Source organism: Vibrio sp. A8-1 (genome assembly GCF_013048685.1).
GTDB lineage: Bacteria > Pseudomonadota > Gammaproteobacteria > Enterobacterales > Vibrionaceae > Vibrio > Vibrio metschnikovii.
In genome coordinates, this window is sequence record NZ_VHTC01000005.1 from 115,344 (window position 1) to 173,014 (window position 57,671).

Sequence of the window (57,671 nt, forward strand, 5' to 3'; positions counted from 1 at the left end):
TAAAAAACATGTTAAATAACAACAATAAGGAGTCGTTATGCCTTGGATTTATGCCGTTGTAGGCCTAATAGTGGGGATGGTTGTCGGAGTCGTTATTGCACGCTTGACCGCTGACAACTACAAAAACCAAAAGTCTCTGCAAAAAGAGCTGGATAACGCAAAATTTGCCATGGACCAACAGCGCCAAGAGCTGGCCGATCATTTTGCTCAAACCGCAGAAATGCTTGATACACTTGGCAAAGATTATACCAAGCTCTATCAACATATGGCGAAAACAGCCACGGAGCTACAGCCTAATCTTCCAGAACAAGATAATCCGTTTATGAAAAAAATGGCTCAACATAAAGACAACGAGCCAAAACAAGAACTCGTTGAGCAGCCGCCTAAAGATTATGCACAAGGGGCGACCGGGTTATTAAAAAATGAACCGAAAACCATCCTACGTTCTTCAGATGTAATTCACAGTAAAGTGAATTAAACCTTTTGCTCCCTCCAATAGATTGATCAGGGAGCATGCAATGGGTACTGAAGACTCAATTCGCAACACAATGATGAACTTTGTAAAGGTTTTTAAGTCATAACTTTCACTCAGCCTATTGAAGTTTTTTTGTTCAAGACAAATATTACTTTCATGAAGCATTTATTTACGAGGATTGTTACGATGAAAAAACCTTTGCTTGTTTTAACGGCTCTCTCTTTAAGCTTAAGTTCCCTCATCACACCATTGCAGGTTAATGCGGCATTACCCATTGCAGTACAAGGCCAAACACTGCCTAGCCTGGCTCCGATGCTAGAAACGGTGACACCCGCCGTAGTCAGTATCGCGGTAGAGGGGACTCAAGTTGCTCGTCAGCGTATCCCTGATCAATTTCGTTTCTTTTTTGGTCCTAATTTCCCAACGGAACAGTTTCAAGAACGCCCTTTTCGAGGGCTCGGTTCTGGGGTCATTATTAATGCCAGTAAAGGTTATATTGTTACCAACTATCACGTAATTAATGATGCAGAAAAAATTCGCGTCAAGTTGTATGACGGCAGAGAATTTAGTGCAGAATTGGTTGGCGGTGATCAGATGTCTGATGTGGCTTTACTGAAAATCAACACCACTACGAATCTTACTGAGATGCCAATCGCCGATTCCGATCAATTACGCGTCGGTGACTTTGCGGTCGCGATTGGTAATCCCTTCGGTCTTGGACAAACGGTCACTTCTGGCATTATCTCGGCGCTGGGCCGTAGCGGCTTAAATTTAGAAAATTTTGAAAACTTTATTCAAACCGATGCAGCGATCAACAGTGGTAATTCTGGTGGTGCATTAGTGAATCTCAATGGCGAACTGATCGGTATTAATACCGCTATTTTAGGCCCTAATGGGGGTAATGTAGGGATTGGCTTTGCGATCCCATCCAATATGATGAAAAACCTCACCGATCAAATCATTGAGTTTGGAGAAGTCAAACGCGGCATGCTTGGTGTACAAGGGGGAGAGATTTCATCTGAACTGGCGGAAGCTTTAGGCTATACCTCAAGCAAAGGGGCGTTTGTGAGTCAAGTCGTCGCAGACAGCGCAGCGGATAAAGCCGGAATAAAAGCTGGTGATATCATCGTCTCAATCAATGGCCGGAAAATCGATACTTTCTCCGAATTGCGAGCCAATGTCGCCACACTGGGACCGGGTAAAAAAGTGAAGCTAGGTGTGGTTCGTGATGGTAAAGACAAAACCTTCACCGTGACCTTAGAAGAGCAAGTGGTTAATAAAACCAAAGCGGATAATCTGCATCAAGGATTGACCGGTGCAGAGCTGTCCAACACAACCGCAAGTGATAGTATTCAAGGGGTTAAAATCACTCAGGTAGAAAAAGGCTCGACCGCTGAAGCTTATCAACTACAACAAGATGACATCATCATTGGGGTTAACCGTAAGCGAGTCAGAAATATCGCCGAGTTCAGAGCAGTATTAGAGCAATCACCAGCGATACTGGCGCTGAATATACAGCGCGGTGATAGAACACTCTATCTTGTTATACGTTAATCACTCAACAACGAGCATCTATCTTTCAAAGGCAGCGATCACTACGCTGCCTTTTGTTATTTCGGCTGGTGATGGTATCCTTGAAACACGCCTCTCATTACACCTCAACCCACATTACTGGAAGGTACCAATCAGCGGCAAATACTGTCAGCCTCCTGAGACTATCTCATTAGGTCTGATGAAGTTAATCAAGATAGTGCATCATTAATGCCGCATTGTCAGGTTTCTTAGTTAGCGACATCGTATCCATGTTAAGTTCAGTGGCATGAATATATTTGGGGAAAACATGCTGATTTATCTGATTCGCTCTATTGGGCTTGGGTTGGTTATCGCACTCGCGGTGATTGTAGTCACGCCTTCATTACGAGCTCATCTGGTCGTTAAACCGAGCGCTCAACCCGCTCATATTGCCTCGTTACAAATTTCATTTAATGACGCGGTACGCCGAGCAGCTCCAGCCGTAGTCAATATCTACAGTCGAAAATATTCAGAAAACGATCGCAGCAAATTATCAACACAAGGCCTCGGCTCCGGCGTTATTGTCAGTGAAAAAGGTTATATCATCACCAATTACCATGTGATCGCTCAGGCCGATCAAATCATTGTCGCCTTGCAAGATGGTCGAGTGGCGGCGGCACAATTGGTGGGCCAAGATCGACGCACCGATATCGCTATTTTACAAATTGAAGGCAATAACTTACCCGTCATTCCTCAAAATCCTAACTATCATGCCAAAGTGGGAGATGTGGTACTCGCTATTGGCAATCCCTATAACTTAGGCCAAACCACTACCTTCGGCATTATCTCTGCAACCGGCCGTTCATCGATCAGTGCTGATGGTCGACAAGCCTTTATTCAGACCGATGCGGCAATTAATGAAGGTAATTCAGGGGGGGCTTTAGTCAACACGCAAGGTGAGTTAGTCGGCATTAATACCGCCTCTTTTCAACAGGCGACTGAATTAGAGACCTATGGAATTTCTTTTGCGATTCCGTTTGTTCTGGCTAATAAAATCATGGAAAAAATCATCGCCGATGGGCGAGTAATTCGGGGCTATATCGGCGTTGATGGACAAGATATTAATGCCGTGACTTCCCGTCTACTGGGTAGTGATCATATCGGTGGTATTGTGGTTCTCGGGGTTGATCCCAATGGGCCTGCCGCCCAAGCCGGATTTATGGTTCGTGACATTATTTTAAAAATCGATGGGCAAAAAATTAACGGTCGGCAGAGCGTCATGGATATGGTTACCGATCTGCGCCCTGGCAGTGTGATTGAGTTTACCCTGCTACGTAAAGGGCAAGAGATGATTGTGCCAGTGACGATTGCCGAAGATAGCCGAGAATAAGCTCACTGTTTGATTGATTCTCCTACAGCAAAAACAGATAAAAAAACGGAGCCGTTAGGCTCCGTTTTTTCAATGAGAACGCGAGTTCTAGCATTATTTCTTAGTAAGCTTCTCTTTAATACGAGCTGCTTTACCAGATAGATCGCGTAGGTAGTACAATTTGGCACGACGTACTGCACCACGGCGCTTCACTTCAATGCTAGCGATGATTGGAGAGTGAGTTTGGAACGTACGCTCAACACCTTCACCGTTAGAAATCTTACGTACAGTGAAAGCTGAGTGTAGACCACGGTTACGGATAGCGATTACAATGCCTTCATAAGCCTGTAGACGCTCACGATCACCTTCTTTTACCTTAACTTGAACCACAACAGTGTCACCTGGTGCGAATTTAGGTAGGTCTTGTTTCATTTGCTCTTGTTCTAGAGCCTTGATGATATTACTCATGTTTTTAAATTCCTAGAATAAACTGATACTAAATTTAATAGGTTACTGTTGAGTCTCTTTAATGTACTCAGCCAGTAATTGTTCCTGTTCGTCAGTCAGAGCTAGGTTTTCCAGGAGCTCTGGTCTTCTTAGCCAAGTGCGGCCTAACGACTGTTTCAATCGCCAGCGACGAATTTCCTGATGATTACCAGACATCAATACCGCAGGTACGGTTTTTCCATCCAATACTTCAGGGCGCGTGTAGTGTGGGCAATCTAATAAGCCATTAGCAAAAGAATCTTCTTCTGCTGACGCGAAATCACCTAATACACCCGGAATAAAACGGGAGACGGTATCAATCAACGTCATGGCTGGAATTTCACCCCCAGTCATTACAAAATCACCGATTGACCATTCTTCATCAACCTCTGATTGTATAACGCGCTCATCTATCCCTTCGTAGCGGCCACAAATGAGCAATAAATTGTCATTCTTCGCCAGCTCTTCTACCCCTTGCTGATCGAGTTTACGACCTTGAGGGGAGAGATAAATCACTTTCGTCTCGCCCGGTGCGGCTGCTTTGGCTGCATGTATGGCGTCACGCAAAGGTTGCACCATCATTAACATACCAGGACCACCACCGTAAGGCTTATCATCGACCGTATGACGTTTGTCGTGAGCGAAATCGCGTGGATTCCAGCTCTGTACGGATAATAACCCTTTTTTTACCGCTTGGCCTGTGACTCCAAAATCCGTTACGCTACGGAACATTTCAGGAAATAGGCTAATAATGCCAACCCACATGTGTTCTTCGCCTTATCGATTTAGAGTTAAAACGCAGGATCCCAGTCAACTTCGATCCGTTGAGCGGTGCGATCAATCTGTTTGATCACTTGCTCTTCAAGAAACGGAATTAATCGTTCCTTTTGCCCAAAAGCATCTTTAAGATTCGCTTTCACTACGAGAACATCGTTGGAGCCAGTTTCTAACATATCGACAACTTCACCAAGGTCATAACCTTGCGTTGTCACCACTCGCATTCCAAACAATTCACGCCAGTAGAATTCATCTTCTGACAGCTCAGGTAATGAAGCTGGGTCAATTGAAATTTCAAAGTTAGTCAATAGATGAGCATCTTCACGCACATCAAGACCTTCAAGTTTAGCCACCAAACCTTTGTTATGGCGCTTCCAACTTTCTACTTTGTACTCAACCCATTCACCATTTTGGTTTACCAACCAAGGGCTATAATCGAAAATGCTTTCAGCATTGTCTGTGTAGGACAAAACTTTAAGCCAGCCACGAATGCCATAAGAAGCACCAAACTTGCCTACAACAATTTTCTCGCCTTGCTCGCTCATTGTCTGTTTGCCTTTCATCGACATAAACTAGTTGCTACTGGTCATTAAGCCGCTTTTTGAGCGTCTTTAACTAGTTTAGCTACGCGATCAGATAGAGATGCGCCTTGTGATACCCAATGGTTCACGCGATCTAGATCAACACGTAGGCCTTCTTCTTTGCCCGCTGCTGTTGGGTTGAAGAAGCCAACTTTCTCAATGAAACGGCCAGTTGCTGAGTTGCGGCTATCAGCTACAACGATTTGATAAAATGGACGCTTTTTAGCGCCGTGACGTGCCAAACGAATGGTTACCATGTCGTCCTCTTTGCTTTCTCAAAAATAAAATTAACCCCAGAAACTATTTACTTAAAACAGTTTGGGGTCTCGTGCCAAAATAAAGCCTCGGAATTTTACTCTTATTCCGAGGCTTTGCAAGGGGTTTAGCTACTTTTTCACCAGCATAAATTGCATTTTAACTTTGTGATTTAGGTAACAGCTTTAAAAAGAGACAAAAAACAAACCGGCTTAAAGAAAACTCAAGCCTCGCTTTTTTTAGCGACCAAACGGGTTAAAACCACCGCCGCCCATCATGCCTTGCATATTACGCATCATGCCTTTCATGCCACCTTTTTGCATTTTTTTCATCATTTTTTGCATTTGGGTAAACTGTTTTAGTAACCGGTTAATATCTTGTACTTGTGTTCCTGAGCCTGCCGCAATGCGCTTTTTACGAGAGCCTTTGATTAAATCGGGATTTTGTCTCTCTTTCATGGTCATCGAATTGATGATGGCTTCCATTTGCTTGAACATGCGGTCATCGACTTTATCTTTTACCCCCGCAGGAAGCTGTGACATTCCGGGAAGCTTATCCAGCATTCCCATCATGCCACCCATATTTTTCATTTGACCTAATTGTTCGCGAAAATCTTCTAAATCAAAGCCTTTTTTCTCTTTGAATTTTTTGGCCAACTTCTCAGCTTTGTCTTGATCAACATTACGCTGCAAATCTTCAATTAATGATAAGACATCGCCCATACCTAGAATACGCGAGGCAACGCGATCCGGATGGAAAGCTTCAAGAGCATCGGTTTTTTCTCCGACCCCTAAAAACTTAATCGGTTTTCCGGTCACATGACGTACCGACAAAGCCGCACCGCCACGTGCATCACCATCAACCTTGGTTAAAATCACCCCGGTGAGTGGTAGAGTATCACCAAACGCTTTGGCGGTATTCGCGGCATCTTGTCCTGTCATTGCGTCAACGACGAACAACGTTTCTACCGGATTAATGGCGGAATGAAGGGCTTTGATTTCTGCCATCATCACTTCATCAACCGCTAATCGCCCCGCCGTATCGACAATCAAGACATCGTAAAATTTCTTCTTAGCGTGATCGACTGCAGCGTTAGCAATATCAATCGGCTTTTGATCCGCTGATGAAGGGAAGAAATCGACGCCTAAGTCATTGGCTAACGTTTCTAACTGTTTGATTGCCGCAGGACGGTAAACGTCTGCAGAAACCACCAGTACTTTTTTCTTATCACGCTCTTTAAGTAACTTAGAGAGTTTACCGACACTGGTCGTTTTACCTGCGCCTTGTAAACCCGCCATTAAAATGATCGCTGGAGGCTGCGCCGCGAGATTCAACGCTTCATTCGCGGCTCCCATAACGGTCTCAAGCTCATGACGAACAATTTTAATAAACTCTTGCCCAGGCGTTAAAGACTTGGAAACCTCAACCCCCACTGCACTCTCTTTTACTCGACTAACGAAGTCACGCACCACCGGCAAAGCAACATCAGCCTCGAGTAGCGCCATACGAACTTCGCGCAGGGTATCTTTTATATTGTCTTCGGTAAGACGACCTTTACCACTAATATTCTTTAGGGTTTTAGATAAACGATCGGTTAAATTTTCAAACATGTTTTTCTCTTCGCGATTAGGCGACCAATGCGCCTGAGTATACCTTAGCCAACTGCTTAGGCATACCCATTGCAAGCTAGCTGTCGAGTTTCTTTATTAGATTGGGTTATCTGTCGATATCTCAACTCTCAAAAACGATTGCGATCCAACGTAGCTCATTAAGGTTTGGCAAGGTATAATTCGCCAACTCAGCCACCAAATTTGTGACCAGCATGGATAACCTAATCGCTATTGTTGCCGCTACGCTTTATTTTTTATCGATTGCCACGATTATCCCTGGACTGCTTAACCAAACGGGTATTAAGGCAAAGACTGTTTTTATTAGCGCCACATTGGGGCTTTTTTTTCATGCCTGGTTACTCAGTGGCTTAATTTTTCACAGCAGTGGACAAAACCTCAGTATTCTTAATGTCGCATCACTGATCAGCTTTATCATTGCTTTGGTGATGAGCTTAGCGATGTTCAAGGTACGCTTATGGTTTTTACTGCCGGTGGTATACAGCTTCTCAGCAATCAATTTATTCTTGGCGACTTTTCTGCCGAGCACCTTTATCACTCATTTAGAGCGTGAGCCAGAGCTAATGGTCCATATCGCCTTAGCCCTTTTTTCTTATTCAACCTTATCCATTGGTGCATTATACGCTTTACAGCTCGCTTGGCTTGATTACAAATTGAAAAAAAAGAAAGGCTTATCCATCAACCCTAATTTACCGCCCTTGATGATGGTCGAGCGCCAATTATTTAAAATTATTTTAATCGGCAACGTTCTGCTGACCGGGACATTATTAACCGGCGCTCTTTTTGTGCAAGATATGTTTGCTCAAGGTAAAGCACATAAAGGCATTTTATCGTTCATCGCTTGGATCATTTACTCGATTTTATTATGGGGTCATTATCAAAAAGGATGGCGAGGACGTAAAGTTACTTGGTTTGCCGTTGCTGGGGCGACATTACTTACCTTGGCTTACTTTGGCAGTCGATTTGTCAGAGAGATTATTCTGCGCTAAGGTCTGTTTATTCATGACTTCCTCAACCTATCATTATGGTAAATAACGCCTATTTAGATCTAACGATGGATGAAAACGGTGGACTTAATCCCCATATAAACTCAGAGTATTGTATTGCGAAATAAAAATTCATCCTCAAACCACTTGGAGTAACAGGTAGACAGCCAGTGAGTAAGCTGCCCTCACAAACAGAGATAACAATGTGAATGGGGTCAAGCCAACACGGCTAGCACCGATATAACTTCCAGTAGGAAGCGGATACTATCTTCTTTTTATTATTGATCATCTATAAGGAAACAAAGCGTTTTGGACGACATATCAACGGGTATCTTATTTGCGCTACTCGCGTGTCTTATCGTTATATCTGCCTACTTCTCCGGCTCAGAAACGGGCATGATGGCGCTTAACCGCTATCGTCTTAAGCATCTAGCGAGTACTGGTCATAAGGGCGCTAAACGCGTTGAACGGTTACTCAGTCGTCCAGACCGTTTAATCGGCCTGATCCTGATTGGCAATAACTTAGTCAATATCCTCGCCTCTGCGATTGCCACGATCATTGGTATGCGATTGTACGGTGACATTGGTGTCGCCATAGCAACCGGCGTATTAACTCTTGTGATTCTCGTCTTCGCGGAGGTGACCCCGAAAACGCTAGCTGCGATTTATCCTGAGCGGGTATCTTATACCAGCAGTGTTGTGCTGACCTTTCTAATGAAAGTGCTTTCTCCATTAGTGGTTTTTATCAATTTCATTACCAACGGTTTTATCCGCTTATTGGGTCTTAATGCCAAACACACACGCGATGACCCTCTCAGCTCTGAAGAACTACGCACCATTGTTAACGATGCTGGACGGCTTATTCCTCGTCGTCACCAAGATATGCTGTTATCCATTCTTGATTTAGAACATGTGACGGTGAATGACATCATGATTCCACGTAATGAAATTACGGGTATCAATATCAATGATGATTGGAAGTCGATCATTCGCCAACTGACCCACTCCCCTCACGGTCGAGTGGTGCTGTATCGAGACAATATTGATGAAGCCGTCGGTATGCTGCGCTTACGCGAAGCGGCACGGTTAATGTTAGAAAAAAACGAATTCAATAAAGAAACGCTCTTTCGGGCCGCTGATGAAGTGTATTTTATTCCGGAAGGGACACCGCTTAATGTCCAGCTACTAAAATTCCAACGTAATAAACAAAGAATTGGTCTTATCGTTGATGAGTACGGCGATATTATTGGTCTGATTACCTTGGAAGATATTCTAGAAGAGATTGTCGGTGAATTTACCACCTCAATGGCGCCAAGCTTGGCTGAAGAGATCACGCCACAAGGTGATGGCAGCTTCTTAATCGAAGGCAGTGCTAATATTCGCGATATTAATAAAAGCTTAAAATGGAAATTACCAACCGATGGACCAAGAACCCTGAACGGACTGATTTTAGAGCATTTGGAAGAGATCCCAGAAACTCACTTAAGTGTTAAAGTTGCTAATCATCCGATGGAAATTGTCCAGTTAGAAGAAAACCGCATTAAACTGGTACGAGTCTACCCGCGAAAAATCAAAAAGGCTTAATCTCTGTTAACGTTAATAATCTCGATAATAGACCGATAAAAAATGGGCGGTATTGATTACCGCCCATTTTATTGCCTGAACCGTTTAAGTGGTTAATTCACTTGTAGGTTTTTTAGCATCGATTCAGGTAAAGCAAGTTGATCATTTTTGTTCACCCCAATACCGCTACTTAACACTTGCTGAGCAATCGCTTGTGCTTCAGATAAAGAGTGCATCGCTGCGGTACCGCACTGGTACTCATTGAGTTCTGGAATATCCTTTTGGTCCCGCACTTTCAAGACATCTTCCATCGCGGCTAACCACGCCGTAGCCACTTGCTGCTCGGTAGGTGCACCAATCAAACTCATATAAAATCCAGTACGACAGCCCATTGGGGAAATATCAATAATTTCCACCTGTTCGCTATTAAGATGATTACGCATGAACCCTGCATAAAGGTGCTCTAGAGTATGAATTCCTTTTTCAGACAAAATAGCTTGATTAGGCAGAGTAAAACGCAGGTCAAATACAGTAATCGTATCGCCTTTCGGGGTTTGCATGGTTTTCGCTACCCGTACAGCGGGAGCTTGCATGCGAGTATGATCAACCGTAAAGCTATCTAGTAGTGGCATAAAACTTATCTCCTTGTTTAACCCTTAAAATACTCATTCACATCTTGCCCTAAATCAACCAGCAACCTCAGTCAACGAGGAAAAAGAATGACATTTGCGTATCCACACGCCAGTGATTATGACGGTAAATAGCTGAAGTAATCGGCCAAAAACGCATCAAAACTTTGTGTATCTTGCTGCTCTATCTGTAACTGAGCTTCGCGTGAACGCATCACTTCTTGCTTCATTTTCTGTTCAGAATAGACTTGGTAAGCATGTTGTAAGTTATCATTACGGTAACGCTCACCAAAATAACTTCCAACTTTACCTAAACCGCCCAGTTGCTGAGTTTTATCCAGTAAACGAGCCGATAAAGTGTGCTGAGGATGATCAATCCAGCTAGCAAGCTCTCGACATACCTCTTGATAGGCATTACCGCCACACGCGGCGTCCATTTGCTCAGCAATCAAACTTAGGTCTGCAAATACGCGTTTCGCCCACGCCGTCAGGGTCAATTTTTCACCATGACAGCCAATTTGTAATTCTAGCCATGGTTTTCGTCCTTCAAGGACCACTTTACTCCAGTTATCGCGCCAACACTGTAACTCACAATTATCCATCGGTTCTGAATCTGATAACGCAGTCCATGTGAGGAACAAATCTAAAAAACGCACTTGCTGTTCAGTAATCCCGATCGGACTGAAAGGATTGACATCCAATGAGCGCACTTCAATGTATTCAACCCCGCCACGCGCCAGTGCTTCTGACGGCTTTTCACCATTTTTGGCGACACGTTTCGGACGAATCGGCGCATAGAGCTCATTTTCAATTTGTAAAATATTGCTATTCAGTTGACGATATTCACCATCGACCTTGACTCCAATATTAGCAAAAAGCTCAGAAGGCGTTCTGATCGCTTGATTTAAGCCAGTTAAATATTGCTCTAAGCTATTAAAACCTATCTTGAGGCTACTTTGCGCATCATTGGTATAACCCAAATCACTCAATCTCAAAGAGGTTGAATAAGGCAAATAGAGCGTTTTACCTATCGATTCGAAGGGTAACTGCGTTTCTCTTCCTTGGATAAATGAAGAGCACAGCGCCGGAGAGGCACCAAAAAAGTAAGGGATCAGCCAACCAAAGCGGTAATAGTTACGGATTAAGCCAAAATAGGCTTGCGACTGGCTAGCTTGACGCTCTTGTTCCGTTTGCTGACCATATAAAGCATCCCAAAATGTGCTTGGAAATGAAAAATTGAAATGCACACCAGAGATGATCTGCATTAAGCTGCCATAACGCTGTTTTAATCCCGTTCGATATAAAGTTTTCATTCGTCCGGTGTTAGAAGTACCGTATTGAGCAAGCTGAATGTCTGCTTCACTACCAACATAACAAGGCATAGAAAGCGGCCAGAGCTTTTCATCACCGATATTAGCTTGCGCAAAATGATGAATGTCGGCTAATTGAGCCATTAAGGTATCGACGTTGTTCGACACTGGCGTAATAAATTCCAGTAATGATTCAGCAAAGTCGGTGGTAATCCAAGCATTAGTTAATGCTGACCCCAAGGCTTCTGGATGCGGTGTTTGGGCAATGCTGCCATCGACGGTATAACGTAAAGTTTCACGTTCAACACCGCGGCCAAACTGCTGAAATATTTCTGGTTGATTAGCAACTCGTGCTAGTCGCTCGGCAAAATTAGTCAAAATAAAATTCGCTTATAAAAATAGATGATGTTTTAGATATCGCTACCGCAGGCCCACTGAATCCCGATAGGGTCTGTTCAGAAGAAACAGACTCAATCCATTGATCATCACTTTGTCACAGCAACCAAGGCCACGTAATATTTTTGTGGCCTTGGTTGCTCAAGTAACGATGTAGAACGCGATGCTTGATACGCGACATTAAGCCCAATGGCTCATCGAATCGGCTCGAAAGCCTTATTTTTCTTCTACGTTGCGTTATATATGCATGCTCTACTGGATTATTTCAAGCTCTTCAATCGGAATTGATAATTTTTCTAATTGTGGCCTTAAGCTTTTAGCATCGCCAACCACAATAATTTGATAATCCTCTGGGACAAACCATTTAGCTGCCAATTCATTCAGTGTCGACTTATTCACCGTTTTCAACAGGCGATTACGCTGCTGGAGATAATCTCGGTCTAGATTATTAGTCAACATTTGGCCAATCAATTGCGCTTTTTGCGAGGGAGTCTCGTAACTCAACGCCTCTTGCTGACCAACGGCAAGACGTAAAAAGGCCATTTCATCCGTAGTTAAACCATACTGACTAAAATGGGTCAGTTCTTGGATGATTTCTTGAATGGCCGGTAACGTTGCATTAGCTCGCACTTGTGCATTAAAGACTATCGCCCCGACTTCACGATTACTGGATAAGTAACCACTTGCACCGTAGGTATAGCCTTTATCTTCACGTAGATTTTGATTAATACGGCTATTAAAGTTACCCGCTAAATTAAAATTCGTTAATTGAGTGAGATACATTTCTCCCGTTGCATCGAAAGGCAATCCACGACGAACAAAACGCACCACACTTTGCGGCGAATCGGGTTTATCGACCAAAAACAGACGCTGCTCAGTGAGCGTCGGGATCACTTGAGGACGGAGTATTGGCGCTGGTTGGCCATGCCAATCGGTGAAAAAGGCCAGTTGTTCACGTACCTGTTGAGGTTCAATATCACCGACGACAATCACTTGAGCACCGTGTGGCGTATAATGCTGCTGATAAAACGCTTTAACCTCATCCAATGTCAGTGCAGCAATCGAGGCTTGTGTACCGTCACTCGAGCGAGCAAATACCGAGTCTCCAAACAATACTTGGCGCATCGCTTGGCCAGCTAACCAACTTGGTTGTTGATGCTGATAGACGACACTTTGTAGCATTTGTTGCTGAAGACGCTCAAAATCTTCTTGCTTAAATCCCGGTGTGAATAACATCTCTTGGACAATCTGCAACGTTTCTGGCAGATGTTTGGTTAAGCTTGAGATAACCACATTGGTCGAATAAGCGCCGGTATTGAGACTGATGGTCGAACCCAGCTTATCGAGCTGAGCTTGAATCGCTTCCACATTGCGTATCGCTGAGTCTTGCTTGATTAGAGCTGCCGTTAAATTCGCTAAACCTTCTTTGCCCGCTTCAACATGCCGCTCTCCTGCGGGTAAGCGGATCTCCACTTGTACGGTCGGAGTCTCACTGCTCACCGTTCCGATTAACTCCGCGCCATTATCAAAATGGATTTCATACAACTCAGGCATATTAATTTGCACAGCTTGCGCAACGGCTGGCATCACCGAACGATCAAAATGATCTACCACTTGACGATACTCAAGCTGTTGTTCTGTTATTTTTTGATAAACGGGCAATAAACGCTCAGGAGTAACAAAGGTTGCTTGACGAACCGCGAGTGATGTACGGCCTCGTGGTACAACACTTAATGTGATTTTGGGTTTACCTTGTAGATAAGTCTGAAAAACCTGAGTCACTGATTGTGGAGTAACCGCTCTTAACTGTGCTAACTGCGCCTCAATACGATCGGGTTGATCATAGAAAATTTGATTACTTGCCAACTGGGTTACCTTACCTTGGACACTTTGTAGCGCAAAAATAGCATTCGCTTCAGCCATACCGGTGATTTGTGCTAAACGATCATCACTAACACCTTGCTGCGCAAACTGCGCCAACGTTCGCATGATTTCTTGATACAGCGGTGTCAGTTGAGCACGTTGTCCTGAGGGAGCCATGGCATAGATATAAAAAGTACACGCCAGTTCTGCGCAATCTTGAAAGGCACCAGCATCGACCGCTTTCTGGGTTCTAACTAGATTTTGATACAACAAACTATTACTACCACTACCGAGTACTTGCGCTAGAGCATCTAGTGAGGCTTGTTGTTCAGCACCTCGATAAGCCGTTGGGAAGCCAATTAATACCATCGGCTGCTGAATGCGATCTTCTAGAGTAATATAACGATCTTCCGCTAATGTAACGGGTTGCTTTTCAGCCTTATCAACTTCTGGACCTTTAGGAATGGAGCCAAAATAACGATTAACCCAAGCTAAAGTTTGTTTAACATCAATATCTCCACCAATGGTCAATACAGCATTATTCGGTCCATACCAGCGTAAGAAAAAAGCTTTCAGATCATTCACATCGACTCGGTCTAAATCTTCGACATAACCAATCGTCTGCCATGAATAAGGATGGCCTTGTGGATACAAGGCTTCAGCCATTCTTTCCCAAATCAGTCCATAAGGACGATTATCATAGTTTTGCGCTCGTTCATTTTTCACCGTATCACGCTGTATTTCAAATTTACGCTGCGACACTGCATCAAGTAAAAAGCCCATTCGATCGGCTTCTAACCATAAAACTTTTTCTAATTGATTGGCAGGAACGGTTTGGAAATAATTGGTTCGATCACGATTGGTGGTACCATTTAAACGTCCGCCTGCTTCGGTAATCAACCGAAAATGTTCTTGATCAGCGACATGCTTAGAACCTTGGAACATCATGTGTTCAAAAAAATGAGCGAACCCTGACTTACCAAGCTCCTCGCGAGCAGACCCCACGTGATAAGTCATATCGACATGCACCAAAGGATCGGAATGATCCGGTGATAAAATCACGGTTAACCCGTTATCTAAACGATATTTACTATAGGGAATCATCACTTTATCAGGCTGTGCTTCGACCTCTTCCAGTAAAGTGACGCCTGAAGGTAAGGATGAAAAAAAAGATAACGCAGTAGGAGTAGAACAGCCAGAGAGAGCCAGCAGCGCGAGTGCGCCCAGCCAAATTTTCTTCATACCATCACCTTAAAAAAGACCGTAGAAAATCGCAGTTAACAAGCAGTAGCGAAGCATTTTCCCAACCAGAATCATGCAAAAGACCACGCTACCACGCATTCTTAACCACCCTGCAGCTAAACAAAGTGGATCACCAATAATCGGTAGCCAACTGAATAATAATGCCCAATAACCATGTTTGTTTAGCCACTTTAACGCATTATGACCCTGTTTTTCCTGTTGAGTTCGGTTTGGAAGCAATAAACCTAACCAATAATTCGTCATACCTCCAAGCGAATTACCAAGCGTTGCGATCAAAATGATCAACCATGGAGAGTATTGACCAAGAGCAAGTGTTGCGATGAGTACGGCTTCAGAGCCACCAGGCAGTAAGGTAGCACTCAGAAAACTAACAACAAACAATACCCAAAGTGCAGAAGTAGAAAACAGCTCCGCCAAATAAGCAAAGCTGGTATTAAACAGTTCTAGCATTGCATATTAAGCAAGATTTTACCTCGCGTGTGTCCAGTGGCGATTTGCTCATGTGCTTGTTGTACATCTTGCAGAGGATAAATACGCTGAATTTCTATTTTCAACAATCCAACCCCAACCATATATAGCATGGTATCTAACTGTTCAGGATTAGGGTCAACCAACATACCGCAAGCGTCAAAACCCAGTAATTTGGCTTTTTCACAGATAAGTTCAGCGCTAAGTGTCGGCACTGTGACCACTCTGGCGGCATCTTTCAAACATTTAAGAGCATCGAGAGCAGCATCGCCACCAACAAGATCGATCAAGACATCAACCTCTTCCAAACGCTGAGAAACAGGAGCAAATTGATAGTTAATCGCATGGGCACCTAATGTGGCAAGATAATCTAGATTAGCTTCACTGCAAGTGGTATAAACTTCGGCTTTCGTAGCTAACGCTATCTGTAAAGCAATATGCCCAACGCCTCCTGCACCGGCAAGGATCAAAACGCGATCGCTCTCTTTAATCTGGGCTTTACTTAAGGCTTGAGCCGCGGTTTGTCCAGCTAATGGTAATGCAGCGGCAGCTTCTAAAGTCACCGAGTCAGGTACGATACTGAGATCTTTTTCTGCAACACAGACATATTGACTATAACCGCCGCCTCGCAGTGGAAAACCAATAAAGCCGGCTACATTCATCCCTTGCCGCAACTCGTCAACTCCTGGGCCAACGTTGACAATTCGTCCTGATATATCGTAACCCGGTACCCAAGGTAGCTTATCTTTATTTTGCTCTGCAGCCCAACCTAAACCGGCGCGAGTTTTGACATCAATAGGATTCACACTGGCAAAAGCAACTTTGACCAATACCTCCCCTTCTTGTGGCTCTGGAATGCTTGATGATTGAATCGCGAGCACTTCTGGCCCACCGAATTGGGTAATGACGATCTGCTTATTGTCCATGTCCTCGGTTCCTATTGCTAGCAAGTAAAAAGAGATGCCGAAGCATCCCTTTGAATATATATCATTTTATAACAGATTGTGAACTATATCTCCCCGAACGGCTTGGTGAGAGATGACCTCAACATTAGGGCTTAAGCGCTTCATGCTTAGGGTGAATGGTATGAGATCATCCAACCAAGGCAAGCAATACTCCAGCAGCAACAGCTGAGCCTAGCACCCCTGCCACATTCGGCCCCATCGCATGCATCAACAAAAAGTTTTGCGGGTTGGCTTCTAAACCAACTTTATTGACCACTCGAGCAGCCATGGGGACTGCAGAAACACCAGCAGCACCGATCAGGGGATTAATATCTTCTTTAGAAAATTTATTGAGCAATTTAGCCATCAATACACCGCCAGCAGTACCAATACTGAAAGCGACGGCACCAAGCAATAAAATCCCCAGCGTCGAAACATTAAGAAATTTATCCGCTTGCAGTTGAGACCCGACCCCCAAACCTAAGAAGATAGTCACGATATTAATCAGCTCATTTTGCGCTGTTTTTGATAATCGCTCCACCACTCCCGCTTCACGCATTAAGTTACCTAAGCAGAACATGCCAACTAAAGGTGTGGCAGCAGGAAGAAATAAGATAGCCATCAACAACACTAATAACGGAAAGACTATTTTTTCACGTTTACTAACGTGTCTCAGTTGCGCCATCTTAATTTGACGCTCTTTTTCCGAGGTCAACGCTCTCATGATCGGCGGCTGAATGATCGGTACCAGCGCCATATAGCTGTAAGCAGCAACGGCAACGGCCCCTAATAAATCCGGAGAGAGTTTACTGGTCAAAAAAATCGCGGTTGGACCGTCTGCCCCACCAATGATCGAGATAGAAGCGGCATCTGCCATGGTAAAACTGATCCCCGGCACATAATTGAGTAGAATTGCACCAAATAAGGTAGCAAAAATCCCAAACTGCGCCGCAGCACCCAGCCATAACGTTTTCGGGTTTGCAATTAAGGCACCAAAGTCGGTCATGGCTCCGACACCAAGGAAAATCAATAAAGGAAAAATCCCCGATGCAATACCAATGTTATAAACGTAATAGAGTAATCCGCCAGGATCGGTAAAACCAGCGTTAGGAATGTTGGCTAAAATCGCCCCAAAACCAATCGGTAGCAATAATAACGGTTCAAACCCCTTACGAATGGCTAAAAATAGCAATCCCACGCCAACCAAAATCATGATTAATTGGCTGAGTTCAAAATTAGCAATCCCGGTTTCATTCCATAGAGTCAATAATCCATCCATGTGATAGCCCTTATGCCAGACTTAAGATTGGCGTACCAACAGAGACGCTATCGCCTTCTTTGACATGCAGCACTTGAACAACCCCATTACGTGCAGCACGCACTTCTGTCTCCATTTTCATTGCTTCTAAAATGACTAATACATCGCCTTCAACCACTTCACTTCCCGGCTGAACTTGAACTTTAAAAATATTACCCGCGAGCGGCGCTGGCACCGCCTCAGCCGTTGATGCCAAAGCAGCCGCTTGAGGAGAAGCTTGAGTCGCCACGGAGGTCAGTTGTCCCTGAGGGCCAACTTCGACTTGATAAATCTGACCATCAACTTTAACGCTGTAAGTCTCAACACCTTTTTGCATGACCTCACTAGGTCGATTGTCTGTCGATACAGAAGGCTGAGACTCAACGCTTGGTGCGGGTTCAAACGCTGACGCATCGCCACGATGTTTTAAAAACTTCAAACCCACCTGAGGGAAAAGGGCATAAGTCAGTACATCATCAACGGTATCCTCAGCGAGAGATATCCCCTCAGCCTTCGCCTTCTCTAATAACTCGCTCGTTAAGTTAACCATCTCGGCTTGTAAAAGATCCGCAGGGCGACAAGTGATCGGTCGCTCACCAGCGAGTACTTGTTGCTGCAGTTCATGATTGACCTCGGCAGGTGTCGCGCCATATTCCCCTTTCAACACTCCAGCCGTTTCTTTGGTAATACTTTTATAACGCTCTCCAGTTAAAACGTTAATCACCGCTTGAGTGCCGACAATTTGTGAGGTAGGAGTGACCAAAGGGATATAACCGAGATCATGGCGTACTCTTGGGATCTCTTGCAGAACTTCATCAAGACGATCAGCCGCCCCTTGCTCTTTTAACTGACTCTCCATATTGGTCAACATACCACCGGGAACCTGAGCAATCAGGATCCGTGAATCAACCCCTTTTAATTGCCCCTCAAATTGAGCGTACTTTTTACGTACTTCACGGAAATAGGCAGCAATTGGCGCTAATTGCTCGAGATTAAGCTGTGTATCACGCTCTGTCCCTTGCAGCATCGCAACAACCGTTTCCGTTGGCGTATGACCATAGGTCTGACTCATCGACGAAATCGCGGTATCCAGAATATCTACCCCAGCTTCAACCGCTTTAATCGCGGTTGCCGTGGACAGCCCAGTGGTTGCATGACAATGCAAGGCTAGAGGCACTGCGCAAGACGCCTTAATCCGCGAAATCAGTTCTTCCGCTTCATAAGGTTTCAGTAGCCCAGACATATCTTTAATACATAAAGAGTGACAGCCGAGATCTTCTAAACGTTTCGCAAGATCGACCCATGTCTGAGTATTGTGAACTGGGCTAGTAGTATAAGAAAGTGTCCCCTGAGCATGAGCCCCGACGTCAATCGTTGCTTTGACTGCTTGTTGAAAATTACGTACATCGTTCATCGCATCAAAAATACGAAATACGTCCATACCATTGGCATGGGCACGCTCAACAAATTTCGCTACGACATCATCGGCATAATGACGATACCCCAATAGATTTTGACCGCGTAGTAACATCTGCATCGGCGTATTAGGCATCGCTTTTTTTAAGGCTCGTAAACGATGCCAAGGGTCCTCACCAAGAAAACGAATGCACGCATCAAATGTCGCACCACCCCATGTTTCCAGTGACCAGTAACCGATCTTATCTAACTCTGCCGCAATCGGCAGCATATCTTCCAAGCGCATACGAGTCGCAAATAATGACTGATGCGCGTCACGTAGGACCACATCGGTAATAGCAAGTGGTTTAGACATGCTGATTAACTCCTTTTAATTCTTACTGTTGGATTGCTGAGTGTCGGTATTGGTGCACCGCAGCAGAAATCGCCGCAACCACCTGAGGGCTTGGAGTTGTGACTGAAGAGGCACTTTTATTAACAGGAACTGGCGTCGTTGCTGGCAATGCTTCATCGCGAAGACATGTCGACATCAGTCGAACCAGATAGACTAAAATAGTTAAAAAAATAAAGACCACCGCCATTCCTGTACCCATTAAGGTTGCGGCATCGATAAGCAGGCTTCCAATATCAATCATCTTGCTTCCTTTCTCTGTCATCCTGACAATCTGCTTGAGAAATTATATTGACGGCTACAGCGTCTTGGCCTCACTTAGAGCATTATCATTGGTGATAAAAATGCCTATCAGCGATTGAGATGACTTACTCAAAGCTTAGATACAAGTGAGGTGAATAAGGATTATCTCGACTGGTGGAAAATTGTCAATTTGCTTTAAACATCTTTGACCTAATCGAGACGTTCAAGTCATAGAAGCGTCACATGAATCACATAAACGAGTGTAATATTCGCTAAAAACGGCAGGGATTATGATCAAAATTACGAACTTGGCGAGTTTTCATCGCTCAATAGGCGATATTGACATCAATTGCATAAAGCACTTATTGAAAACAAAGAGTTGTAAATTAAAACAATAAAAATTGTTAATAAGAAGTTAAAAAGAGAGGCAATAAAAAACCCCGCTTAAGCGAGGTTTTCATAATATGGCGCGCTCAGGAGGATTCGAACCTCCGACCGCCTGGTTCGTAGCCAGGTACTCTATCCAGCTGAGCTATGAGCGCGCAGATTTTTACTTATTCATTCGCATCGTTAGCCCATGAAAACCAGTGATTACTCACCGTAATATGGCGCGTCCTGGAGGATTCGAACCTCCGACCGCCTGGTTCGTAGCCAGGTACTCTATCCAGCTGAGCTAAGGACGCAGACTAATGATTATTATCACCAGTTTAATAATATGGCGCGCTCAGGAGGATTCGAACCTCCGACCGCCTGGTTCGTAGCCAGGTACTCTATCCAGCTGAGCTATGAGCGCGCAGATTTTTACTTTATTCATTCGCATGGCTAGCCAATGAAAATCGGTGATTACTCACCGTAATATGGCGCGTCCTGGAGGATTCGAACCTCCGACCGCCTGGTTCGTAGCCAGGTACTCTATCCAGCTGAGCTAAGGACGCAAGACTAATGATTATTATCACCAGTTTAATAATATGGCGCGCTCAGGAGGATTCGAACCTCCGACCGCCTGGTTCGTAGCCAGGTACTCTATCCAGCTGAGCTATGAGCGCGCAAAAGTGATTTTCACCACTAACTACTTCTTTTAAAACAAAAATGTTGACCCGAGGTCAACAAATGGCGATGAGGGAGGGATTCGAACCCTCGATACGGCTACAAACCGTATACTCCCTTAGCAGGGGAGCGCCTTCAGCCTCTCGGCCACCTCACCACATGTTCACATTCCAAAAGAAATATGGCGCGTCCTGGAGGATTCGAACCTCCGACCGCCTGGTTCGTAGCCAGGTACTCTATCCAGCTGAGCTAAGGACGCGCTATCGCTTATTGTATAAATTTCTTTATATTCGTAAGCACCACAAGATGGCGATGAGGGAGGGATTCGAACCCTCGATACGGCTACAAACCGTATACTCCCTTAGCAGGGGAGCGCCTTCAGCCTCTCGGCCACCTCACCGTCTTGCGGAGGCACATATTACGATTTACCCAAAATATGTCAAACACTTTCTTGGTAAAAAAAACAAAAACCACATCAACCGTTGGCAATTTAACCAAAGCGTCGAGAATTTACGCTTTAGAAAAACTCTAGCTAAAAACAAACACCTAAATAATATCATCCACGGATTACGCAATCGTAGTCAAAAACACACGACTCTAATTACCATTCCAGTCCGTCAAAAACCAGAAAGGCTGACATTAGTCAGCCTTTCTCAGTTCAATAATTAGTAGTTGCCAGGTGTGGCAGTACTATTACCTTTTTCAGCTTGAATGCGCATGTAGATTTCTTCACGGTGCACAGACACCTCTTTCGGAGCATTCACACCAATACGTACTTGGTTACCTTTTACGCCCAGAACTGTTACGGTTACTTCATCACCGATCATCAGTGTTTCGCCAACGCGGCGAGTCAAAATTAGCATTCTTTGCTCCTTGAGTATTCTCTGTATTATCTTGCAACAACACTATTATCTACTAAAAGTTATATTTTCGTAAACTCTCTACTCTCTAAATCAGCCTAAAAAGGCTTGTTTAGCCTGAAACTGCAATAAAGTATCCGAATGAATATAAGCTTCGTGCAAAATATTAGCCGCACTATCAACCTTGTCCGGCGCAAGCATTAACATTAACGAGTGTGAGGTGTTAGAAACATAATGCACATTAATACCGTTTTCGGCTAATAATGTACAGGCATGATCCATCAAAGCAGGGGCTTGCAAACCAACTGTCGTTAGTAAACTCACCTGCTCACTATTACGGATTTTATCGCGGAACACCAGATCCAACTTCGCATAAGCATCGCGTTTTATGACTACGCCTGCCCATTCTGTCTCCTCGATCACATTCCACAGTTCAATCGCTAGCATCTGACACTGTTTAATTAAGCCAGCTAAGCTATCGTGAGGAACAGTGACTAAAGCCATATCGCGCTGTATTGCTACGCCACAGACCCTTTGTGTCCCAACCTCACCCTTAATTAAACTGCCATGATTAACATCGAACGTCGATAACACTCGTAAAGGCACTTGATGCTTCCATGCATATTGTACGCAAGGTAAATGCAACACTTTAGCGCCTTTACGCGCCATCTCTTCCATAGATGGGAAATCTATCACGTCTAGTTTTTTAGCAGTAGGTACCACTCGTGGATCACAAGTGTACACACCATCAACATCCGTGAATATTTGACACTCATCAGCTCTCAGTGCTCCCGCGAGTGTTACTGCACTCGTATCGGAGCCCCCTCGTCCTAAAGTGGTGATATCCCCATTATCATTAATACCTTGAAAACCAGCCACTATCACAATCTGATCTTGCTCTAGTAGCTCTGTAATCGTTTGAGTATCAATGTTCTTAATCGTTGCGTCATTGTGTTGATTATCCGTCACAATCTTCGCCTGAGCTCCGGTTAGTGAGCGTGCTGCATAACCCAATTTATTTAAGGTCATTGCCAGCAGTGCCATCGACACTTGCTCACCAGCAGAGAGCAAAACATCAAGTTCTCGAGCAGTAGGAACGCTATCGATTTGTTGGGCGAGGCCCAATAAACGATTGGTTTCTCCTGACATTGCCGAAACGACAACAACAACTTGATTACCATCATTCTTCGCTTTAATGATGTGCTCGGCTACGGTATGCATTCTTTCAATTGAACCAACCGACGTTCCGCCGAACTTTTGCACGATAAGGGGCTTTTTCACCAGTATTCACCTTCCCAAGACCAAAGTCTCATTAGGTCCAAACAATATCATAATCAACCAGTACACTAATCAACCTATTGATTATTCGTTTGGAGAGTATAAACAACAAAACCAAGTGAGTAATTGGTTACGGTTAAAATAACGTCAATTACACCACTTGGTTAACCAGATAAAGTTACGCTCAATCAAAAAATAGTGATTGAGCGTAAGTTATCATTACTTTATAAACGCTCAGCAATCCAAGCGTCTACCGACTCTAAAGCCAATGGCAATGCCTGTGCATCGCTCCCTCCAGCTTGTGCCATGTCGGGACGACCACCACCTTTACCACCGACTTGCTGGGCAACGAGGTTAACCAGCTCCCCCGCTTTGACTTTGGCGGTCAGATCGTTAGTCACGCCAGCAATTAAACCAACTTTGTCGTCAGCAACATTACCAAGCAAAATAATCCCGCTACCTAATTGGTTTTTAAGCTCATCCACCATACCACGTAAGGCTTTATTATCCGCGCCATTCAATTGCGCCACGAGGACTTTAACACCGGCGATTAATTTAACCTGATCGATCAAGTTGGCACTGGCTTGTGAAGCTAACTTATCTTTCAGTTGCTGGATTTCTTTTTCCAGCTGCTTAGTTTTTTGCATCGCTTCCGATAGTTTCTCTTCGTACTTGTGCTGCTGAGTTTCCAATGCATCCAGTGCGGCTTCACCCGTTACAGCTTCAATACGACGAATTCCTGCAGCAATCCCCCCTTCAGAGAGAATCTTAAATAGGCCAATATCACCGGTATGTGACGCATGAATACCACCACATAATTCGGTCGAAAAATCACCCATCGACAAGACACGAACTTGTTCATCGTATTTCTCGCCAAACAGCGCCATCGCGCCTTTTTGCTTAGCGGACTCGATGTCCATCACATGAGTTTCAATCACATGATTCAAGCGAATTTGCGCGTTGACTAAACGTTCAACTTGCTTAATTTCTGCTGCGGTCATGGCTTCTAAATGAGAGAAATCGAAGCGCAAATTTTCGGCTCTAACCAGTGAACCTTTTTGGGTCACATGCTCACCGAGTACTTGACGTAACGCAGCATGCAATAAGTGTGTCGCTGAGTGATTGAGTGAAATCGCATTGCGACGTTTTTCATCCACCAGAGCTTCAACATGATCGCTACTGGCTAATACGCCTTCTTGCATCACACCATAATGGGCAATGGCATTACCTAATTTCTGGGTATCGTCGACTTTAAACACACCCGAAGCGGTTCTCAGTAAGCCAGCATCACCGCATTGACCGCCAGATTCAGCATAAAACGGCGTTGTTTCCAAAACAACGATCGCTTTATCACCTGCTGATAGCGCCGAAACTTCTTGGCCATCGACGAATAATGCAGATACCGGACTCATTTGCTGAGTCGCGCTATAACCGCAGAATTCCGTTTCTCCATCCACCTTAATCAGGCTGTTGTAATCGGTGCCAAAATTGCCTGCATCGCGCGCACGCTGACGCTGCTCTTCCATCGCCGCTTCAAAGCCTTCTTCATCAATGGTGAAACCACGCTCACGCGCAACATCATTGGTTAAATCCGCCGGAAAGCCGTAAGTATCATAGAGTTTGAATACAGTTTCACCATCTAAAACCGAACCTTCAACCGCATCCAATGCATCGTTGAGAATCGCCATACCGCGCTCTAATGTACGACCAAAGTTTTCTTCTTCGATACGCAGTACTTTTTCCACTAAGGCGTGCTGTTTTTTAAGCTCTTCGCCAGCGCTGCCCATTACCTCGGCTAACGGTGCTACGAGCTTATGGAAGAAAGCCCCTTGTGCTCCTAATTTGTTACCATGACGAACTGCACGGCGAATGATGCGGCGCAGGACATAACCACGACCTTCATTCGACGGCATCACACCATCAACAATCAAAAAGGCACAAGAGCGAATATGGTCAGCGACAACACGTAATGATTGATTGGTCATGTCTTGGTAACCAATCACTTCTGCCGCGGCTTTGATTAACGCTTGGAAGACATCGATCTCATAGTTGGAATGAACTCCCTGAGTGATCGCCGAAATACGCTCGATACCCATTCCAGTGTCAACCGAAGGCTTAGGTAGCGGTTCCATTTTCCCATCAGCGTGGCGATTAAACTGCATAAAGACCACGTTCCAGATTTCAATAAAACGATCGCCGTCTTCTTCAGCTGAACCTGGAGCCCCCCCCCAAATATGCTCACCATGATCGTAGAAAATTTCCGTACAAGGGCCACAAGGTCCGGTGTCACCCATTTGCCAGAAGTTATCCGACTCGTAAGCTTTACCGCCAGGCTTGTCGCCAATACGAATAATACGATCTTGGGGAATGCCAATTTGCTGATGCCAAATATCAAACGCTTCATCGTCGGTTTGATAAACGGTGACCAATAGACGCTCTTTAGGAAGCTTAACCACTTCGGTTAAAAACTCCCATGCATACTGAATGGCATCTTCTTTGAAATAATCGCCAAAACTGAAGTTGCCTAGCATTTCAAAAAAAGTGTGGTGACGAGCAGTGAAGCCAACGTTTTCTAGATCGTTGTGTTTACCACCAGCACGAACGCAGCGCTGAGCTGTCGTAGCGCGAGTATAGGCGCGTTTTTCTAGGCCTAAAAAGCAGTCTTTAAATTGGTTCATCCCAGCATTAGTGAATAGCAGGGTCGGATCGTTTGCAGGCACCAATGACGAACTGTCAACGATTTGGTGTCCTTTACTTTCAAAGAATGAGAGGAACGCGCGGCGAACCTCATCGGTGCTCATAAACATGCAGCTCTTCCTGAATGACTCAAGTTAGAATTTTGCGTATTGTAAAGCATGGATAAGGCTTCGCCTAGTTTTCTTAAATAAAAGCCGCTGATGGCAATAAAAAAGAGGCGTGATAGACGATTAATTAACGTTTAGTTTGCCTCTTCTTGATCACTCAAAGCGTAGTGAATCTGTTCAAAGCTGAATCCTCGAGACTGCAAAAATCGCACCCGCTTTGCCTGTTCTTTGGCTTCAATCGCAGGTTGAACTTTAAACTTCCTCTCTGCTAGCTGTTTGGCGAGTTCAAACCAATCGGGGGCAAGCTGCTCTAACGCGATATTAACCACGTCATCGGCAACTCGATTTTGCTGCAATAACTGACGAATTCTCCGCTCACCATGGCCTTTGTTCATGCCTTGGCGAATAGCACTTAAGGCATAACGTAAATCATCAAGATAGCCATAGTCTTGGCAATACATCATCACTGGTTGTATCTCTTCACGGCTAAAACCCTTAAGGAGTAATTTTTGGATAAGCTCGTATTCGCTGTGATCTCGACGCGACAAGATTCGAAGAGCGGTTTCTTTAGGATGACTCGGTGATGAGGCACTTTTATTTCGATTGGGATAGCGGGAGGATGAAGGGCAATGCATAGATTTAGCTCCAAGTAAAAATCCGCCTTCTTAGAAGGCGGCTTTGGTTTACAGCCCCCTGAAAGGGGGCATACTCGCGCTGTTAGTTCATCTTCAACTCTAACTGCGCCTCATATTCTTGATCTTTCTTGTCTTGGTGTCTGACGCACCGTCTGATGATTTCTTCATTTACGCCAACCGTATCAACAAAGTAACCTCTTGCCCAAAAATTGGACATGTGATGAACTTCTGTAATCGCCCATGTTTTTTGTTTCCTCTTATTTATGGTGAATAAGAGGTTTACTTCTAACATGGGCACTTCTTCGGGCAATAGCCCCAAGGTTCAATCACCACCGCCCAAGGCGGTGGTTTAGGGATGACAATAAAAAAGCCCTGCAAAGCAGGGCTTAAAGATAGGTCAGGGATTAGATTACAGCTCTTCTTCCTGCTCAGGTATGACACCAAATTCAGGCTCATCAAGCGGAACTTGTTCAGGGCTGAGTAGCATCTCACGCAATTTGCTATCAATCGCCTTGCTGGCTTCAGGATGCTCACGCAAAAACTTACAAGCATTGGCTTTACCTTGGCCAATTTTATCGCCATTGTAGCTGTACCAAGCACCGGATTTTTCAATCAGCTTATGTTTAACCCCTAAATCGACCAACTCGCCCTCACGGTTAAACCCTTGTCCGTACATGATTTGAGTATTGGCTTCTTTAAACGGGGCGGCGATTTTATTTTTAACGACTTTAATGCGGGTTTCATTACCCACCACTTCTTCGCCTTCTTTAATCGCGCCTGTACGACGAATATCTAAGCGAACTGAAGCGTAGAACTTAAGCGCATTACCACCCGTTGTGGTTTCTGGGTTGCCAAACATCACGCCAATTTTCATCCGAATTTGGTTGATGAAAATACACATACAGTTCGACTGCTTCAAGTTACCTGTCAGCTTACGCATCGCTTGAGAAAGCATACGAGCTTGGAGGCCCATGTGGCTATCACCCATTTCACCTTCAATTTCGGCTTTCGGTGTTAGCGCAGCAACAGAGTCAACGACGATGACGTCGACCGCACCAGAACGCGCCAGTGCATCACAAATTTCCAGTGCTTGCTCACCAGTATCTGGCTGAGAAACAAGTAGATCGTTGATCTTCACACCCAGCTTCTGAGCATAAATAGGATCAAGAGCGTGTTCAGCATCAATAAACGCACAGGTTTTACCTTCACGTTGTGCAGAAGCAATTAACTCAAGAGTTAAAGTTGTTTTACCCGAAGATTCAGGACCATAAACTTCAACAATCCGCCCCATCGGTAGACCGCCAGCACCCAAGGCGATGTCGAGAGAAAGAGAACCGGTTGAAATCGTCTCGACATCCATCGTGCGGTTATCACCCAGCAGCATGATAGATCCTTTACCGAATTGCTTTTCAATTTGACCAAGCGCTGCGGCTAAGGCTTTTTGTTTATTCTCGTCCATTACTTTCTCCAGACTGTCACCTTACGGTGAAAGGTTTCGCGATTGAGTGCGACGTTATCGTCAACTTGCCACTTATTATACTGTTGATTCATACAGTGTCCAGAGCTGTATGAAGATTTTTGCGCCTCAGCTCAAATCGTTGAAGATAAATGGTCACTGATGATTTGCAACGCATGGATGATCGCCTGCTCGCGAACACTCGCTCTATCTCCTTGAAAATAAACCGTTTCCACCCTCTGCCAACCTTGGTTACTCGCCCAAGCAAAACATACGGTGCCGACGGGCTTATCATCCGTCGCTCCTGATGGCCCAGCGATACCACTGATCGCTACGCCGATGGTCGCCTGTGAATGCAATAGTGCTCCGTGGACCATTTCCACGACCACCGGTTCAGAAACCGCGCCATATTCAAGCAACGTTTGTGAACGCACACCGAGCATCTCTTGTTTAGCTTGATTACTGTAAGTGACAAAAGCGCGATCAAACCAAGCCGAGCTGCCTGCGGTATCGGTGATGGCAAAGGCAACACCTCCGCCCGTGCACGACTCAGCGCTAGTCATCATTTGCTGAGCAGCCAATAACTGCTGCCCGACTTGTTGGCTTAGTGCGACGATGTGATTCATGCTACCCCTACTTATTTTTAATCCAACCACCCAAACATCATAAAACATAATGGGCACCATTCGGTACCCATTGCTTCACACCACACCGTCATGATGACTCTTAAATTTCAAACATCAAACTGTCTGCATCAAGGAACGGCCAGCGAATCACCTGAGGAGACTGACTCTGTTCGTCAAAAAAATACCCCACCTGTGGCGTAGCAAATACTTTGTCACCGCGAGCAATAGGCTGTTCATTTAAAGCGCGATGAGTCAGTTTCGCTTCCCATGGTTCAGGGCTTTGCCAACCAATAGGCGCAAGCTCGACTCGAACCTCTGCACCAACAGGATTAATCGACAAAACTTCACAAGGTAAACACGCTTGACTGTTCTCTTTGAGAGAAACACTCAACTCATGACTACGAACATAAAGCGTCCCAGTTTGTTGAATCGCTCTCTGTTGAGGCGGCAAAATAAAAGCCTGCTCATTTTTCCAATGGGGATCCTGCCACTGAGCAGGAAAAACATTTACATTACCAAAAAAGTCGAACACAAAACGACTGTTTGGCTCAGCGTATAACTGAACAGGGGTATCGACTTGTTCGATTCGACCATTACTCATCACCACCACACGATCCGAAAGCTCCAAGGCTTCATCTTGATCGTGGGTGACGAAAACGCTGGTAAAGCCGAGCTCATCATGCAAACTGCGTAGCCAGCGACGTAGCTCTTTACGAACTTTGGCATCGAGCGCACCAAACGGCTCATCCAATAACAACACTTCTGGTTGAGTGGCCAATGCTCGAGCTAACGCGATACGCTGTTTTTGTCCACCTGACAACTGCTCTGGATAGCGATCGGCCAAATGACCAAGTTGAACAATCTCAAGCAGTTGTTTGACTCGTCGAGAGATTTCAGTCGACGTTGGACGCTGACGACGATCCATCACTTGTAAACCAAAGGCCACATTATCCGCAACCGTCATATGCCGGAACAGGGCGTAATTTTGAAATACAAACCCAACTCGGCGTTCACGAACATGAACATGGGTCACATCACGATCACGAAAATGAATGTGTCCAGTATCCGCCCCTTCCAAGCCAGCGATAATACGCAATAAAGTGGTTTTTCCTGAGCCAGATGGGCCTAGTAAGCCTATCATTTCGCCATCATCAATGTGTAAAGAGAGCGGTGATAAAGCCTGAAATGCTCCAAAGTTTTTGGAAATATTATCTAAACGAATACTCATACCGTCTCTTGCTCACTCTTGGTTTTGCTTTGATTATGTTCTTGTCGCCACTCAACAATCGCTTTTAACACTAATGTTAACAAGGCGATAAACGCCAGTAATGACGCACTCGCGAACGCCGCTTGCGATTGGTAATCTTCATACAAGACTTGGACATGCAAAGGAAGGGTATTGGTCTCACCACGGATATTGCCAGACACCACCGCCACTGCACCAAATTCGCCAATCGCTCTGGCGTTGGTTAATATCACCCCGTAAATAAGGGCCCATTTTATGTTCGGCAACGTCACTCGACGAAACAGTTGCCACCACGATGCGCCCAAAATCACCGCCGCTTCTTCATCCGAACGGCCTTGCTGTTGCATCAGAGGGATCAGCTCTCGGGCAACAAATGGGCAGGTAACAAACACCGTGACCAATACGATACCCGGCCAGGCAAACATCACCTGTAAATCACGCTCAAACAGCCATTCACCTAACCAGCCGTTACTTCCATAGAGCAGTAAATACAACAAACCTGCAACGACGGGAGAAACGGCAAATGGAATATCAATGATCGTGGTCAGTACTTTACGTCCTGGAAATTCAAAACGCGTCACCGCCCAAGCGAGCAACACCCCAAACACCAAATTAATAGGCACCGTCAACAAGGCAACCAATAACGTCAAACTGATCGCATGGTGCGTATCGGGTTCGAGTAAATGACCAATGTAAGCCGATAAACCACTTGCGAACGCTTGCTGAAAAATACTGACTAATGGGATCACTAAAAGTAAAGTGACCCAAAATAGCGCCAATCCAATCAGGCTCCATTTCACCCAAGGCGTTTCACCGACTCGTTTCGGCTGTAATCCTTTCATCGCCTTTTCCTTAACGCCCATGAATACGACGTAAATAAGCACCTTGCCATACATTGATCGTCAACAGTAATAACAAAGAAGCAAGTAGCACCACCGAAGCAATCGCGCTCGCCGCAGGAAAATCAAATTCTTGCAAACGCACAAAAATCATTAATGACGTAATTTCACTCACATAAGGCATGTTGCCAGCAATGAAGATCACCGCGCCAAACTCCCCTAAACTGCGCGTAAATGAAAGCGCGACACCAACCAGCAGAGCGGGCTTTAACGACGGCATGATCACTCGCCAAAACACCGCTCGATCCGTCGCACCAAGGGTCATACCGGCTTCTTCCTCCTCTTTAGAAATCTCTTCTAACACAGGCTGAACCGTACGAACCACAAAAGGCAAACTGGTAAACACCATTGCTAATACAATCCCTAAAGGGGTGTAAGCGACCTTGATCCCGAGTTCACTAAGCACACTTCCTACCCATCCATTGGTTGAGTACAGCGTCGCTAAGGTTATTCCTGCCACTGCCGTGGGGAGCGCAAAGGGTAAGTCGACTAACGCATCCAGGATCCGTTTGCCATAAAAGTCATAACGAACCAAAACCCAAGCCAGCAATAGTCCTAGCAAGCCATTAAATAACGAGGCAATCAACGCGGCTACAATGGTAACTTTATAACTGGCCACCACTCTTGGGTCGGCGATCACCTGCCAATATTCTGCCCAAGACATATTGCTGGTTTGGATAATTAAGCCACTCGCCGGCAGTAATAAAATTAAACTGATAAAAAATAGTGAGGTCCCGAGACTGACCCCAAAACCGGGCAATACTCGTTTATGACGTGGTCGCGTGAGAGAACGGCTCATAAACCCTCTGCAAAAACTTAAGCGTAAGTAAAATAGCCACTGAGTTAGATTAGTAAAACTAAGTGGCGAATCATCGGTTAACGACGTTGTAGCTGATCCAGTTTAGCGCCATTGGCAAAATGGTCTTGCATGGCTTTTTCCCAACCACCCGCAATAGTCTCTACCGTTAATAATTCGACATCAGGAAAACGATCGGCAAACTCGGCTTTCACTTTTTCATCATGGATTCGATAGCTGAAACCAGCCAATAAACGCTGTGCCTCTTCGCTGTATAAGTAAGAGAGGTATTCGTGAGCAACCTCATAAGTGCCTTTACGTTTAGCGGTACGCTCGACAACCGCTACCGGAAATTCAGCCAAAATAGAAGTTTTAGGCACCACGACTTGATAATCATCCATACCGTACTGCTGACGAATATTATTAACTTCAGATTCAAAAGTAATCAATACGTCCCCAAGGCCACGCTCAACAAAAGAAGTGGTTGCCCCTCGACCTCCGGTATCAAATACCGCGACATTAGCAAGAAACTGTCTTAAAAATCGGTCTTGTTCGGCTTGATTATCGACACCAAATTCTTGCTGGGCAAAACCTAACGCGGCCAAATAGGTGTAACGCGCATTACCGGAAGTTTTTGGATTCGGGAATACGGATGACACATCGTCGCGAGCCAAATCATCCCAGTTCTGAATATTTTTCGGGTTACCTTTGCGAACTAAAAATGCGGTTGTTGAATAATAAGGTGAGCTCGCATTAGGAAATTTATCTTGCCAATTAGCGTCGATTAATTTTCCCCGATCATGCAGAACTTGGACGTCGGTAACTTGGTTGAAAGTCACCACATCCGCTGCAAGCCCTTGTAAAATAGAACGAGCTTGAGCGGAAGAACCGCCATGAGATTGGCGTATTTCTACCGTTTGCCCAGTTTTTTCTTGCCAATGCTTAGCAAATAGCGGGTTATAAGCATTGAAAAGCTCACGAGCGATATCATACGATGAGTTAAGAATGGTTTGATCGGCGGCTGAAACATTGAATGTTCCAACCATGAGTAATGTGGCTAACGCCGATTTAATAAACTTCATATTTAATACTCCACAATTCCCGTTGCCAGCATGGCTTCCTGTTGCTTAGAGTATTAGGTAAATGGATTATAACAAAGCTTATTAATAGAACTTTTTGGAATAAAATCTAGCAATAAATTGTATGTCGATTAAACCGTCAGTTTTATAATAGACAGATGACCGAAGTGTGATAAAACAGCTTAGTCTGAACGACACCTCCATCACTCAGACAACCAGCGGTGTACTGCTTAATCAAAAGATAAATGACTAAGGATAAACATGTGACTGATTTTCCAACCATTGAAGCGTATGTCGGACAAACGCCATTAGTTCGTTTACAAAGATTAGCTCAAGATAGCTCGAGCACCGTTTTAGTCAAACTGGAAGGCAACAATCCGGCAGGTTCAGTCAAAGATCGTCCGGCATTGAATATGATTGTTCAGGCTGAGAAGCGCGGTGATATTCATCCTGGAGATAGGATCATCGAAGCCACCAGTGGTAATACAGGCATCGCCTTAGCCATGGCTGCCGCGATTAAAGGCTACAAAATGACCTTAATCATGCCTGATAACGCAACCCAAGAGCGTAAAGATTCCATGCGTGCCTACGGCTGTGAATTAATTCTGGTCAGTAAAGAACAAGGCATGGAAGGCGCTCGTGATTTAGCTCTGCAAATGCAAGCCCAAGGTCAAGGCAAAGTGCTGGATCAATTTAATAATCCAGATAATCCCTTGGCGCACTTTCAGTCAACCGGACCCGAAATTTGGCAGCAAAGCCAAGGACTGATTACTCATTTTGTCTCTAGCATGGGGACAACCGGCACCATCATGGGTACGTCACGTTATCTTAAACAGCAAAACCCGCAAATCCAAATCATCGGCCTGCAACCGTCTGAAGGCAGCTCGATACCTGGAATCCGCCGCTGGCCAAAGGAGTATCTACCGGGGATTTTTGAACAGTCTCGGGTCGATGTGGTGATGGATATCAGCGAACAGGATGCTGTTCAAACGGCGCGAGCATTAGCGACTCAAGAAGGGATCTGCGCTGGTGTAAGCTCTGGGGGCTCCGTATTTGCCGCGTTACAAATCGCTAAACAGAACCCGGGGGCAGTGGTTGTCGCAATCGTCTGTGATCGCGGCGATCGTTATCTCTCTTCTGGTCTATTTTCTTGAAACCAAAAGAGTATTTTTAAATGACATGATGAGCCTGTTCATCATGTCATTCACTACCTGCCCCATCGGTTGATTGCTCATTAATAGTGAAGTTTGTTATCCTCTGCGGCTGAGTTGTTGACGCTCAGAACAAACAACTGGCTAACCGAGTAACTAATACCATGAGTACATCCAACGCTTCTTGCATCGAGTCTTCCTCATCTCATACCCCGATGATGAGGCAGTATCTTAAACTCAAAGCAGAAAACCCCGATATTTTGCTGTTTTATCGCATGGGTGATTTTTATGAGCTGTTTTATGATGATGCAAAACGTGCCTCGCAATTATTAGATATCTCTCTCACTAAACGCGGCGCTTCTGCCGGTGAACCAATCCCCATGGCTGGCGTACCTTATCATGCTGTGGAAGGCTACTTAGCCAAACTAGTGCAGTTGGGAGAATCCATCGCTATTTGCGAGCAAATAGGCGATCCGGCGACCAGTAAGGGGCCGGTTGAACGCAAAGTGGTACGCATTATTACCCCTGGCACCATCACTGACGAAGCCTTATTGTCTGAGCGTAGCGATAATTTGATTGCGGCGATTTATCATCAGGGCGGTAAATTTGGTTATGCGACCTTGGATATCACCTCTGGCCGTTTTCAACTATCTGAACCAGATTCGGTAGAATCAATGTGCGCTGAACTGCAACGCACCGCACCGCGCGAATTGCTCTTTCCTGAGGATTTTAGCCCTGTACAGGTTCTAGCCAATCGCAAAGGTAACCGACGCCGCCCGATTTGGGAATTCGAACTCGACACCGCAAAACAACAATTGAATCAACAATTTGGCACTCGTGACTTGGTTGGTTTTGGTGTAGAAAAAGCCAAACTCGGTTTATGTGCAGCGGGCTGCTTAATTCAATACGTAAAAGATACTCAGCGCACCGCCCTACCCCATATTCGTGCTCTGACTTTTGATCGCCAAGATCAATCGGTTATTTTAGATGCAGCGACTCGTCGTAACTTAGAATTAACCCAAAATTTAGCGGGCGGACAAGAGCACACCTTAGCTGAAGTCTTAGATCACTGTGCAACCGCGATGGGCAGCCGTATGCTCAAACGTTGGATTCACCAACCTACGCGTCATATCGACACCATCAATCAACGTTTGGATGGGATAACCGAGCTCAAACAAGACGCGCTATTTGCTGAACTTTCCCCAATATTAAAACAAATTGGCGATATCGAGCGTATCTTGGCTCGTTTAGCACTGCGCTCTGCTCGCCCACGTGATTTAGCTCGCCTGAGAAATGCGCTGCAGCAGTTACCTGAACTCAACCAGCAAATGGCGTCGCTTAGACATCCGTATTTATGTCAATTACGTCAAGATGCCCAGCCCATTGAAGTGCTCTCCCAACTGCTGGAACGAGCGATAAAAGACAACCCTCCAGTGGTGATCCGTGATGGTGGCGTGATTGCTGATGGTTATGATGCGGAACTGGACGAGTGGCGTAAATTAGCCGCAGGTGCTACCGAGTATCTCGATCAATTAGAAGCCGATGAACGTGAACGTCACGGCATTGACAGCTTGAAAGTCGGTTACAACAATGTCCACGGCTTTTATATCCAAGTCAGCCGCGGACAAAGCCAACTGGTGCCACCGCACTATGTTCGTCGCCAAACCTTAAAAAATGCTGAGCGCTACATTATTCCTGAGCTCAAAGCACATGAAGACAAAGTATTAAATTCCAAATCAAAAGCTTTAGCATTAGAGAAACAGCTTTGGGAACAATTGTTTGATCTGTTACTGCCTCACTTAGAGTGTTTGCAGACGTTAGCTTCAGCCCTTTCACAGTTGGACGTACTACAAAATTTAGCCGAAAGAGCAGAAAGCTTGGATTATTGTCGACCAACCTTAACCGAGAATATTGGCTTACAGATTCAAGCCGGTCGCCATCCGGTGGTTGAGCAAGTGATGAACGATCCCTTTATTGCTAACCCAATCACGCTCCACCAGCAACGTAAAATGTTGATCATTACCGGGCCGAACATGGGGGGTAAATCGACCTATATGCGCCAAACCGCCTTGATCGCCTTGATGGCGCACATGGGCAGTTATGTCCCAGCGCAATCGGCGACGATTGGTTTGTTAGATCGGATTTTCACTCGGATTGGCGCCTCTGATGATCTGGCTTCAGGTCGTTCCACGTTTATGGTCGAAATGACCGAAACCGCAAATATCCTACATAATGCAACCCAGCATAGTTTGGTATTGATGGATGAGATTGGTCGAGGCACCAGCACTTATGATGGGCTCTCTTTAGCGTGGGCCAGTGCCGAATGGTTAGCCACCAAAATTGGAGCCATGACCCTATTTGCTACTCACTATTTTGAGTTAACTGAACTGCCCAGCACTTTACCGCACTTGGCGAATGTTCATCTCGATGCGGTTGAGCATGGTGAAAACATCGCCTTCATGCACGCCGTACAAGAAGGGGCGGCCAGTAAATCCTACGGTTTAGCCGTCGCGAGCTTAGCGGGCGTACCTAAGGCTGTGATTACCAATGCCAAAAATAAACTCGCACAACTTGAGCAACAGCGAGAGACGACCAAGAAACCATCAGCATCACTGGCTATAACTGATCAAATGAGCTTAATTCCTGAACCAAGTGAAGTTGAACAGCTACTCGCCGGTATTGATCCCGATGAGCTGACGCCACGTCAAGCATTAGAAGCCCTATATCGCTTAAAAAAATGCTTATAGATACAGCAGTATTAAAGCAAAAAGGCACCGTCGAGGTGCCTTTTCTACATCATTAAAGCCAATTAATTGTCGTTATCGACATCAAACAAAGCTTCCATATTCAGCCCTTGTTTAACGAGGATCTCGCGTAGGCGACGTAAGCCTTCTACTTGGATCTGTCTGACTCGCTCACGGGTAAGATTAATTTCTCGCCCAACTTCTTCCAGCGTTGAAGGTTCATAACCCAGTAATCCAAAACGGCGCGCTAAGACTTCTTTTTGCTTTGGATTGAGCTCATCGAGCCAATTAAGTAAGGATAAGCGGATATCTTCATCTTGAGTCGATACTTCCGGATCAGAGTGATTAGAGTCTGGCAGAATATCCAACAATGCTTTATCGCCATCGCCACCAATCGGAGTATCAACAGAACTGATCCGCTCATTCAAACGTAGCATTTTATTGACATCTTCAACTGGCTTGTCCAGCTCAGCGGCAATTTCCTCTGCCGTAGGTTCATGGTCCAAACGCTGTGAAAGTTCACGTGCTGTGCGCAAATAAATATTGAGCTCTTTGACGACATGAATCGGTAGACGAATGGTACGAGTTTGATTCATCAGCGCCCGTTCGATGGTTTGACGAATCCACCACGTGGCATAAGTCGAAAAACGAAAACCTCGTTCTGGATCAAATTTTTCAACGGCTCGGATCAAGCCTAGGTTGCCTTCTTCAATCAAATCGAGCAACGCTAGACCACGGTTACTGTAACGGCGAGAGATTTTCACCACCAAGCGTAAGTTACTTTCAATCATTCGCTTGCGCGCGGCCTCATCACCACGTAATGCACGTCGAGCGTAAAGGACTTCTTCTTCGGCGGTTAAAAGGGGTGAAAAACCAATTTCACTCAAATACATCTGTGTTGCATCTAAGCTTTTGCTCGATGCATCGTATTCTTCTTTGAGGTTAGTGGCGGATAGTTGCTCAACGTCAGACTCCGCTGCGTTGATAACTTCAGGGTCAAAATCAAAATCTTCGACTTTAGTGACTGAATTGCTGATACTTATAACGCCTCCCCTGGCGAGCTAGCAAGACATTATAACTTCAAATGTCGGCTACATAACTCATCACAAGCATGTTTATGGTAAGTAGCGTTGTGGATTCACTGGCTTACCTTGGTAACGAATTTCAAAATGTAAGCGAACACTGGTGGTTCCTGAGCTGCCCATGGTCGCGATTTTTTGACCGGCAGTTACATTCTGACCTTCTTGAACCAGCAGTTGATCATTGTGAGCATAGGCACTCAGATAGTCATCATTGTGCTTAATAATGATCAAATTGCCGTAGCCGCGTAGCGCATTACCTGAATACACCACCGTCCCAGCCGCGGTAGAAACAATCGATTGACCTCGCTGACCTGCAATATCAATACCTTTGTTTCCTTGATCTCCTGCGGAGAAACCTTTAATTACTCTCCCTTTGGTTGGCCATAGCCACTTAGCGATTTTATCGTTATTTTGTGTCGGTTTAGTGACAGGCTGATTAGTAACATTTACTTTGGGTATAGTTTCAACATACCTGTTTGTTTTCGGTTGTTCAATAGGCGTTGTAGGTGATTTGTTGACCGTTGTAGGGGGTTTCTTACTGTTTTGAGAGATCGATACAGGATTAGAGTCTTTGCTCTTCACGGGCACCGAGGGAGCGATAACAACAGGTGCTGGTACAACCACAGGTGTCGACGCCGAAGCAACGCTACCAACCGAACTGACATTCGCTTTAGGCCGAGGTCCAGCCCCCGTTCCCGCATAAGCAGGAGGTGTATACACTGGTCCCCATAAACGCAGCTTTTGTCCAGGGTGAATCACATAAGGCGCTTGTAGGCGATTAAAACGAATAATATCGTTAACATCTTTATCAGTAATATAAGAGATAAAGTATAAGGTATCGCCTTTTTTTACCTCATAGTAACTGCCTCGATAACTGCCACGAGGTATTGAGTTATAGTCTTTGTTCAGCCCCGAAACTGGCGCAGGTGTGTTAACCGCACAACCAAATAGTAAGCAGCACAAACCAATCAGCCATCCATTTCGACACTGCCACTTTTTCATTAAGCTAATTCACCTGCCACTAAAGGTACAAAACGTACCGTTTCTACGCTTTGAGTTATCCATTCATCACCTTGACGAATAATACACAGCAATTGCTGCTCTTCCTCTCCGACTGGAATCACTAAACGGCCACCATCGGTTAACTGCTCAAGTAAAGCTTGCGGAACAATCGGAGCGGCCGCCGTGACGATAATCGCATCAAAAGGCGCTTTAGCCGCCCAGCCTTGCCAGCCATCGCCATGTTTAGTTGAGACATTATAAATATCCAATTGTTTCAAACGGCGTTTCGCTTCCCATTGTAAAAATTTAATACGTTCAATCGAAAAAACGTGATCAACCAATTGAGCAAGTACCGCCGTTTGATACCCCGATCCGGTGCCAACTTCTAAAACTCGGCTATGTGGCTTTAAAGACAATATTTGAGTCATTTTGGCCACAATGTAAGGTTGTGAGATCGTTTGTCCAAGACCAATCGGTAACGCATGGTTATCATAAGCTTGATGCATCATCGCTTGTGACACAAACCGCTCTCTCGGCAAAGCGTGGATGGCCGATAATACCGCTTGATCATCAATTCCTTGCCGCACTAAATACTCAATCAGTTTATCCGCCTTAGGATTACTCATCTTTTATACCTTTAACCACGTCGCCATTGCACCGAGCGACTCATGAGCAGTTAAATCAACCAGTATCGGCGTCACTGACACACATTTTTGCTCAACCGCATAAAAGTCGGTGCCTTCTCCCGCGTCTTGCTCTCTTCCTGGAGGTCCGAGCCAGTAGATCTCATGCCCTCGTGGATCTTTTTGTTTGATCATATTTTCAGCATGATGACGAGCACCAAGTCGGGTGACTTGCGTTCCGGTTAATTGATCAAAAGGAACATCTGGGATATTTATATTAATCAATCGATTCGTTGGAATGGGTGAGGATAAGTGCTGCAAGACGATTTGACGAGCAATCTTACCTGCTGTCGCAAAATGGGTATTACCGACCAAAGAGAAGGCAATCGACTGTACGCCCAGAAAATGCCCTTCCATGGCCGCAGCAACCGTCCCAGAATAAAGCACATCATCCCCTAAGTTAGCTCCATGATTAATCCCGCTTAATACTAAATCGGGTAAATCATGTTTGAGTAATTCGTTAAGAGCAAAATGAACGCAGTCGGTTGGCGTACCTTGTACAGAATAGGTATTCGGCTCAATTTTTGTTACTCGTAATGGTTGCTCTAAAGTCAGAGAATTTGAGGCACCTGAGCGATTTCTATCCGGAGCAACAATGATAATCTCAGCCAAATCGGCTAATGCATAAGCCAGCGCCCGAATACCTTCGGCATAGACACCATCATCATTACTCAATAAAATTTTTAATTTTTTATTAGTCATAAACTCGTTCAACTGGAATTTCTTCAATTAATTCACGGACGATAGAGGTCGCAAAGCTGCCCGCATCCAAAGTAAAGCTAAGCAATATATTATTATTGTCGACTTGCCACTGAAGTTGCTGAGGATGTAAAGCAATCACTCGTCTGTCGTGACGCATCCGGTTGCCGCGAATCAGTTTCATTAGATCCGGCTCTGCATCGAGTGCTTGTTGCTCTAAGGCTTGCGCAGCACCTTGAGTGGGTAGAGCATTATCTCCCGCCAGTGCCGCGGTAATTTGGACTTTCTGATCAGCTAACTGTTGATTGAATTGCGTCAGTTGATCGTCGCTAACCAGTTCAGAGACTCCGTCTTTTAATGCTATATCGCCCGCAATAAAAGACTCAAAACATCCAGACTGAATTCGAGCAGAGACGATATGGTTAAAAATCCACGAACGGGCAGCAGATAAATACAGACTACGTTGATTTTGATTACGAGAGCGCACATTGTCACGCCCCCAACGCCGCGCTTCATGGAGATTGTTGCCATCTTTACCAAAGCGCTGTTGACCAAAATAGTTAGGTACGCCCTGATCAGCAAGCACCTGCAAACGCTGCACAACATTATCGATATCGCTCACTTCACTGAGCGTCAATTCAAAGTGATTGCCCTGCAAATCACCGGGACGCAACTTTTTATGATGACGAGTCATCGCCAGCACTTGAATACTTGGGTATTGCTTTTCAAATGCAGTCAAATTCGGTAATTTTCCATCCGGAAGATAGACACTGAGCCATTGTTCTGTCACAGCATGTCGGTCTTTGAGCCCTGCCCAGCCGATATCTTTAGATTTTACACCACACGCCTTGGCCAGTTCATTCGCAACAAAACTGGTATTTTCTCCGGTTTTCCTAATGCACACCATGACGTGCTCACCTTCACCAGAAAAGGAATACCCTAAATCTTCGGTGACTTTAAAGTGCTCTGGTCGTGCTTTAATTTTTGCTTTCGCCGTCGGCTGACCACATAAGTAGGCCAGAGAAGAGAGAAGATCAGTCATTTTTTATTCCAATATCTGCCTACTCAACGCTCGTTAACGAAAACCTGAATTCATGGTAGGCAGTGAATGTATCCCATCGCTATCGTTCGATAACAATCTAGGAGTAAGATAAACAGACGGTATACGACTCGCATTCGATCATGCAGAGCGTTCACCAAGTCTTAAGCTTTTATTAATAATACCACGGCTTCGCAAGCGATCCCTTCTTTACGGCCAGTAAAGCCTAACCGTTCGGTGGTGGTTGCTTTGACATTAATGTTACTCGTTGCTGTTTGTAAGTCCTCAGCGATCACTTGACACATCGATTCAATATAAGGTGCCATTTTCGGCGCTTGAGCAATCAGCGTAATATCGGCATTGCCCAACTGATACCCCTGTTTGAGAACACGTTGATATACATCGCGCAGTAAAGCTCGACTATCAGCACCTTTCCATTGCTCATCCGTATCGGGAAAATGACGGCCAATATCACCGGCGGCAATCGCGCCTAAAAGCGCATCACACAAAGCATGCAACGCCACATCACCATCAGAGTGAGCAATCAGGCCCTGCTCATAAGGGATAGAAACACCGCCAATTATCACCGGGCCTTCACCGCCAAATTTATGCACATCAAAACCGTGGCCAATACGTATCATGCTGTTTCCTTTTTTCGACTTAAATAAAACTCAGCCAATGCCAGATCTTCTGGCTGAGTAATTTTAATATTATCCGCTCGCCCGCTCACTAAGCCTGGAGACAAACCTTGCCACTCAAAAGCAGAGGCTTCATCGGTAATGATCGCCTTTTGTTCTAAGGCTTGTTGTAGCGCCTGTAATAAAGGCTGACAACGAAACATCTGCGGCGTTAGCGCATGCCATAATGCTTGACGTTCAACGGTTTGCGAAATATTACCGTCCCCGTCACCACGCTTCATCGTATCGCGGACAGGGCTAGCAAGTATCGCCCCTACCGGATGAGATAATGCACGCTGAATTAACTGCGTAATATCACGCTCAGTGACGCAGGGTCTTGCCGCATCATGCGCCATCACCCATTCGCCTAATTGCTGTTCATCCACCAAACGTAGCGCGTTGAGTACCGACTCTGCACGCTCTTTTCCGCCATTGACCACCTTCACTCGGGGATGACTTGCTAATGATAAGGAAGAAAAGTAAGGGTCTTGCTGACTGATAGCAATAACAACCTGTCCTATCTGTGGGTGAGCCAATAACTGCTCAACCGTATGCTCTAATACCGTTTTTCCATTAAGCAGGAGATATTGCTTAGGACGATCAGCCTGCATTCGACTGCCAATCCCAGCGGCGGGAACAATGGCGGTAATTAATGGAACGTTCAAGGCGTTACCTCACCGATAATCCGATAAAAGGTTTCATTGTCTTTGACCATTCCTAACTCATGGCGGGCGCGCTCTTCAATCGCATCAAGCCCCTGCCGTAAATCATCGATTTCAGCAAACATCTCTTGGTTTCGTTGGTGCAAATTACTGTTCACTTGTTCTTGTACGTTAATTTCACTCGAGACCATTCGAAAGTCTACGATGCCATTTTTACTTAACCATAAATGGTATTGCAGCCAGCCAAATAGCAAAAATAAGGCTATCGCCAATACTCGCATCTTTTTCACCTTACTGATGGGAGCGGTACCTAATGAGAAGTACCGTCTACATTGACAGTTTACTTGCCCGCTTACTTATATCATAAGCGCCAAAATCAGGCGAGTAAGCTCACGGTTTAAGTCGTTGTCAATGAACAACTATCTCCAGCGGTTTAACCAATAATCTCCAAACGACTTGGTTCTGAAGCGAGACGACAAGTCAGTCAATCGCTACTCACATAAAGGCCCTATCTGAGTAGCGTTAACGATCCTCGCTCCTAGCCAACACCACCGCGCTTAATACGGATGGCTGCTGACTAAAAAGTATTAATTCATCGATAAAAACAGAAGTAATCCAAAACCTAAAATTAAACGATAAATCACAAAAGGAGTCATCCCCATTCGAGAAATGAGCTTTAAGAAAAAGAAAATACACAAATAGGCGCTAATAAACGAGGTGATCACGCCAGTAATTAAGAAATTAATCTGAATCGGTTCACCGCTCGTGATTAACTTAAGACCTAAGTATCCACCAGCTAAAGTAATAATTGGAATCGACATTAAAAATGAAAATCGCGCCGCAGCTTCACGAGTAAAGCCTAAATACAGCGCAGCCGTAATGGTTGCACCTGAGCGTGATGTACCGGGAATAATCGCTAACGCTTGTGCGACACCAACAAAAAGAGCCTGCTTCCATCCCGCTTGATACTCATCTTGGGCAAGACGAGCATGTCTATCCACATACCAAAGCAGTAAGCCAAAAATGATCGTCGTTGTGGCAATCACCCACGCACTACGCAGATACAGCTCAACAATATCTTTCATTAATAAACCAAAAATACACGCGGGAATGGTCGCGAGAATGATCAACCAAGCCAGTTTGGCTTCTTTGCTGCGATCACCTTTGAAAATGGACGCAAAAAATGCTCGTAATAAGCTCACCACTTCATGGCGAAAATAAATGATCACCGCAGCTAAGGTGCCAACATGCACTGCCACATCAAAAGCTAAACCTTGATCTTCCCAGCCTAAAATAGCCGAAGGCAAAATAAGATGAGCAGAGCTAGAGATGGGTAAGAATTCAGTTAAGCCTTGGATCAACGCCAATATAAACGCTTCAAAATAAGTCATGATTATTCTCTAATTAACGGATTTACGGATGGAAAACCATAAAGGAATGAGAGTTAAAGAGTCGAGATCTGGCGTTGCTTGCCACACCTCTTGAACCGTTTGCTCGCTGCCAGGAATCAGCAACTGGGGCGACAATTCGTACAAAGGTTGGATAACAAAAGGATAATGATAAATATCCCGTCTTGGCAAGACGGGCGCTTCGCTCGAGACTTGCTCACCATAAAGTAGTAAATCCAAATCTAACGTTCGATCTTGAAACTTCTTTGCGTTGATCTCTCTTCCCCAACGCCGTTCTATATCCCGTAATTTCTCTAGCAAAACGGGTAAAGAGAGCGTGGTAGTGATCTCCGCAACCAGATTATAAAAAGCATGGCTATCAAAGCCGACAGATGGGCACTCATAAACCGACGATAAGCGCAGTCGATCCGTTAACGTCGCTAATTCACGACATCCAGCTTCAATATGTCGATGACGTTGAACATTGGAACCAATACCAATATAACAAGTGATCATGCCTGTCCTCGTTCAATCACCACACCAACCCCTTTTGCTTGTGCTACCGCTCCCGGCTTGGTTAAACGGACCTTAACCCAAGGCACAGAAAAACGCTGCATAATCAGCTCAGCCACTTCTTCAGCAACTCGCTCTACCAATAAAAAACGCCCCTGTTCAATATGCTCAATCACCGCTTGACTGACTTGGGCATAATCCAATGCATCAGCCACATCATCGCTTTTGCCAGCAGGTTGATTATTATGAGCCATCTCCAAATCAAGCACTAATTTTTGCTTAATGGTCTGCTCCCAGTCATAAACACCAATGGTTGTGACCACAGTTAACTGCTCGATAAAAACTTTATCCATGGCAATATTGCCTCCTTTTTGCTGGTCGGATATCCAAATTGAGTAAAAAAACGGACTATTGGGGTTTATCACGATATCATATACCCAAACCACCTATTGATGCGAAACTCTCAAGATTTTTTGTTTCTTCATTGCCTTAATGACTATTTTTCAGGCTATTTAACAATTGCTTGCAATGATAACCGGCAACGCATGCCATCATTAAAAAACCGTCAGGTTGTCATTTTTTATCAGCAGGAAAAGTTAACGTGATGACCGCGTCCAAGACAACTTTTATCAGGTTTGGGTCACGTTAAAAATAAAGAAATCCTGAGACTATACCCAAACGACTTGGGGTTGCACGCCGTCGGCAAGTGAGTACATCGCCATGATATGTGATTGGGATAAACGAACGCAGTCAACACCGCTGTAGCTTCAATTAAGAAGGGGATATTCGTCGCATTAGAGAGAGTCCCCCGCTAAACATTGGCTTACCTTACAAACAATACGTAGCCAAACAACGACGGTAGAGGCCGCTATGACGCCACTAGCACTGATCATGATTATTTGCGCCTATTTACTGGGGTCAATTTCCAGTGCGGTATTGATCTGCCGATTACTGCGTTTGCCTGATCCTCGCGGCGTCGGCTCTCATAATCCCGGAGCCACCAATGTACTGCGCATTGCCGGTAAGAAAACCGCCTTGGCAGTGCTGATTTGTGACATGCTCAAAGGAACGATTCCTGTCTGGGGCGGTTATTACCTTAACATTGATCCTCTCATGCTCGGCTTAATCGGTATCGCGGCCTGCCTTGGTCACATGTATCCCCTATTTTTCCATTTCAAAGGCGGTAAGGGCGTGGCGACAGCACTAGGCGCCATTGCACCAATAGGCTTAGAATTAACCTCCATGGTCATTGTCACTTGGTTAGTGGTGGTCTTTATTTTCCGTTATTCCTCCCTTGCCGCACTGGTAACCGTTTTATTGACGCCTTTTTATACCTGGATGATCAAACCACACTATACATTGCCCGTCGCGATGCTCTGCTGCTTAATCGTGCTTCGTCATCAAGAGAACATTAAGCGTCTTTTTATCGGCACAGAGCCGAAAGTTGGCGAGAAAAAACCATAAAAAAACGGCCATGGCTATGACCGTTTCCAATGAGAACCGTTACCGCTTGATTGATTAAGCAATCGGCGTCAGTTGGTCAATCGGCCAACGAGGCCGCGCTTGAACACTGAGCTCTGTAACATCACCATTTTTTAAGCGTTGCATCCCCGCATAAGCAATCATCGCGCCATTATCGGTACAAAATTCGGTACGCGGATAAAACACCTCACCGCCAATTTTCTCGGCTAGCTTGGCTAAATCAGCACGTAGCTGCTTATTCGCACTCACCCCACCAGCAATCACAATACGTTTCATTCCAGTTTGCTCGAGCGCACGTCGACATTTGATGACTAATGTGTCACACACTGCATCTTGGAACGCATAAGCAATATCAGCTCGAGTTTGCTCATCGTCACCATTGGCAGCAATGGTATTGGCTGTAAAGGTTTTTAAACCTGAAAAACTCATGTCTAAGCCCGGGCGGTCGGTCATAGGGCGAGGAAACTTAAAGCGTCCAGGCGTGCCTTTTTCTGCCAAGCGAGCCAACATCGGTCCTCCTGGATAATCGAGCCCCATCAACTTAGCGGTTTTATCAAACGCTTCGCCTGCCGCATCATCAATCGATTCACCCAAAATCGTATAATCGCCAATTCCCTTAACTTCCACCATCATCGAGTGGCCACCAGAAACCAACACCGCAACAAAGGGAAACGGCGGTGGATTATCTTCCAGCATTGGCGCCAACAAATGCCCTTCCATATGATGAACCGCCACCGCAGGAATATTCCAAGCATACGCCAAACTACGACCAATCGTCGCTCCGACCAATAAAGCGCCCACCAAGCCGGGGCCGGCAGTATAAGCTATGCCGTCAATATCGGTGGGAGTCAGCTTAGCCTCCGCCATGGCGGCTTTAATCAGTGGAATGGTTTTTTTCACGTGATCACGCGAAGCCAGCTCCGGTACCACACCACCATAATCGGCGTGCAGTTTTACTTGGCTATACAATTGATGAGATAAAAGACCTTTCTCATCATCATAAATCGCGATTCCAGTTTCATCGCAAGAGGTTTCAATTCCAATAATGCGCATAGTATTCTCAGCATGCTGTCTGCTAGAAGCTGTTGACCGTGGTCGAACAGCCGCCAATAATCAAAATTCCGCTCATGTTACCTCGGCTTGGCATGACAAACAAACTTTGTACAGACAGTAAACAACAAAGTACTTTACAAAGCGGTCACGATAGGATTAAAATTCCGCACCATTTTTGATCAAGCTGGTTATCGCTCTAGTCGACAAGCTATCTTGTTACTTTGGCCACAAAATACCAGCGTTAACGAATTAACCCCTGAGGTGAAAGGCATATGCCAATAGTTAAAGTACGTGAAAACGAACCGTTCGACGTAGCACTACGTCGTTTCAAGCGCTCTTGCGAAAAAGCAGGTATCCTTTCTGAAGTGCGTCGTCGTGAGCACTACGAAAAGCCAACTACTGTTCGCAAACGTGCTAAAGCAGCAGCTCAAAAGCGTCACGCTAAGAAGCTAGCTCGCGAAAACGCTCGTCGCGTTCGCCTGTACTAATAACTGATTCCAAAAAAGGAATAAAGTTATGGCTCTGATTGACACTCTCAAAGAAGAGCAAAAATTAGCGATGAAAGCCAAGGACAAAGCGCGCCTTGGCACTATTCGTTTGGCCTTAGCCGGCATTAAGCAACGTGAAGTTGACGAACAGATTACTCTGAACGACGACGACATTTTGGCTGTGCTGGTGAAAATGGTTAAACAACGTCGCGACTCTGTTACGCAATATGAAGCTGCTAATCGTCAAGATTTAGCAGATGTGGAAAAAGCGGAAATCACCGTTCTTGAGGAATTTATGCCTCAACCATTGAGTGAAGAAGACGTTATCGCCCTGATTGACAGTGCGGTGGCTGAATCTCAAGCCAGTGGCATGCAAGACATGGGTAAAGTGATGGCGCTGATCAAACCACATATTCAAGGGCGTGCAGATATGGGTAGAGTAAGCAGTTTAGTTCGCGCTAAACTCGTTTAATCCCACACCCAAATGCATCAAGCCGTGCTATCCTCTGGTAGGCACGGCTTGTTCGTATCTACACTTTTGGTTTTTCTCTCTTTCTTTTAGGTTGTATGGCAGGACAAATTCCTCGTAGTTTCATTGATGATCTCCTTGCTCGACTCGATATTGTCGACATCATCGACGCACGTGTAAAACTTAAAAAAAAGGGCAAAAACTACGGCGCTTGCTGCCCATTTCATAATGAGAAAACCCCTTCGTTTAGCGTCAGTCAAGAAAAGCAGTTTTATCACTGCTTTGGTTGTGGTGTGCATGGCAACGCGATTGATTTCCTTATGGAATACGAGCGACTGGAATTCCCTGAAGCCATTGAAGAACTTGCTTCTTATCTAGGATTAGAGGTTCCACGTGAAGAGCGCTACAACAACAGTCAGTCAGCCTCAAATTCAACACCGCGCGTTAATAGCGATGAAAAACGCACACTGTATGATTTACTAAGTAACATCGCACAGTTTTATCGTCAGCAATTAAAAACCCCAGCCGGGCGAGGCGCAATCGAGTATCTCAAAGATCGAGGCTTATCCGGTGATATAGCACAACAGTTTGGCATTGGTTACGTACCTGACGAGTGGGACTTAGTACGCCGTAATTTTGGCCAGCATCCACAAACTCAAGAGATGCTGGTGACGGGTGGAATGCTGATAGAGAACGAGAGTGGCAAACGCTACGACCGTTTTCGTGGTCGAGTCATGTTTCCGATTAGAGATCGCCGGGGTCGCGTGATTGGCTTTGGTGGTCGAGTGATTGGCAATGGCACACCTAAATACCTTAACTCGCCAGAAACGCCGATATTCCATAAAGGCAAAGAGCTTTACGGCCTGTATGAAGTGATGCAAGCTCATCGCGATCCAGTACAGATACTGGTCGTTGAGGGCTATATGGATGTGGTCGCTTTAGCCCAATATGGTGTTGATTATGCGGTTGCCTCACTGGGTACCGCGACCACTGGCGACCACTTACAACTGCTGTTTCGTCAAACCAATACCGTTGTCTGTTGCTATGATGGTGACCGAGCCGGCAGAGAAGCGGCCTGGCGAGCTTTAGAAAATGCGCTAAGCTATCTTAAAAGTGGCAATATTCTTAAGTTTCTTTTCTTGCCCGATGGTGAGGATCCTGACAGCTACATCAGAAAGCACGGTAAAGAAAATTTTGAACAAGCCGTACAGAGTGCAAAACCGCTCTCGAGTTATCTTTTTGAAAACCTGATTGAGACCCACAAACTCAACTTAGGTACCGTAGAAGGAAAATCAACCCTACGCACCTTAGCGAATGAGTTGATTAATAAAATCCCAGATATTGGCTTTCAACAAGAGTTGGATGAAAAGCTCGATAAACTCACGGGCTTTATGAGCCATGGAAAACAACGTCGCACTCAACCAACAAGCGAGCGACCACAACCGCACAAAGAGCTAAAACGCACCCCAATGCGTGAAGTTATCGCTTTGCTTGTGCAAAATCCGAGCTATGCTGAAATGGTGCCGGAATTGTCGAGTGTCAAACACTTAGCCATTCCCGGTTTAAGTTTGCTGGTCAATGTGGTTGAAAATTGTCAGCAACACCCCCATATCACTACCGGTCAATTGCTTGAGCATTGGCGTAATAATGAACATGAAGCACTGCTGTCTCGTCTGGCAAGTTGGGAAATCCCCCTTGTCGAAGACAACCAAGAAGAACTATTTTTAGACTCATTGGACAAAATTCTTGCCCAGTGTGTAGAAAAACAAATTGAAAACTTGCAGGCGAAAGAAAGAAGCGTCGGTTTATCAACCGATGAAAAAAGGGAGCTCATAGCATTAATGCTAGAATTGAAAGCGTAACCCAGTTTAAATAGTCAGCAACGAATAAATTTGTTAATATACATGGTTTGCATTTCGCACACTATTCTTTCACCAGATACGAAGTTGGATACCGTCTATGGATCAAAATCCGCAGTCACAGCTAAAATTACTTGTCATCAAGGGCAAGGAACAAGGCTATCTGACCTACGCCGAAGTTAATGACCACCTACCTGCTGAGATCGTCGATTCTGAGCAAGTGGAAGATATTATTCAGATGATCAACGACATGGGTATTAAGGTAGTAGAAACTGCTCCTGATGCCGATGATCTCGCTTTAAGCGACGATAACACGATCACTGATGAAGATGCCGCTGAAGCCGCTGCCGCAGCGCTTTCAAGCGTAGAAAGCGAGATTGGTCGAACTACCGATCCTGTACGCATGTATATGCGTGAAATGGGAACCGTAGAGCTGCTAACTCGTGAAGGTGAAATTGATATCGCTAAACGCATTGAAGAAGGTATTAACCAAGTTCAAAGCGCCGTTGCTGAATATCCCGGTACGATTCCTTATATTCTTGAGCAGTTCGATAAAGTTCAAGCAGAAGAGTTACGCCTAACCGATCTGATTTCCGGTTTTGTTGACCCGAATGAAGATGAAACTACTGCGCCAACCGCGACGCACATCGGCTCTGAGCTGACTGGTGCTGATCTCGATGACGAAGACAGTAAAGACATCGATGAAGACGAAGATGAAGACGAAGATGGTGACAGCACCGACGATGCCGAAGAAGATACTGGTATCGATCCTGAACTGGCACTAGAAAAATTCACTGAGTTACGTAATAAATATCAAAACTTACAGTTAGCGATCAACGAACACGGTAATGACAGCTCAACAACTCAGCAAGCTTCTGAGTTAGTACTGGATATCTTCCGCGAGTTTCGTCTAACGCCTAAGCAGTTTGATCATTTAGTCACCACACTGCGTAACTCAATGGAACGTGTTCGTACTCAAGAACGCTTGATCATGAAGACCGTGGTCGAAGTCGCTAAAATGCCGAAAAAGTCATTCATCGCCCTATTTACTGGTAATGAATCGAGCGAAGCATGGCTAGATCAAGTCCTTGCGACCGATAAGCCTTACGTTGAAAAAATTCGCGCCAATGAAGAAATGATCCGTCGTTCTATTCAAAAGCTGCGTATTATCGAACAAGAAACCTCACTTGATGTGAACCGCATCAAAGACATTAGCCGTCGCATGTCAATTGGTGAAGCGAAAGCTCGCCGAGCGAAAAAAGAGATGGTAGAAGCCAACCTACGTTTGGTTATTTCTATTGCCAAGAAATACACCAACCGTGGTCTACAATTTTTGGATCTGATCCAAGAAGGTAACATTGGCCTAATGAAAGCGGTAGATAAATTTGAATATCGCCGTGGTTATAAGTTCTCAACCTATGCAACGTGGTGGATTCGCCAAGCCATCACCCGTTCTATTGCTGATCAAGCGCGCACCATTCGTATTCCAGTTCACATGATCGAAACGATCAATAAACTGAACCGAATTTCGCGCCAGATGCTGCAAGAGATGGGTCGTGAGCCTCTGCCTGAAGAATTAGCGGAACGCATGCAAATGCCGGAAGATAAAATTCGCAAAGTGCTCAAAATCGCCAAAGAGCCAATCTCAATGGAAACGCCAATAGGTGATGATGAAGATTCACATCTAGGTGATTTTATTGAAGATACTACGCTTGAACTGCCTCTAGACTCAGCCACGGCAACGAGCCTAAGAGCCGCAACAAGAGACGTTCTGGCTGGCTTAACACCACGTGAAGCTAAAGTGTTACGGATGCGTTTTGGTATTGATATGAATACAGACCACACTCTTGAAGAAGTGGGCAAACAGTTCGATGTTACTCGCGAACGTATTCGTCAAATCGAAGCCAAAGCACTGCGTAAACTTCGTCACCCAAGCCGCTCAGAAACTCTGCGCAGCTTCCTTGATGAATAACTAAAAACCAACGTGTTTAAAAGGTGAGCAAATGCTCGCCTTTTTTATTACCCCAAATGCTAAGTGAATAAAAACTAAGCGCTATTACCCTATTTTCCGGCTAGACAGACACCCAGCCTTCCCCTATAATCACACACCTATCGGCCCCTTAGCTCAGTGGTTAGAGCAGTCGACTCATAATCGATTGGTCCGCAGTTCAAGTCTGCGAGGGGCCACCAAATTTTAGAAGGTTAGTAAGCGTAGTGTTTACTAACCTTTTTTTGTACCTGACGATTTTGGGTCAGGTAAGCCCCGAGCATGCACTCTTCTCTTTCTCACTCAAGCTACTTTTTAGTACTCTGTATCATTACCGATGAGAGCGGTGATTATTCTTATTGATAACCGCAAGAGAGAAAGGCTTTGCGCCAGATTCAAGAGCTTGTGCCAATTCTGAGACCTTTCGGTAATAAGTTACTCTTCGCCCCGATAAAGTGGTGAGCTTTAGTGCTACTGGTTGATGTGCTTTCATTGTGTGTTCTCATTATCTGTTTGCTGAGTAAATTCTTGCAAAGCCTGTAGCGCCTTTTCAGCCAGAGTGCTTTGCACAAAAATATGATCATGATAATAACCAGCAATCACATTAGCACTGATCCCATAAGACGCTAACTTAGTCGCGAACGCAGCGGTTAAACCTACCGCCTCCAAACTAGAATGCACGGTAAGTGTGATTAAGCTAAAAACGCTATCAAACTTGAGTTGGGCGGCTTTGGCTTGTTGCTCTAATAACACTAAAGTTAAGCCCTCTTGCTCTCGACATGTTGCGATTGGATCTAGGTGCCAATACTCAGATAACGGCCCCTTCACGGTACAAAATACGTAATTGCCCTCGATGATCTGTGGTGACATCGACTTTAGTAATACCTCTAACTCGCTAATTGCTGACATTTTCTAACCTTATCTACTACCTACAAACGTGAAGAATATACGGTGAAATAAAATAAGTTTAATTCATAATATTAATCAAACATTAGAAAGGCTAATATCCTGCACTACATAAACTAAATAAATACAAGAAAGAGAGAAATAGATTGCTGTTACATGGTTGCTTTAACGTTTGGCTACGATAAAAAACTTACTTATCATCATCACACTCATTCACTCAATAATGGATTCCAACAGGATAAAAAACTGAGAAGTAAAGGTTAGTCAGCATTTAAAACGAAGAATGCTTCACAAAACAAACGACCACCAAATCAAGGCCAATTATTGAAATTAAAATTCAAAATAAAATCAATAATCGGACTTTAATTTCAATTAAAAAACAAAAAACCAGATAAAAACACCAATAATGACAAATCAAACAGTCACATATTCCAAATTTTTAAAAGCGCGTTATGATACACGAAAATGACCTAGAAATGAGCCATATCCAAGGGAACCTAGTCACTCCTTCAGGGCCTTTTGAAAAATAAAATCTATTTTTATTAAATGGTTATATACCAAAGCCTCTTAGAGTGAAGAGAAAACGGCAAGTGCATAAAACGCCATGAACATCGATACACGATGTGCTTGGGATGAACGAACGCGCAGCCAACACCGCTACAACTTTAAGTCGTTTGGGTATAGCCGCGTACTTTGATTGATATTATTGGGTAAGAATCATATGTTGGAAAGCATTGGCATCGTTAACCTTTGGGCCTATTTGGTCGGCGTTTTTTTAATTGTTATTGTTCCAGGGCCAAATTCTATCTTCGTGCTAACGGCTAGCGCAAAGTATGGTGTGCGTGGCGGATATAAAGCGGCAATGGGCGTCTTTACTGGTGATGCACTGCTGATTTTTTTAGCCTTTTTGGGCGTGGCTACCGTGGTCAAAAACTCACCGGCCTTGTTTCATGCCATTCAATATTTGGGGGCGGCTTACCTACTTTATCTCGGTATAAAAACCATTACTCAGAGCTTACGAGTTAAAGAGTCTCAGCCTGAGGTGAAATCAGTTCAAAGCAGTAAAGGGATCTATTTTAAAGCGTTAGGACTGAGTATCCTCAACCCTAAAATGATTATTTTTTATGTCTCATTTTTTATTCAATTTATTGATTTTAATGCGCAAAGTACCGGTTTATCGTTTTTAGTTTTGGGCGCAATTTTGCAGCTGTGTAGCATGCTGTATCTCTCGTTACTGATTTTTGCTGGTTTTGGGATCACGAATAAAGTCAAACAACATAAAAAACTAGCGACGCTATCCAATACTTTTATTGGCTCACTGTTTGTGATGTTTGCGCTAAGACTGGCTTTAACCGCTTAATCTTTCGCCATAAAAACTTCATCACAATGCCGCCTCGCTGACACAAACCCCACTTAGCATAACGTCAAGATCACAGTTTGTGAGGACGTTATGCTATCTACGAGCCCTTTTAAATTACCCCGTAAAACCCCTTTTGGACTGGCTGAACACTTTGCAGAATGGGCAACAGGATTAAGTCAACTCGATAAATTTTATCATCAGCGTCCCGCACAATGCTCCAGCGCGGAATTTTTACGTTTTACCTTAGAGATATTAGGAATTGATTATCGCGTCACTAAGGGCTGCGTATCACAAATACCAACAACGGGCACGACCATTGTCGTCGCTAATCATCCTCTCGGATGTGTTGAAGGCATTATCCTTGCTGAACTGCTGCTATCGGTTCGTAATGACGTCAAAATTCTCGCCAATCACTATTTAAAAACGGTGCCAGAGATCGATGAGCTGTTTATTGGTATCGATGTATTTGCCCGCGAGAATGCCAGTCATGCCAATCTATCAGCCTTACGTCAAGCTCATCAGCATCTTGCCAATGGGGGTGTTTTATTGATGTTTCCTGCTGGGGAAGTCTCACAGTGGGTAGACAATAAACCGCAGCGAGTCGAGGATAAAGAGTGGAGCCAATCAGTCAGCCGTTTAGTGAAAAAACATCAAGCGACCGTCTTACCAATCTATATTGATGGCCAAAACTCAAAACGATTTTATATGGCTGGGAAGATACATCCATTACTTCGCACACTCTTACTGGGTAGAGAGCTACTCAACAAACAGCAAAGTTGTATCGAAATAGCGATAGGAGAAACCATTGCTTGCTCAGAAATCGCCACCTTAGATGATCAACAACTGGTTAATTATTTACGCTTAAACACCTATTTATTACAAAATCAGCGCTGGATAACTCGCGATAAAACGCAGCAAGATAGAAGCCTGCCACCTGTCGTTGAAAGGCTGAGCGACGAGATGTTACAACAAGATATTGATACTCTACCTCAAGAATGTCATTTATTGGATCATCAACACTTTAGCGTATATTGTGCCAGTGCCGAGCAAATTCCGGCAATCTTGCATGAGATTGGTCGAGTCAGAGAGTTGAATTTTCGCCACGTCGGTGAAGGAACTGGACTTGCCTTAGATATTGATCACTTTGATCGCGATTACCTGCATCTTTTTATTTGGGATCGGACAGAACATGCGTTAGTTGGCGCTTATCGTCTCGGATTGGTCGATAAATTAGTCGAGCGACACGGTATGCATGGCTTATACACACGCACTTTGTTTCATTACGATCAGCGTTTTATCGATAATATGGGTAAATCTATTGAGATGGGGCGTTCGGTGGTCGATAGTGCTTATCAAAAAAGCGTCGCGCCATTACTGCTGCTCTGGAAAGGCATTGCGACCTATATTGATCGCCACCCTGAATACACACACCTTTTTGGCCCAGTCAGCATCAGCAGTGATTACAGTGAACTTGCACGTCAATTACTCGCCGATACCATGACACTGCACTATTACGATCAAGAACAGGCCAATTTAGTCAGTGCCAGTCACCCACTATCGAGTACCTATCAGCTATGGAATGCCAGCTTACTGTCAGCCCTAGCAGACCTGCAGCTTTTATCACGAGTGATCGCGCGTATTGATGATGGCAAAAGCATCCCTGTTTTATTGCGCCAATATTTAGGCTTAAATGGCCGTTTGGTTTGCTTTAACGTCGATCCTGATTTTAACGACTCATTAGATGGGTTAATTATGGTCGATTTACGTCAAGTCCCGGTACGAACGCTCGCCCGTTATATGGGGGTTGAAGCCGCTCATCGCTATTTAACGCGGCATCATTCAGAGTAAAAATCAGGCACGCCCATCAAAGCAGCGTGCCTGATTTTTTGATTACTTTGCTATACCCAAACAACTTGGCGTTGCAGGTAGACGGCAAGTGCGTCCTTAGATTCTCAGCTCACGAAGCCAATATTAAACCGATGACGTTGCCGTAGTGGGATCTTCGCTTTGTAAATCATCATCATGCTCTTCCATTCGCCAAGGCAAACTCCCCGGTGAAATATGTAAAAAGTGCAGATACTTCTCAAATTGATCCAAAATATCATTGATGATATCGCGCTCTTCATAACCATAAACATCGTAAGCTTGACCTCCCCGACGAAGAAACACTTCCGCTCGATAATAGTAATCATCATCGGTTTGTTTCTCTTGCTCGGAAGCAAACTCGGGCATCTCATAAGCACGCAGACGAATCTCATAAATAAACTCCACTTCGCCCGCTTTCTCAACATCAATAATGCAGCGAGTATTGAGATCATCAAAGGTCACTTTTGCTTGCCAACCTTTATGTTCAAGCTCCTGCTTAACGGTGTTCATAGCAGCCAGTCCGGTCTGCTCGATGAATTTCTCCACACTAGTTTTAGCCGGGAAATCAATAAGGTGCGATAGTCGCTTTTTCCAATTGGTTTTGCCTTGTAGATGCACAGGTAACTTCATATCGTGCTGTAAACTGGTCTCATGATGCCCTTCAATCACTAACGCTCGCCACATGCCAATACCACCAATTAACATGATAATGGCAAACGGTAAGGCACTAACGATCGAGGCGGTTTGTAAGGCGCTGAGTCCCCCCGCAAGCAGTAACACCGAAGCAACCAGTCCTTGAGTCACCACCCAGAATGTACGCTGCCAGACTGGAGTATGCATTGCACCGCCCGATGCTAATGAATCAATCACTAATGAGCCTGAATCTGATGAAGTGACAAAGAAGGTGATGATCAGCAATACCGTAATAAAGGAAACCACGGAAGAGAGAGGCAGAAGCTCAAACAACTGAAAGAGCGCAACAGCATGATCGGCCTGCACATCGGTAATGAGTGAGGTATAACCTTCAACCATAATCAGATGCAGGGCGGTGTCACCAAAAATAGAGAACCAAAGGAAGGTAAAGATCGACGGTACCAACATAACCCCGACCACAAATTGTCGAATCGTTCGGCCGCGACTTATTTTGGCAATAAATAGCCCAACAAAGGGTGCCCAAGCTATCGTCCAGCCAAAAATAAACAGCGTCCAGTTACCAATCCAGTCGCTTGATTCATAAGCTTGCAGACTAAATGTTCGTTCAACAATATTACTTAAATAACTTCCCGTATTTTCTAAAAAGGTTTCTAAGATAAATATTGTGGGTCCAACGATAAATACGAAGAGCATCAAACTGATCGCTAACAGCATATTAATAATCGATAAACGCTTAACACCTTTATCCATACCTGCGAGCACTGAAAATAGAGCTAAGCAAGTAATCACCGCAATCGCACTAATTTGGAAAGGCACACCCACTTCGACGCTTGGCCATAAATAGTTAACCCCTGCGTTAATTTGAGCAACCGATAAACCTAATGTCGTAGCAATACCAAATAAGGTGCCGAGAATCGCGAATATATCGACAATATGACCAATGGGGCCATGAATTCGCTCACCAATCAAAGGATATAATGTTGAGCGCATTGATAACGGCAAACCATGCCGAAAAGCAAAATAAGCTAAACACAAACCAACCAAACCATAAATGGCCCAGATATGAAATCCCCAGTGGAAATAGGCAATTTGCATAGCTTGTTTAGCCGCTTCAATAGTTTCTCCGCTGCCTGTTGGTGGCGAGGCATAATGCAATACCGGTTCTGCGACACCAAAGAAAAGTAAAGCAATACCGTATCCTGCGGAAAAGAGCATCGCAAACCAAGCTGGAAAGCTATATTCAGGCTCAGCATGATCGGGGCCAAGTTTTATATTTCCCCAGCGCGTAAAAGCTAATGAGACAATAAAAATCAAAAATAAGGCGACCGC

The 57,671-nt window shown here is 44.8% G+C and carries 51 protein-coding genes, 9 tRNA genes and 1 pseudogene (1 of these 61 only partly in view); 15 read left to right on the forward strand and 46 right to left on the reverse strand.

Annotated features, from left to right (window positions below; all coding sequences use genetic code 11):
- The first annotated feature begins 37 nt into the window (after positions 1 to 37).
- From zapG to degS, 3 genes are all read left to right on the forward strand, one after another.
- The gene (gene zapG, locus FKN93_RS04215) at positions 38 to 478 is read left to right on the forward strand and encodes a Z-ring associated protein ZapG (RefSeq protein ID WP_004395971.1); all 441 of its coding nucleotides are present in this window, start codon (positions 38 to 40) and stop codon (positions 476 to 478) included.
- 183 nt (positions 479 to 661) lie between these two features.
- Positions 662 to 2,029 carry a DegQ family serine endoprotease gene (locus FKN93_RS04220; protein ID WP_154169127.1) on the forward strand — a complete coding sequence of 456 codons (1,368 nt, stop codon included), beginning with the start codon at positions 662 to 664 and terminating at the stop codon, positions 2,027 to 2,029.
- Between the two features lie 286 nt (positions 2,030 to 2,315).
- A complete protein-coding gene (gene degS, locus FKN93_RS04225; protein WP_161425087.1) occupies positions 2,316 to 3,377 on the forward strand; it encodes an outer membrane-stress sensor serine endopeptidase DegS in 1,062 nt (353 codons plus the stop codon).
- A gap of 93 nt (positions 3,378 to 3,470) precedes the next feature.
- Here the strand turns inward: degS and rplS are convergent, their stop codons facing one another.
- The 5 genes from rplS to ffh all read right to left on the reverse strand — a co-directional run bounded on the left by rplS (position 3,471) and on the right by ffh (position 7,065).
- Positions 3,471 to 3,824 (reverse strand): 50S ribosomal protein L19, encoded by a 354-nt coding sequence (gene rplS, locus FKN93_RS04230; RefSeq protein ID WP_004395974.1) that lies wholly within the window; start codon positions 3,822 to 3,824, stop codon positions 3,471 to 3,473.
- A 42-nt stretch (positions 3,825 to 3,866) separates the two neighbouring features.
- A complete protein-coding gene (gene trmD / locus FKN93_RS04235) occupies positions 3,867 to 4,607 on the reverse strand; it encodes a tRNA (guanosine(37)-N1)-methyltransferase TrmD (protein ID WP_170904557.1) in 741 nt (246 codons plus the stop codon).
- Between the two features lie 26 nt (positions 4,608 to 4,633).
- Complete coding sequence (rimM, locus tag FKN93_RS04240; RefSeq protein WP_040904685.1) at positions 4,634 to 5,188, reverse strand: ribosome maturation factor RimM; 555 nt, start codon at positions 5,186 to 5,188, stop codon at positions 4,634 to 4,636.
- A 20-nt stretch (positions 5,189 to 5,208) separates the two neighbouring features.
- Positions 5,209 to 5,457, reverse strand: a complete 249-nt coding sequence (gene rpsP, locus FKN93_RS04245) for a 30S ribosomal protein S16 (RefSeq protein WP_004395977.1) — start codon at positions 5,455 to 5,457, stop codon at positions 5,209 to 5,211.
- A gap of 237 nt (positions 5,458 to 5,694) precedes the next feature.
- Entirely contained in the window at positions 5,695 to 7,065 is a 1,371-nt protein-coding gene (ffh, locus tag FKN93_RS04250; protein WP_004395978.1) for a signal recognition particle protein, read from the reverse strand.
- Positions 7,066 to 7,277: 212 nt separating this feature from the next.
- Here ffh and FKN93_RS04255 point away from each other — a divergent pair, with 212 nt between their 5' ends.
- Both FKN93_RS04255 and FKN93_RS04260 read left to right on the forward strand, forming a co-directional pair.
- Positions 7,278 to 8,072, forward strand: coding sequence for an inner membrane protein YpjD (locus tag FKN93_RS04255; protein ID WP_170904558.1), 795 nt, complete (start codon positions 7,278 to 7,280; stop codon positions 8,070 to 8,072).
- 306 nt (positions 8,073 to 8,378) lie between these two features.
- On the forward strand, positions 8,379 to 9,653 hold the full coding sequence (locus FKN93_RS04260) for a CNNM domain-containing protein (protein ID WP_154169133.1): 1,275 nt from the start codon (positions 8,379 to 8,381) through the stop codon (positions 9,651 to 9,653).
- A gap of 92 nt (positions 9,654 to 9,745) precedes the next feature.
- On the opposite strand, the gene luxS is transcribed toward FKN93_RS04260, so the two are convergent.
- From luxS to cysP, 27 genes and pseudogenes are all read right to left on the reverse strand, one after another.
- On the reverse strand, positions 9,746 to 10,264 hold the full coding sequence (gene luxS / locus FKN93_RS04265) for an S-ribosylhomocysteine lyase (RefSeq protein ID WP_154169135.1): 519 nt from the start codon (positions 10,262 to 10,264) through the stop codon (positions 9,746 to 9,748).
- A gap of 116 nt (positions 10,265 to 10,380) precedes the next feature.
- The gene (gene gshA, locus FKN93_RS04270) at positions 10,381 to 11,949 is read right to left on the reverse strand and encodes a glutamate--cysteine ligase (RefSeq protein ID WP_170904559.1); all 1,569 of its coding nucleotides are present in this window, start codon (positions 11,947 to 11,949) and stop codon (positions 10,381 to 10,383) included.
- A gap of 270 nt (positions 11,950 to 12,219) precedes the next feature.
- The gene (locus tag FKN93_RS04275; RefSeq protein ID WP_170904560.1) at positions 12,220 to 15,072 is read right to left on the reverse strand and encodes a pitrilysin family protein; all 2,853 of its coding nucleotides are present in this window, start codon (positions 15,070 to 15,072) and stop codon (positions 12,220 to 12,222) included.
- Between the two features lie 9 nt (positions 15,073 to 15,081).
- The gene (locus FKN93_RS04280) at positions 15,082 to 15,543 is read right to left on the reverse strand and encodes a YqaA family protein (RefSeq protein ID WP_154169141.1); all 462 of its coding nucleotides are present in this window, start codon (positions 15,541 to 15,543) and stop codon (positions 15,082 to 15,084) included.
- Positions 15,537 to 16,487: an NADP-dependent oxidoreductase gene (locus FKN93_RS04285; protein ID WP_170904561.1), complete on the reverse strand. Its 951-nt coding sequence runs from the start codon at positions 16,485 to 16,487 to the stop codon at positions 15,537 to 15,539. The genes FKN93_RS04280 and FKN93_RS04285 overlap by 7 nt, the downstream gene beginning before the upstream one ends.
- Before the next feature lie 166 nt (positions 16,488 to 16,653).
- Positions 16,654 to 17,784, reverse strand: a complete 1,131-nt coding sequence (locus FKN93_RS04290) for a sodium ion-translocating decarboxylase subunit beta (protein ID WP_170904562.1) — start codon at positions 17,782 to 17,784, stop codon at positions 16,654 to 16,656.
- A 10-nt stretch (positions 17,785 to 17,794) separates the two neighbouring features.
- Positions 17,795 to 19,573, reverse strand: a complete 1,779-nt coding sequence (gene oadA / locus FKN93_RS04295) for a sodium-extruding oxaloacetate decarboxylase subunit alpha (RefSeq protein ID WP_170904563.1) — start codon at positions 19,571 to 19,573, stop codon at positions 17,795 to 17,797.
- A gap of 22 nt (positions 19,574 to 19,595) precedes the next feature.
- Positions 19,596 to 19,853 (reverse strand): oxaloacetate decarboxylase subunit gamma, encoded by a 258-nt coding sequence (locus FKN93_RS04300; protein WP_040904689.1) that lies wholly within the window; start codon positions 19,851 to 19,853, stop codon positions 19,596 to 19,598.
- A gap of 464 nt (positions 19,854 to 20,317) precedes the next feature.
- Positions 20,318 to 20,394: transfer RNA gene (locus FKN93_RS04305), tRNA-Arg, on the reverse strand.
- Positions 20,395 to 20,458: 64 nt separating this feature from the next.
- Positions 20,459 to 20,535 (reverse strand) — tRNA-Arg (locus FKN93_RS04310).
- Positions 20,536 to 20,568: 33 nt separating this feature from the next.
- Positions 20,569 to 20,645 (reverse strand) — tRNA-Arg (locus FKN93_RS04315).
- Positions 20,646 to 20,710: 65 nt separating this feature from the next.
- Positions 20,711 to 20,787 (reverse strand) — tRNA-Arg (locus FKN93_RS04320).
- A gap of 34 nt (positions 20,788 to 20,821) precedes the next feature.
- Positions 20,822 to 20,898: transfer RNA gene (locus FKN93_RS04325), tRNA-Arg, on the reverse strand.
- A 65-nt stretch (positions 20,899 to 20,963) separates the two neighbouring features.
- Positions 20,964 to 21,056, reverse strand: a tRNA-Ser gene (locus tag FKN93_RS04330).
- 25 nt (positions 21,057 to 21,081) lie between these two features.
- Positions 21,082 to 21,158: transfer RNA gene (locus FKN93_RS04335), tRNA-Arg, on the reverse strand.
- A gap of 48 nt (positions 21,159 to 21,206) precedes the next feature.
- Positions 21,207 to 21,299: transfer RNA gene (locus FKN93_RS04340), tRNA-Ser, on the reverse strand.
- Positions 21,300 to 21,564: 265 nt separating this feature from the next.
- Positions 21,565 to 21,762 carry a carbon storage regulator CsrA gene (csrA, locus tag FKN93_RS04345; protein ID WP_115152690.1) on the reverse strand — a complete coding sequence of 66 codons (198 nt, stop codon included), beginning with the start codon at positions 21,760 to 21,762 and terminating at the stop codon, positions 21,565 to 21,567.
- 90 nt (positions 21,763 to 21,852) lie between these two features.
- Positions 21,853 to 23,040, reverse strand: a complete 1,188-nt coding sequence (locus FKN93_RS04350) for an aspartate kinase (RefSeq protein ID WP_158137833.1) — start codon at positions 23,038 to 23,040, stop codon at positions 21,853 to 21,855.
- A 221-nt stretch (positions 23,041 to 23,261) separates the two neighbouring features.
- Complete coding sequence (gene alaS / locus FKN93_RS04355) at positions 23,262 to 25,844, reverse strand: alanine--tRNA ligase (RefSeq protein WP_170904564.1); 2,583 nt, start codon at positions 25,842 to 25,844, stop codon at positions 23,262 to 23,264.
- A gap of 131 nt (positions 25,845 to 25,975) precedes the next feature.
- Positions 25,976 to 26,476: a recombination regulator RecX gene (recX, locus tag FKN93_RS04360; RefSeq protein ID WP_170904565.1), complete on the reverse strand. Its 501-nt coding sequence runs from the start codon at positions 26,474 to 26,476 to the stop codon at positions 25,976 to 25,978.
- An 82-nt stretch (positions 26,477 to 26,558) separates the two neighbouring features.
- Positions 26,559 to 26,690 (reverse strand): annotated as a pseudogene (locus FKN93_RS04365) (IS200/IS605 family transposase); the annotation flags it as partial.
- A gap of 195 nt (positions 26,691 to 26,885) precedes the next feature.
- Positions 26,886 to 27,935, reverse strand: coding sequence for a recombinase RecA (gene recA, locus FKN93_RS04370; RefSeq protein ID WP_072668909.1), 1,050 nt, complete (start codon positions 27,933 to 27,935; stop codon positions 26,886 to 26,888).
- Positions 27,936 to 28,066: 131 nt separating this feature from the next.
- A complete protein-coding gene (gene pncC, locus FKN93_RS04375; RefSeq protein ID WP_161438171.1) occupies positions 28,067 to 28,558 on the reverse strand; it encodes a nicotinamide-nucleotide amidase in 492 nt (163 codons plus the stop codon).
- Positions 28,559 to 28,658: 100 nt separating this feature from the next.
- The gene (locus FKN93_RS04380; RefSeq protein WP_170904566.1) at positions 28,659 to 29,786 is read right to left on the reverse strand and encodes a sulfate/molybdate ABC transporter ATP-binding protein; all 1,128 of its coding nucleotides are present in this window, start codon (positions 29,784 to 29,786) and stop codon (positions 28,659 to 28,661) included.
- Complete coding sequence (cysW, locus tag FKN93_RS04385) at positions 29,783 to 30,646, reverse strand: sulfate ABC transporter permease subunit CysW (RefSeq protein ID WP_170904567.1); 864 nt, start codon at positions 30,644 to 30,646, stop codon at positions 29,783 to 29,785. Before cysW ends, FKN93_RS04380 begins: the two co-directional genes overlap by 4 nt.
- 10 nt (positions 30,647 to 30,656) lie before the next feature.
- Positions 30,657 to 31,502, reverse strand: a complete 846-nt coding sequence (gene cysT / locus FKN93_RS04390; RefSeq protein ID WP_158144272.1) for a sulfate/thiosulfate ABC transporter permease CysT — start codon at positions 31,500 to 31,502, stop codon at positions 30,657 to 30,659.
- Positions 31,503 to 31,579: 77 nt separating this feature from the next.
- Complete coding sequence (gene cysP / locus FKN93_RS04395; RefSeq protein ID WP_154169161.1) at positions 31,580 to 32,581, reverse strand: thiosulfate ABC transporter substrate-binding protein CysP; 1,002 nt, start codon at positions 32,579 to 32,581, stop codon at positions 31,580 to 31,582.
- A gap of 260 nt (positions 32,582 to 32,841) precedes the next feature.
- On the opposite strand from cysP, the gene cysM reads away from it, so the two are divergent.
- Together cysM and mutS are read left to right on the forward strand one after the other, a co-directional pair.
- Positions 32,842 to 33,732 carry a cysteine synthase CysM gene (cysM, locus tag FKN93_RS04400; protein ID WP_158137831.1) on the forward strand — a complete coding sequence of 297 codons (891 nt, stop codon included), beginning with the start codon at positions 32,842 to 32,844 and terminating at the stop codon, positions 33,730 to 33,732.
- 161 nt (positions 33,733 to 33,893) lie between these two features.
- Positions 33,894 to 36,476, forward strand: coding sequence for a DNA mismatch repair protein MutS (gene mutS / locus FKN93_RS04405; RefSeq protein ID WP_158137829.1), 2,583 nt, complete (start codon positions 33,894 to 33,896; stop codon positions 36,474 to 36,476).
- A gap of 62 nt (positions 36,477 to 36,538) precedes the next feature.
- Here the strand turns inward: mutS and rpoS are convergent, their stop codons facing one another.
- From rpoS to folB, 11 genes are all read right to left on the reverse strand, one after another.
- On the reverse strand, positions 36,539 to 37,516 hold the full coding sequence (gene rpoS, locus FKN93_RS04410) for an RNA polymerase sigma factor RpoS (protein ID WP_170904576.1): 978 nt from the start codon (positions 37,514 to 37,516) through the stop codon (positions 36,539 to 36,541).
- 72 nt (positions 37,517 to 37,588) lie between these two features.
- Positions 37,589 to 38,557 (reverse strand): murein hydrolase activator NlpD, encoded by a 969-nt coding sequence (gene nlpD / locus FKN93_RS04415; RefSeq protein ID WP_170904568.1) that lies wholly within the window; start codon positions 38,555 to 38,557, stop codon positions 37,589 to 37,591.
- Positions 38,557 to 39,183: a protein-L-isoaspartate(D-aspartate) O-methyltransferase gene (locus tag FKN93_RS04420; protein WP_004395999.1), complete on the reverse strand. Its 627-nt coding sequence runs from the start codon at positions 39,181 to 39,183 to the stop codon at positions 38,557 to 38,559. Before FKN93_RS04420 ends, nlpD begins: the two co-directional genes overlap by 1 nt.
- 3 nt (positions 39,184 to 39,186) lie before the next feature.
- Positions 39,187 to 39,942, reverse strand: coding sequence for a 5'/3'-nucleotidase SurE (gene surE / locus FKN93_RS04425; protein WP_154169165.1), 756 nt, complete (start codon positions 39,940 to 39,942; stop codon positions 39,187 to 39,189).
- The gene (truD, locus tag FKN93_RS04430; RefSeq protein WP_154169167.1) at positions 39,935 to 40,981 is read right to left on the reverse strand and encodes a tRNA pseudouridine(13) synthase TruD; all 1,047 of its coding nucleotides are present in this window, start codon (positions 40,979 to 40,981) and stop codon (positions 39,935 to 39,937) included. Before truD ends, surE begins: the two co-directional genes overlap by 8 nt.
- Before the next feature lie 161 nt (positions 40,982 to 41,142).
- Positions 41,143 to 41,619: a 2-C-methyl-D-erythritol 2,4-cyclodiphosphate synthase gene (gene ispF, locus FKN93_RS04435; RefSeq protein WP_004396002.1), complete on the reverse strand. Its 477-nt coding sequence runs from the start codon at positions 41,617 to 41,619 to the stop codon at positions 41,143 to 41,145.
- Positions 41,616 to 42,266, reverse strand: a complete 651-nt coding sequence (gene ispD, locus FKN93_RS04440; RefSeq protein WP_233268205.1) for a 2-C-methyl-D-erythritol 4-phosphate cytidylyltransferase — start codon at positions 42,264 to 42,266, stop codon at positions 41,616 to 41,618. The genes ispF and ispD overlap by 4 nt, the downstream gene beginning before the upstream one ends.
- 50 nt (positions 42,267 to 42,316) lie before the next feature.
- Positions 42,317 to 42,598, reverse strand: coding sequence for a cell division protein FtsB (gene ftsB / locus FKN93_RS04445; protein WP_040904691.1), 282 nt, complete (start codon positions 42,596 to 42,598; stop codon positions 42,317 to 42,319).
- Positions 42,599 to 42,904: 306 nt separating this feature from the next.
- Positions 42,905 to 43,708, reverse strand: coding sequence for an undecaprenyl-diphosphate phosphatase (locus FKN93_RS04450; RefSeq protein ID WP_154169169.1), 804 nt, complete (start codon positions 43,706 to 43,708; stop codon positions 42,905 to 42,907).
- A gap of 9 nt (positions 43,709 to 43,717) precedes the next feature.
- Positions 43,718 to 44,221 carry a 2-amino-4-hydroxy-6-hydroxymethyldihydropteridine diphosphokinase gene (folK, locus tag FKN93_RS04455; protein ID WP_154169171.1) on the reverse strand — a complete coding sequence of 168 codons (504 nt, stop codon included), beginning with the start codon at positions 44,219 to 44,221 and terminating at the stop codon, positions 43,718 to 43,720.
- On the reverse strand, positions 44,218 to 44,571 hold the full coding sequence (folB, locus tag FKN93_RS04460; protein WP_154169173.1) for a bifunctional dihydroneopterin aldolase/7,8-dihydroneopterin epimerase: 354 nt from the start codon (positions 44,569 to 44,571) through the stop codon (positions 44,218 to 44,220). Before folB ends, folK begins: the two co-directional genes overlap by 4 nt.
- 517 nt (positions 44,572 to 45,088) lie before the next feature.
- Here folB and plsY point away from each other — a divergent pair.
- A complete protein-coding gene (gene plsY, locus FKN93_RS04465; protein WP_170904569.1) occupies positions 45,089 to 45,682 on the forward strand; it encodes a glycerol-3-phosphate 1-O-acyltransferase PlsY in 594 nt (197 codons plus the stop codon).
- Between the two features lie 54 nt (positions 45,683 to 45,736).
- Here plsY and tsaD read toward each other — a convergent pair whose 3' ends face one another.
- Complete coding sequence (tsaD, locus tag FKN93_RS04470; protein ID WP_170904570.1) at positions 45,737 to 46,753, reverse strand: tRNA (adenosine(37)-N6)-threonylcarbamoyltransferase complex transferase subunit TsaD; 1,017 nt, start codon at positions 46,751 to 46,753, stop codon at positions 45,737 to 45,739.
- Between the two features lie 272 nt (positions 46,754 to 47,025).
- On the opposite strand from tsaD, the gene rpsU reads away from it, so the two are divergent.
- From rpsU to FKN93_RS04495, 5 genes are all read left to right on the forward strand, one after another.
- Entirely contained in the window at positions 47,026 to 47,241 is a 216-nt protein-coding gene (rpsU, locus tag FKN93_RS04475; RefSeq protein WP_004396009.1) for a 30S ribosomal protein S21, read from the forward strand.
- 28 nt (positions 47,242 to 47,269) lie between these two features.
- Complete coding sequence (locus FKN93_RS04480) at positions 47,270 to 47,713, forward strand: GatB/YqeY domain-containing protein (RefSeq protein ID WP_170904571.1); 444 nt, start codon at positions 47,270 to 47,272, stop codon at positions 47,711 to 47,713.
- Positions 47,714 to 47,808: 95 nt separating this feature from the next.
- Positions 47,809 to 49,572, forward strand: a complete 1,764-nt coding sequence (gene dnaG / locus FKN93_RS04485) for a DNA primase (RefSeq protein WP_170904572.1) — start codon at positions 47,809 to 47,811, stop codon at positions 49,570 to 49,572.
- Between the two features lie 97 nt (positions 49,573 to 49,669).
- A complete protein-coding gene (rpoD, locus tag FKN93_RS04490; RefSeq protein WP_115152688.1) occupies positions 49,670 to 51,541 on the forward strand; it encodes an RNA polymerase sigma factor RpoD in 1,872 nt (623 codons plus the stop codon).
- Positions 51,542 to 51,683: 142 nt separating this feature from the next.
- Positions 51,684 to 51,759, forward strand: a tRNA-Ile gene (locus FKN93_RS04495).
- A gap of 286 nt (positions 51,760 to 52,045) precedes the next feature.
- Here the strand turns inward: FKN93_RS04495 and FKN93_RS04500 are convergent.
- Complete coding sequence (locus FKN93_RS04500; protein ID WP_158144281.1) at positions 52,046 to 52,465, reverse strand: ACT domain-containing protein; 420 nt, start codon at positions 52,463 to 52,465, stop codon at positions 52,046 to 52,048.
- 718 nt (positions 52,466 to 53,183) lie between these two features.
- Between FKN93_RS04500 and leuE the strand changes: the two genes are divergently transcribed.
- On the forward strand, positions 53,184 to 53,822 hold the full coding sequence (leuE, locus tag FKN93_RS04505) for a leucine efflux protein LeuE (RefSeq protein ID WP_004396014.1): 639 nt from the start codon (positions 53,184 to 53,186) through the stop codon (positions 53,820 to 53,822).
- A gap of 90 nt (positions 53,823 to 53,912) precedes the next feature.
- On the forward strand, positions 53,913 to 55,670 hold the full coding sequence (locus tag FKN93_RS04510; protein WP_161425705.1) for a lysophospholipid acyltransferase family protein: 1,758 nt from the start codon (positions 53,913 to 53,915) through the stop codon (positions 55,668 to 55,670).
- A 123-nt stretch (positions 55,671 to 55,793) separates the two neighbouring features.
- Here the strand turns inward: FKN93_RS04510 and FKN93_RS04515 are convergent, their stop codons facing one another.
- Positions 55,794 to 57,671 carry the 3' portion of a BCCT family transporter gene (locus tag FKN93_RS04515; RefSeq protein WP_170904573.1) on the reverse strand. Its footprint extends 177 nt past the window's final position, so the window shows 1,878 of its 2,055 coding nt (coding positions 178-2,055); its start codon lies off the right edge, out of view — the gene reads right to left on this strand; the stop codon is at positions 55,794 to 55,796.

Bases quoted from the DNA above. Each gene is read 5' to 3' on its own strand.
- FKN93_RS04275 (WP_170904560.1), bottom strand. From the start codon at position 15,072: ATGAAGAAAATTTGGCTGGGCGCACTCGCGCTGCTGGCTCTCTCTGGC.
- FKN93_RS04420 (WP_004395999.1), bottom strand. From the start codon at position 39,183: ATGAGTAATCCTAAGGCGGATAAACTGATTGAGTATTTAGTGCGGCAA.
- FKN93_RS04450 (WP_154169169.1), bottom strand. From the start codon at position 43,708: ATGACTTATTTTGAAGCGTTTATATTGGCGTTGATCCAAGGCTTAACT.
- FKN93_RS04300 (WP_040904689.1), bottom strand. From the start codon at position 19,853: ATGATTGATATTGGAAGCCTGCTTATCGATGCCGCAACCTTAATGGGT.
- plsY (WP_170904569.1), top strand. From the start codon at position 45,089: ATGACGCCACTAGCACTGATCATGATTATTTGCGCCTATTTACTGGGG.
- ispF (WP_004396002.1), bottom strand. From the start codon at position 41,619: ATGATACGTATTGGCCACGGTTTTGATGTGCATAAATTTGGCGGTGAA.
- degS (WP_161425087.1), top strand. From the start codon at position 2,316: ATGCTGATTTATCTGATTCGCTCTATTGGGCTTGGGTTGGTTATCGCA.
- FKN93_RS04500 (WP_158144281.1), bottom strand. From the start codon at position 52,465: ATGTCAGCAATTAGCGAGTTAGAGGTATTACTAAAGTCGATGTCACCA.
- rpsU (WP_004396009.1), top strand. From the start codon at position 47,026: ATGCCAATAGTTAAAGTACGTGAAAACGAACCGTTCGACGTAGCACTA.
- rpsP (WP_004395977.1), bottom strand. From the start codon at position 5,457: ATGGTAACCATTCGTTTGGCACGTCACGGCGCTAAAAAGCGTCCATTT.
- folK (WP_154169171.1), bottom strand. From the start codon at position 44,221: ATGATCACTTGTTATATTGGTATTGGTTCCAATGTTCAACGTCATCGA.
- cysT (WP_158144272.1), bottom strand. From the start codon at position 31,502: ATGAGCCGTTCTCTCACGCGACCACGTCATAAACGAGTATTGCCCGGT.
- rimM (WP_040904685.1), bottom strand. From the start codon at position 5,188: ATGTCGATGAAAGGCAAACAGACAATGAGCGAGCAAGGCGAGAAAATT.
- csrA (WP_115152690.1), bottom strand. From the start codon at position 21,762: ATGCTAATTTTGACTCGCCGCGTTGGCGAAACACTGATGATCGGTGAT.
- FKN93_RS04480 (WP_170904571.1), top strand. From the start codon at position 47,270: ATGGCTCTGATTGACACTCTCAAAGAAGAGCAAAAATTAGCGATGAAA.
- FKN93_RS04285 (WP_170904561.1), bottom strand. From the start codon at position 16,487: ATGGACAATAAGCAGATCGTCATTACCCAATTCGGTGGGCCAGAAGTG.
- FKN93_RS04220 (WP_154169127.1), top strand. From the start codon at position 662: ATGAAAAAACCTTTGCTTGTTTTAACGGCTCTCTCTTTAAGCTTAAGT.
- ffh (WP_004395978.1), bottom strand. From the start codon at position 7,065: ATGTTTGAAAATTTAACCGATCGTTTATCTAAAACCCTAAAGAATATT.
- FKN93_RS04380 (WP_170904566.1), bottom strand. From the start codon at position 29,786: ATGAGTATTCGTTTAGATAATATTTCCAAAAACTTTGGAGCATTTCAG.
- FKN93_RS04290 (WP_170904562.1), bottom strand. From the start codon at position 17,784: ATGGATGGATTATTGACTCTATGGAATGAAACCGGGATTGCTAATTTT.
- zapG (WP_004395971.1), top strand. From the start codon at position 38: ATGCCTTGGATTTATGCCGTTGTAGGCCTAATAGTGGGGATGGTTGTC.
- dnaG (WP_170904572.1), top strand. From the start codon at position 47,809: ATGGCAGGACAAATTCCTCGTAGTTTCATTGATGATCTCCTTGCTCGA.
- leuE (WP_004396014.1), top strand. From the start codon at position 53,184: ATGTTGGAAAGCATTGGCATCGTTAACCTTTGGGCCTATTTGGTCGGC.
- pncC (WP_161438171.1), bottom strand. From the start codon at position 28,558: ATGAATCACATCGTCGCACTAAGCCAACAAGTCGGGCAGCAGTTATTG.
- recA (WP_072668909.1), bottom strand. From the start codon at position 27,935: ATGGACGAGAATAAACAAAAAGCCTTAGCCGCAGCGCTTGGTCAAATT.
- trmD (WP_170904557.1), bottom strand. From the start codon at position 4,607: ATGTGGGTTGGCATTATTAGCCTATTTCCTGAAATGTTCCGTAGCGTA.
- rpoD (WP_115152688.1), top strand. From the start codon at position 49,670: ATGGATCAAAATCCGCAGTCACAGCTAAAATTACTTGTCATCAAGGGC.
- oadA (WP_170904563.1), bottom strand. From the start codon at position 19,573: ATGTCTAAACCACTTGCTATTACCGATGTGGTCCTACGTGACGCGCAT.
- FKN93_RS04280 (WP_154169141.1), bottom strand. From the start codon at position 15,543: ATGCTAGAACTGTTTAATACCAGCTTTGCTTATTTGGCGGAGCTGTTT.
- cysW (WP_170904567.1), bottom strand. From the start codon at position 30,646: ATGAAAGGATTACAGCCGAAACGAGTCGGTGAAACGCCTTGGGTGAAA.
- luxS (WP_154169135.1), bottom strand. From the start codon at position 10,264: ATGCCACTACTAGATAGCTTTACGGTTGATCATACTCGCATGCAAGCT.
- alaS (WP_170904564.1), bottom strand. From the start codon at position 25,844: ATGTTTATGAGCACCGATGAGGTTCGCCGCGCGTTCCTCTCATTCTTT.
- folB (WP_154169173.1), bottom strand. From the start codon at position 44,571: ATGGATAAAGTTTTTATCGAGCAGTTAACTGTGGTCACAACCATTGGT.
- ftsB (WP_040904691.1), bottom strand. From the start codon at position 42,598: ATGCGAGTATTGGCGATAGCCTTATTTTTGCTATTTGGCTGGCTGCAA.
- rplS (WP_004395974.1), bottom strand. From the start codon at position 3,824: ATGAGTAATATCATCAAGGCTCTAGAACAAGAGCAAATGAAACAAGAC.
- cysP (WP_154169161.1), bottom strand. From the start codon at position 32,581: ATGAAGTTTATTAAATCGGCGTTAGCCACATTACTCATGGTTGGAACA.
- tsaD (WP_170904570.1), bottom strand. From the start codon at position 46,753: ATGCGCATTATTGGAATTGAAACCTCTTGCGATGAAACTGGAATCGCG.
- nlpD (WP_170904568.1), bottom strand. From the start codon at position 38,557: ATGAAAAAGTGGCAGTGTCGAAATGGATGGCTGATTGGTTTGTGCTGC.
- ispD (WP_233268205.1), bottom strand. From the start codon at position 42,266: ATGCAGGCTGATCGTCCTAAGCAATATCTCCTGCTTAATGGAAAAACG.
- recX (WP_170904565.1), bottom strand. From the start codon at position 26,476: ATGCATTGCCCTTCATCCTCCCGCTATCCCAATCGAAATAAAAGTGCC.
- mutS (WP_158137829.1), top strand. From the start codon at position 33,894: ATGAGTACATCCAACGCTTCTTGCATCGAGTCTTCCTCATCTCATACC.
- FKN93_RS04255 (WP_170904558.1), top strand. From the start codon at position 7,278: ATGGATAACCTAATCGCTATTGTTGCCGCTACGCTTTATTTTTTATCG.
- surE (WP_154169165.1), bottom strand. From the start codon at position 39,942: ATGACTAATAAAAAATTAAAAATTTTATTGAGTAATGATGATGGTGTC.
- FKN93_RS04510 (WP_161425705.1), top strand. From the start codon at position 53,913: ATGCTATCTACGAGCCCTTTTAAATTACCCCGTAAAACCCCTTTTGGA.
- truD (WP_154169167.1), bottom strand. From the start codon at position 40,981: ATGACTGATCTTCTCTCTTCTCTGGCCTACTTATGTGGTCAGCCGACG.